58 protein-coding genes are annotated in these 46,920 nt (G+C 32.6%); 45 read left to right on the plus strand and 13 right to left on the minus strand.

Going from position 1 to position 46,920, the window contains the following annotated elements; translation table 11 throughout:
- On the minus strand, positions 1 to 250 hold a 250-nt coding region (locus IGK82_RS13835), incomplete at its 3' end, for a plasmid recombination protein (protein ID WP_430605222.1).
- Positions 251 to 1,159: 909 nt separating this feature from the next.
- Here IGK82_RS13835 and IGK82_RS13840 point away from each other — a divergent pair.
- The gene (locus IGK82_RS13840; RefSeq protein WP_172675444.1) at positions 1,160 to 1,327 is read left to right on the plus strand and encodes a hypothetical protein; all 168 of its coding nucleotides are present in this window, start codon (positions 1,160 to 1,162) and stop codon (positions 1,325 to 1,327) included.
- 125 nt (positions 1,328 to 1,452) lie between these two features.
- Here IGK82_RS13840 and IGK82_RS13845 read toward each other — a convergent pair whose 3' ends face one another.
- A complete protein-coding gene (locus IGK82_RS13845; protein WP_172675445.1) occupies positions 1,453 to 1,629 on the minus strand; it encodes a hypothetical protein in 177 nt (58 codons plus the stop codon).
- A gap of 87 nt (positions 1,630 to 1,716) precedes the next feature.
- On the opposite strand from IGK82_RS13845, the gene IGK82_RS13850 reads away from it, so the two are divergent.
- On the plus strand, positions 1,717 to 2,127 hold the full coding sequence (locus IGK82_RS13850; protein ID WP_232133164.1) for a hypothetical protein: 411 nt from the start codon (positions 1,717 to 1,719) through the stop codon (positions 2,125 to 2,127).
- 26 nt (positions 2,128 to 2,153) lie between these two features.
- Here IGK82_RS13850 and IGK82_RS13855 read toward each other — a convergent pair whose 3' ends face one another.
- Together IGK82_RS13855 and IGK82_RS13860 are read right to left on the minus strand one after the other, a co-directional pair.
- Positions 2,154 to 2,636, minus strand: coding sequence for a hypothetical protein (locus tag IGK82_RS13855; RefSeq protein WP_057086926.1), 483 nt, complete (start codon positions 2,634 to 2,636; stop codon positions 2,154 to 2,156).
- Positions 2,637 to 3,775: 1,139 nt separating this feature from the next.
- On the minus strand, positions 3,776 to 4,456 hold the full coding sequence (locus IGK82_RS13860; protein ID WP_001015293.1) for an IS6 family transposase: 681 nt from the start codon (positions 4,454 to 4,456) through the stop codon (positions 3,776 to 3,778).
- 124 nt (positions 4,457 to 4,580) lie between these two features.
- Between IGK82_RS13860 and IGK82_RS13865 the strand changes: the two genes are divergently transcribed.
- The 3 genes from IGK82_RS13865 (at position 4,581) to IGK82_RS13875 (ending at position 5,880) form a co-directional block, all read left to right on the plus strand.
- Positions 4,581 to 4,679, plus strand: a complete 99-nt coding sequence (locus tag IGK82_RS13865; protein WP_107196858.1) for a type I toxin-antitoxin system Fst family toxin — start codon at positions 4,581 to 4,583, stop codon at positions 4,677 to 4,679.
- 157 nt (positions 4,680 to 4,836) lie between these two features.
- Complete coding sequence (locus IGK82_RS13870; protein WP_010709149.1) at positions 4,837 to 5,172, plus strand: hypothetical protein; 336 nt, start codon at positions 4,837 to 4,839, stop codon at positions 5,170 to 5,172.
- Between the two features lie 486 nt (positions 5,173 to 5,658).
- Positions 5,659 to 5,880, plus strand: a complete 222-nt coding sequence (locus IGK82_RS13875) for a hypothetical protein (protein WP_010709151.1) — start codon at positions 5,659 to 5,661, stop codon at positions 5,878 to 5,880.
- Positions 5,881 to 6,027: 147 nt separating this feature from the next.
- On the opposite strand, the gene IGK82_RS13880 is transcribed toward IGK82_RS13875, so the two are convergent.
- The gene (locus IGK82_RS13880; protein ID WP_162499934.1) at positions 6,028 to 6,708 is read right to left on the minus strand and encodes an IS6-like element IS1216 family transposase; all 681 of its coding nucleotides are present in this window, start codon (positions 6,706 to 6,708) and stop codon (positions 6,028 to 6,030) included.
- A 412-nt stretch (positions 6,709 to 7,120) separates the two neighbouring features.
- Positions 7,121 to 7,801 carry a plasmid recombination protein gene (locus IGK82_RS13885; RefSeq protein WP_342082318.1) on the minus strand — a complete coding sequence of 227 codons (681 nt, stop codon included), beginning with the start codon at positions 7,799 to 7,801 and terminating at the stop codon, positions 7,121 to 7,123.
- 225 nt (positions 7,802 to 8,026) lie between these two features.
- Here IGK82_RS13885 and IGK82_RS13890 point away from each other — a divergent pair, with 225 nt between their 5' ends.
- The 5 genes from IGK82_RS13890 to IGK82_RS13910 all read left to right on the plus strand — a co-directional run bounded on the left by IGK82_RS13890 (position 8,027) and on the right by IGK82_RS13910 (position 15,420).
- Positions 8,027 to 8,632, plus strand: coding sequence for a hypothetical protein (locus IGK82_RS13890; RefSeq protein WP_010710029.1), 606 nt, complete (start codon positions 8,027 to 8,029; stop codon positions 8,630 to 8,632).
- A gap of 329 nt (positions 8,633 to 8,961) precedes the next feature.
- Positions 8,962 to 9,180: a helix-turn-helix domain-containing protein gene (locus IGK82_RS13895; RefSeq protein ID WP_010710028.1), complete on the plus strand. Its 219-nt coding sequence runs from the start codon at positions 8,962 to 8,964 to the stop codon at positions 9,178 to 9,180.
- The gene (gene hsdR / locus IGK82_RS13900) at positions 9,181 to 12,405 is read left to right on the plus strand and encodes a type I restriction-modification system endonuclease (RefSeq protein ID WP_010710027.1); all 3,225 of its coding nucleotides are present in this window, start codon (positions 9,181 to 9,183) and stop codon (positions 12,403 to 12,405) included. It abuts the gene before it with no gap.
- A gap of 49 nt (positions 12,406 to 12,454) precedes the next feature.
- A complete protein-coding gene (locus IGK82_RS13905) occupies positions 12,455 to 13,894 on the plus strand; it encodes an N-6 DNA methylase (RefSeq protein ID WP_010710026.1) in 1,440 nt (479 codons plus the stop codon).
- Positions 13,891 to 15,420, plus strand: a complete 1,530-nt coding sequence (locus IGK82_RS13910) for a restriction endonuclease subunit S (RefSeq protein WP_010710025.1) — start codon at positions 13,891 to 13,893, stop codon at positions 15,418 to 15,420. The genes IGK82_RS13905 and IGK82_RS13910 overlap by 4 nt, the downstream gene beginning before the upstream one ends.
- Here the strand turns inward: IGK82_RS13910 and IGK82_RS13915 are convergent.
- Positions 15,383 to 15,856 (minus strand): restriction endonuclease subunit S, encoded by a 474-nt coding sequence (locus IGK82_RS13915; RefSeq protein ID WP_050563418.1) that lies wholly within the window; start codon positions 15,854 to 15,856, stop codon positions 15,383 to 15,385. The two genes, IGK82_RS13910 and IGK82_RS13915, sit on opposite strands and share 38 nt — an antisense overlap.
- A 206-nt stretch (positions 15,857 to 16,062) precedes the next feature.
- Here IGK82_RS13915 and IGK82_RS13920 point away from each other — a divergent pair, with 206 nt between their 5' ends.
- From IGK82_RS13920 to IGK82_RS13930, 3 genes are all read left to right on the plus strand, one after another.
- On the plus strand, positions 16,063 to 16,860 hold the full coding sequence (locus IGK82_RS13920) for a tyrosine-type recombinase/integrase (RefSeq protein WP_025189463.1): 798 nt from the start codon (positions 16,063 to 16,065) through the stop codon (positions 16,858 to 16,860).
- An 88-nt stretch (positions 16,861 to 16,948) separates the two neighbouring features.
- Entirely contained in the window at positions 16,949 to 17,947 is a 999-nt protein-coding gene (locus IGK82_RS13925; RefSeq protein ID WP_010785321.1) for an Abi family protein, read from the plus strand.
- Between the two features lie 254 nt (positions 17,948 to 18,201).
- The gene (locus tag IGK82_RS13930) at positions 18,202 to 18,651 is read left to right on the plus strand and encodes a restriction endonuclease subunit S (protein WP_010785322.1); all 450 of its coding nucleotides are present in this window, start codon (positions 18,202 to 18,204) and stop codon (positions 18,649 to 18,651) included.
- Here IGK82_RS13930 and IGK82_RS13935 read toward each other — a convergent pair.
- A complete protein-coding gene (locus IGK82_RS13935; protein ID WP_430605224.1) occupies positions 18,557 to 19,834 on the minus strand; it encodes a restriction endonuclease subunit S in 1,278 nt (425 codons plus the stop codon). The two genes, IGK82_RS13930 and IGK82_RS13935, sit on opposite strands and share 95 nt — an antisense overlap.
- 184 nt (positions 19,835 to 20,018) lie before the next feature.
- On the opposite strand from IGK82_RS13935, the gene IGK82_RS13940 reads away from it, so the two are divergent.
- From IGK82_RS13940 to IGK82_RS14020, 17 genes are all read left to right on the plus strand, one after another.
- Entirely contained in the window at positions 20,019 to 21,755 is a 1,737-nt protein-coding gene (locus IGK82_RS13940; protein WP_430605225.1) for a helicase-related protein, read from the plus strand.
- 179 nt (positions 21,756 to 21,934) lie between these two features.
- A complete protein-coding gene (locus tag IGK82_RS13945; protein ID WP_104837054.1) occupies positions 21,935 to 22,198 on the plus strand; it encodes a hypothetical protein in 264 nt (87 codons plus the stop codon).
- Positions 22,199 to 22,295: 97 nt separating this feature from the next.
- Entirely contained in the window at positions 22,296 to 22,550 is a 255-nt protein-coding gene (locus IGK82_RS13950; RefSeq protein ID WP_430605227.1) for a hypothetical protein, read from the plus strand.
- A 373-nt stretch (positions 22,551 to 22,923) separates the two neighbouring features.
- Positions 22,924 to 23,028, plus strand: a complete 105-nt coding sequence (locus IGK82_RS13955; RefSeq protein ID WP_311921851.1) for a putative holin-like toxin — start codon at positions 22,924 to 22,926, stop codon at positions 23,026 to 23,028.
- A 333-nt stretch (positions 23,029 to 23,361) separates the two neighbouring features.
- Entirely contained in the window at positions 23,362 to 23,904 is a 543-nt protein-coding gene (locus IGK82_RS13960; protein WP_311921852.1) for a super-infection exclusion protein B, read from the plus strand.
- Positions 23,905 to 24,078: 174 nt separating this feature from the next.
- On the plus strand, positions 24,079 to 24,339 hold the full coding sequence (locus tag IGK82_RS13965) for a hypothetical protein (RefSeq protein ID WP_041161716.1): 261 nt from the start codon (positions 24,079 to 24,081) through the stop codon (positions 24,337 to 24,339).
- Positions 24,340 to 24,462: 123 nt separating this feature from the next.
- Positions 24,463 to 25,083: a recombinase family protein gene (locus IGK82_RS13970; protein WP_430605228.1), complete on the plus strand. Its 621-nt coding sequence runs from the start codon at positions 24,463 to 24,465 to the stop codon at positions 25,081 to 25,083.
- Positions 25,084 to 25,099: 16 nt separating this feature from the next.
- A complete protein-coding gene (locus IGK82_RS13975; protein WP_137274425.1) occupies positions 25,100 to 25,384 on the plus strand; it encodes a hypothetical protein in 285 nt (94 codons plus the stop codon).
- A 1-nt stretch (position 25,385) separates the two neighbouring features.
- Complete coding sequence (locus tag IGK82_RS13980; RefSeq protein ID WP_137274424.1) at positions 25,386 to 25,592, plus strand: hypothetical protein; 207 nt, start codon at positions 25,386 to 25,388, stop codon at positions 25,590 to 25,592.
- A 132-nt stretch (positions 25,593 to 25,724) separates the two neighbouring features.
- Positions 25,725 to 26,324: a tyrosine-type recombinase/integrase gene (locus IGK82_RS13985; protein WP_137274423.1), complete on the plus strand. Its 600-nt coding sequence runs from the start codon at positions 25,725 to 25,727 to the stop codon at positions 26,322 to 26,324.
- A gap of 1,177 nt (positions 26,325 to 27,501) precedes the next feature.
- Entirely contained in the window at positions 27,502 to 28,170 is a 669-nt protein-coding gene (locus IGK82_RS13990) for a hypothetical protein (protein ID WP_430605229.1), read from the plus strand.
- A 42-nt stretch (positions 28,171 to 28,212) separates the two neighbouring features.
- Positions 28,213 to 32,445 carry an InlB B-repeat-containing protein gene (locus IGK82_RS13995; RefSeq protein WP_430605231.1) on the plus strand — a complete coding sequence of 1,411 codons (4,233 nt, stop codon included), beginning with the start codon at positions 28,213 to 28,215 and terminating at the stop codon, positions 32,443 to 32,445.
- Positions 32,446 to 32,460: 15 nt separating this feature from the next.
- Positions 32,461 to 33,099, plus strand: a complete 639-nt coding sequence (locus IGK82_RS14000) for a SpaA isopeptide-forming pilin-related protein (protein ID WP_430605232.1) — start codon at positions 32,461 to 32,463, stop codon at positions 33,097 to 33,099.
- 71 nt (positions 33,100 to 33,170) lie between these two features.
- Positions 33,171 to 33,746 (plus strand): WxL domain-containing protein, encoded by a 576-nt coding sequence (locus IGK82_RS14005; protein WP_174114296.1) that lies wholly within the window; start codon positions 33,171 to 33,173, stop codon positions 33,744 to 33,746.
- A 94-nt stretch (positions 33,747 to 33,840) separates the two neighbouring features.
- Positions 33,841 to 34,167: a hypothetical protein gene (locus IGK82_RS14010; protein ID WP_289867717.1), complete on the plus strand. Its 327-nt coding sequence runs from the start codon at positions 33,841 to 33,843 to the stop codon at positions 34,165 to 34,167.
- 22 nt (positions 34,168 to 34,189) lie between these two features.
- Positions 34,190 to 34,396, plus strand: coding sequence for a hypothetical protein (locus IGK82_RS14015; RefSeq protein WP_010818061.1), 207 nt, complete (start codon positions 34,190 to 34,192; stop codon positions 34,394 to 34,396).
- Entirely contained in the window at positions 34,393 to 35,406 is a 1,014-nt protein-coding gene (locus tag IGK82_RS14020) for a DUF916 and DUF3324 domain-containing protein (RefSeq protein WP_430605233.1), read from the plus strand. The genes IGK82_RS14015 and IGK82_RS14020 overlap by 4 nt, the downstream gene beginning before the upstream one ends.
- A gap of 180 nt (positions 35,407 to 35,586) precedes the next feature.
- Here the strand turns inward: IGK82_RS14020 and IGK82_RS14025 are convergent, their stop codons facing one another.
- Together IGK82_RS14025 and IGK82_RS14030 are read right to left on the minus strand one after the other, a co-directional pair.
- Positions 35,587 to 36,258 carry a CPBP family intramembrane glutamic endopeptidase gene (locus IGK82_RS14025; RefSeq protein WP_430605234.1) on the minus strand — a complete coding sequence of 224 codons (672 nt, stop codon included), beginning with the start codon at positions 36,256 to 36,258 and terminating at the stop codon, positions 35,587 to 35,589.
- Between the two features lie 35 nt (positions 36,259 to 36,293).
- Positions 36,294 to 36,611: a heavy metal-binding domain-containing protein gene (locus IGK82_RS14030; RefSeq protein ID WP_430605235.1), complete on the minus strand. Its 318-nt coding sequence runs from the start codon at positions 36,609 to 36,611 to the stop codon at positions 36,294 to 36,296.
- A 614-nt stretch (positions 36,612 to 37,225) separates the two neighbouring features.
- Here IGK82_RS14030 and IGK82_RS14035 point away from each other — a divergent pair.
- Entirely contained in the window at positions 37,226 to 37,426 is a 201-nt protein-coding gene (locus IGK82_RS14035; RefSeq protein WP_229207339.1) for a hypothetical protein, read from the plus strand.
- 22 nt (positions 37,427 to 37,448) lie between these two features.
- Here IGK82_RS14035 and yajC read toward each other — a convergent pair whose 3' ends face one another.
- On the minus strand, positions 37,449 to 37,688 hold the full coding sequence (gene yajC, locus IGK82_RS14040; RefSeq protein WP_010709165.1) for a preprotein translocase subunit YajC: 240 nt from the start codon (positions 37,686 to 37,688) through the stop codon (positions 37,449 to 37,451).
- Between the two features lie 261 nt (positions 37,689 to 37,949).
- Here yajC and IGK82_RS14045 point away from each other — a divergent pair, with 261 nt between their 5' ends.
- The 12 genes from IGK82_RS14045 to IGK82_RS14100 all read left to right on the plus strand — a co-directional run bounded on the left by IGK82_RS14045 (position 37,950) and on the right by IGK82_RS14100 (position 44,587).
- A complete protein-coding gene (locus IGK82_RS14045) occupies positions 37,950 to 38,165 on the plus strand; it encodes a leucocin A/sakacin P family class II bacteriocin (protein WP_430605236.1) in 216 nt (71 codons plus the stop codon).
- Complete coding sequence (locus IGK82_RS14050; protein ID WP_010709167.1) at positions 38,166 to 38,507, plus strand: bacteriocin immunity protein; 342 nt, start codon at positions 38,166 to 38,168, stop codon at positions 38,505 to 38,507.
- A 108-nt stretch (positions 38,508 to 38,615) separates the two neighbouring features.
- Positions 38,616 to 39,419 carry a CPBP family intramembrane glutamic endopeptidase gene (locus tag IGK82_RS14055; protein WP_010709168.1) on the plus strand — a complete coding sequence of 268 codons (804 nt, stop codon included), beginning with the start codon at positions 38,616 to 38,618 and terminating at the stop codon, positions 39,417 to 39,419.
- A gap of 113 nt (positions 39,420 to 39,532) precedes the next feature.
- On the plus strand, positions 39,533 to 39,817 hold the full coding sequence (locus tag IGK82_RS14060) for a bacteriocin immunity protein (protein ID WP_010709169.1): 285 nt from the start codon (positions 39,533 to 39,535) through the stop codon (positions 39,815 to 39,817).
- 24 nt (positions 39,818 to 39,841) lie between these two features.
- Positions 39,842 to 40,033 carry a hypothetical protein gene (locus tag IGK82_RS14065; RefSeq protein ID WP_010709170.1) on the plus strand — a complete coding sequence of 64 codons (192 nt, stop codon included), beginning with the start codon at positions 39,842 to 39,844 and terminating at the stop codon, positions 40,031 to 40,033.
- Between the two features lie 541 nt (positions 40,034 to 40,574).
- Positions 40,575 to 41,093 (plus strand): hypothetical protein, encoded by a 519-nt coding sequence (locus tag IGK82_RS14070; protein WP_010785310.1) that lies wholly within the window; start codon positions 40,575 to 40,577, stop codon positions 41,091 to 41,093.
- Positions 41,041 to 41,250: a hypothetical protein gene (locus IGK82_RS14075; RefSeq protein WP_033623988.1), complete on the plus strand. Its 210-nt coding sequence runs from the start codon at positions 41,041 to 41,043 to the stop codon at positions 41,248 to 41,250. Before IGK82_RS14070 ends, IGK82_RS14075 begins: the two co-directional genes overlap by 53 nt.
- An 86-nt stretch (positions 41,251 to 41,336) precedes the next feature.
- Positions 41,337 to 41,423 carry a type I toxin-antitoxin system Fst family toxin gene (locus IGK82_RS14080; protein ID WP_107196942.1) on the plus strand — a complete coding sequence of 29 codons (87 nt, stop codon included), beginning with the start codon at positions 41,337 to 41,339 and terminating at the stop codon, positions 41,421 to 41,423.
- Positions 41,424 to 41,673: 250 nt separating this feature from the next.
- Positions 41,674 to 41,964 (plus strand): hypothetical protein, encoded by a 291-nt coding sequence (locus tag IGK82_RS14085; protein ID WP_010709172.1) that lies wholly within the window; start codon positions 41,674 to 41,676, stop codon positions 41,962 to 41,964.
- 224 nt (positions 41,965 to 42,188) lie between these two features.
- A complete protein-coding gene (locus IGK82_RS14090) occupies positions 42,189 to 42,971 on the plus strand; it encodes a ParA family protein (protein ID WP_010709173.1) in 783 nt (260 codons plus the stop codon).
- Entirely contained in the window at positions 42,964 to 43,320 is a 357-nt protein-coding gene (locus IGK82_RS14095; protein ID WP_010709174.1) for a hypothetical protein, read from the plus strand. Before IGK82_RS14090 ends, IGK82_RS14095 begins: the two co-directional genes overlap by 8 nt.
- Before the next feature lie 259 nt (positions 43,321 to 43,579).
- Positions 43,580 to 44,587 (plus strand): replication initiator protein A, encoded by a 1,008-nt coding sequence (locus tag IGK82_RS14100; protein WP_430605237.1) that lies wholly within the window; start codon positions 43,580 to 43,582, stop codon positions 44,585 to 44,587.
- A gap of 151 nt (positions 44,588 to 44,738) precedes the next feature.
- On the opposite strand, the gene IGK82_RS14105 is transcribed toward IGK82_RS14100, so the two are convergent.
- Together IGK82_RS14105 and IGK82_RS14110 are read right to left on the minus strand one after the other, a co-directional pair.
- Positions 44,739 to 45,419 carry an IS6-like element IS1216 family transposase gene (locus IGK82_RS14105; RefSeq protein ID WP_162499934.1) on the minus strand — a complete coding sequence of 227 codons (681 nt, stop codon included), beginning with the start codon at positions 45,417 to 45,419 and terminating at the stop codon, positions 44,739 to 44,741.
- A gap of 37 nt (positions 45,420 to 45,456) precedes the next feature.
- Positions 45,457 to 45,582: a cysteine peptidase family C39 domain-containing protein gene (locus IGK82_RS14110; protein WP_379898833.1), complete on the minus strand. Its 126-nt coding sequence runs from the start codon at positions 45,580 to 45,582 to the stop codon at positions 45,457 to 45,459.
- A 160-nt stretch (positions 45,583 to 45,742) separates the two neighbouring features.
- On the opposite strand from IGK82_RS14110, the gene IGK82_RS14115 reads away from it, so the two are divergent.
- Both IGK82_RS14115 and IGK82_RS14120 read left to right on the plus strand, forming a co-directional pair.
- On the plus strand, positions 45,743 to 45,943 hold the full coding sequence (locus tag IGK82_RS14115; protein WP_002402451.1) for an enterocin 1071A family bacteriocin: 201 nt from the start codon (positions 45,743 to 45,745) through the stop codon (positions 45,941 to 45,943).
- A gap of 21 nt (positions 45,944 to 45,964) precedes the next feature.
- The gene (locus IGK82_RS14120) at positions 45,965 to 46,288 is read left to right on the plus strand and encodes a hypothetical protein (protein ID WP_002402450.1); all 324 of its coding nucleotides are present in this window, start codon (positions 45,965 to 45,967) and stop codon (positions 46,286 to 46,288) included.
- The last annotated feature ends 632 nt before the right edge of the window (positions 46,289 to 46,920 follow it).

Raw genomic sequence — 46,920 nt, forward strand, 5'->3', positions numbered from 1 at the left:
TCAACCATTCCACTACAAGAATGGCGTCTTTTCTTAGCGCACGATCATTTGCTTTGTTTTGAGTGATATATCCGATAATTGCTTTTCTATAGCTGATACTTGAATCTAACACGAGGTCATAATTTAAGCAGGTAAGTGTGGTATCGATTTCTTTGGGCAGGGGAGATTTGAACTTTCTTTTGTTGTGATTTTCGATAATGGTTAACGTTCCTCGGTTAATTTTTTGCATACGCGCAATAAGCATAGACATGCGGACAACCTCCTTTGTTTTTTTGAGGGAAATTTTTTCACAAGTTTTTTGTAAGAGCATAAGGGGAACCTGATATCAAAATTGATATAAACCGCAGTGCGGTTTGGTTCTAGCATGATATCACTTTTTTTGTGAAAATCGGCTAAAAAGCGGTTTCTGCCGGCTGGCGAAAACCTTGATATTATGCGGTTTTTGAATTTTTAACGGTAAAAACCGTCTTTTTACCGACTGAAAAACTAATTTGTATAAAGTATAATTAGTAGACTTTATCTTGTAAACAAACCAATTGTTTTTTCGAGTAAAAACGGAAATTTTAGCCAATTTTCTAGGAAAATACCCATTAAATTTTTAAGAAATACCTCACTTAATTGTTGAGAAAACCGTTTTTTATAAAATAACAAAAACACCTAAATTTTTAGGTGCTATAAATGTGCTAGGTTCATACGACATACCTGCTATAAATGTATTATGACAATGTATAAAATCGCATTAAATCAAGCTTAAAACACATGTTAGAAACCTGCTATATACCTACTATGAATGTGCTATGAGTGGGCAAATTTGTACCCCACCAGAAAGCCTTGCACTGCAAGGCGGGACACCTTGTGTGCCCCCCATTTCCCCTTATGCTCTTCAGAACATTTATTAAACAAGTGAAAGAAATTTATAAAATAACAATTTGAATAATTTGTAATAGAAAGCTTTTAGACGAATTAAGTAAGTGAAAATATAAAGAATAAAGCAACCTTCAGAAACACGTATACCAATTATTATGAATTAATCTTTTGATGATATAAAAAAGGGTTCAATTAAATTATATTGCTCATTTTAGCAATACAACAACCTAAAACTATAGTTCTAATCAAAATTATGTTATAAAATAAAACTTTAAGTTAGGAGGAATATTCTATGAAATTAACCAAAATTGCTCTGGTTTTAGCTGTTATTGCAGGTATTATTTTGTATTTTGTGTTGCCTGCTAATCAATTCTTCCTTTACTTTGGAATACCTGCTATTTTAATAGTGAATGGAATAAGAATTTTTGAACAACGGAAAAAACCACATTCTACCTGTTAATGACTATGATTGTATGTTATAAAACAATTTAATTAACTAGAAAAAGTCACTGGATCAAGGGATACGGTGACTTTTTCTAGTTTTAGGAGTAGTTTGTACAGGTAGAATAAAAAAGCATTGAGTATTTACTCAATGCTTTTTTTATCTTCTACAAATAACGGTTCGTCTTTAGAATTATAATATTTAGGGTTTAATTTAACTTTAGAATCAACACCTAAAATAGTCAGCAAAGAAGGGAGAAAACCAATGATACCAAGAATGATAGAGCCAATTACCAATAAAAAGCTTTGATTTTTTTTCATATAAATCAGTCCTTTATTTTGTTTTCAAATATGTGTAACAGAAGGTATAATGTATTTAAAAAATAGGGAATGGAGAGGAAAGAGGCAATGAATAAAAAGAAAATAACGATGTTTTTAGTATTTCTTTTCTTAATAATTGGTGGTTCAATCTATTTGAAATCTAAAACGTATATTTTAGAAACGTCAGATATTACAAATTATAAATTTGTACCTAGTAAGCAATTGACTAGGAACAGTGAATTGATTCTTGAAGTTGAGAAAGCGTTTTATAAAAAGAATTCAACGCCAAGCAAAGTGATAAATAATAATAATTTGTATATCACTTTATATGCAGAAGGTGTTCCTTTTTCTTCAGAAAAAGAGTACACAGTAAAGTTTGATGATTTTTCTAATCAAGAATTAGCGAAAGTGAAAAATATTTATATTGTTAATGAGGAAGTTACAGAAATAAGTGACTTCCAAAATAGTTCTAAATTAAAAGTATTTCCACAAAAATAAGGCAGATTGGTCTGCCTTATTTTTTGTTACTTAGATCCAATATAGTGAATACCAATATTTCCTTCATAAATGGAATACCATTTATTACCTACCATTTGTGTTCGTTTTTTAGGAATGTTACCTCTGTAATGTGCCACTTTATAACCTCCTGAAATCCAAGCTTTAGATTTGGAACGTTCAACATAGATAGAACTTGGACCATTTCGTTTTGCTACAGAAGCAGTTGCATGAATTTTATCTGGAAAACCAAAAGCAGCTCTTGCTAAAATAGGCTCTGCTTCAACTGTGAGTTGAATATCTTCTTTTGAAATTTTTTCAGTAAAATCTTTTAAAACAATTATAGTATTATCAGGCATAAAAATTTGAGTATCGTTTTTAGTTTGAATAATATTTAGGATATCAGAATTGTCGTACTTTTCAATTTCACTTGCTTGACCATTTGTTGAAAAACAATTCATACTTAAAAAAACTAAAGCAACCGCAAAACATGAATAAACAATTTTTTTCATTATCTAATCCTCCTAAACCGAGATATAAGAAAGCGCTTTCTTTGTATATTTAGAATAATTAGATAATTTAAATTTGTCAATAAAATTATGATAAATAAAGCGAATTTATTGCATAAAAAAACGAAACAACAGAAAGCTCATAACATAACTTTATAAGCTTTCTGTTGTTTTATGGATAGGATATATTTATAAAATTATTTTTTAACTTTTAAGAACTCTAATTAAAAGTGATACTGTCGGAAAAATCATGATCAAAAGAATGAAATAAAATAAATTAACAATAACATTTTCTAGAGAAACAGGACCAAATACTCCAATAAGATAAATGCTCATAAGTACGAATGAATTGCATAAGATAGTATACATAAATTCTTTGAAATTAGAGCTATCTTTATAGTTAAAAGTATTTCTCCAATAATTGCTATATAGTTTTAACATAAAAACCCCTCCAATACTTTTTGTTAAAAAAGAAAATGCTTTCTTTGTACTTTTAGAATAATCAGAAAATTCTAATTTGTCAATAATTTTTTTGTTATTCAATCGTCTAGTTAACATAATGACCACTACACAAAGTAGCCTCTGTATCAACGATTACAGAGGCTACTTTGTGATTTTGGATTGGTCTACCTCAACAACGCCGTTTTTAAAACAGCGAAAACAAGCCGTTTCTTGTGAATCGATTTTGTGAAAACAAACCAACCAAAGGAAAGGTTCGTTGTTATTTTATCGTAAAAAACAAAAGACGAATTCGCTATCGGGGAAGCGAATTCGCTGTGAAAAGAATAACATTGTTAGGAAATTCTATGTTTACCAACCTAAATTGAGTATAAAAATTTTTTTAGGAAAAATCAACCGTTGGTTTCTAAAAAAAATAATTGAAAAAGCAAAAAAAGTTATGTTAAAATTTTGGTATAAACTCGTTCATTTTTAGCGGAAAGAACTAGGGAATTGCCATGCGCGAATCACGAATAGAATAAAACGAATGTTTTTAACTCCTTTAGACCTAGTTCTTTCTAACTAAAAAAATGAAACAACCACTCACAAACGACTAAATGTACTACACAAAAAACACCAGGTAATGGAATAGGTTCTGTTGCAAAGTTTAAAATAAAAATAATCTTTCCTAATAATTCTATAATTTATGCAGGAATTCCCAAAAGCACTTTAATTTCTATGCAGACTGAAAAGCCAAAAAGAGTTCCTTCTTTTCGGCTTTTCTTATATAAACCTCGAATCGCTTCCATGCCTTTAATCGTGGTTGAGGCAGTACGTAAGCTCTGATAAAATTTGTTGCGACGCTTTATTGGACGATGGTCTTGTTCAATCAGATTATTCAAGTATTTCACTGTTCGATGCTCTGTCTGCTGATAAAAGCCATGATTTTGTAGCTTTTTGAAAGCACATGCAATCGACGGTGCTTTATCTGTCACTAGAACCTTTGGTTCTCTAAACTGTTTGAACAATCTTTTTAGAAACGCATACGCTGCTTGTGCATTGCGCTTTTTCCGTAGCCAGATATCCAAAGTTAAGCCATCTGCATCGATTGCTCGATACAAATAATGCCACTTCCCTTTGATTTTAATGTAGGTTTCATCCATTTTCCACGAATAAAAGGACTGTCTATTTTTCTTTTTCCAAATCTGATAGAGGACTCTTCCATATTCTTGAACCCAACGATAAATGGTCGTATGGCAGACTTCAATCCCACGATCATACAAAATTTCTTGCACTTCTCGATAGCTGAGATTGTAACGAAGATAATAGCCAACGGCTACAATGATCACATCTTTTTGAAATTGTTTGCCTTTAAAATGGTTCATCCCTTCGTTCCTCCAAAGTCATTTTATTTAGATTTTACACTAAATTAACTTTATTGAAAAACTTTGCAACAGAACCAAATGAAGTACAATAATTAAGGCAACTGCCCCGAAAGGGGGTGTTGTAATGTTTAAAGAAATCATCACATTGGTTGTCGCCCCACTTTTTGTGGCGCTAGTAACCATTCTAGTCGAACATTGGTTAGATAATCGAGACGACAACTAAAAAAGCAGTTGCTGACTAATCCACGTGCTTGCAGTCGCAACAAGCAAAAAAACGCCCAACCTACTGGAATAGGTTGGGCGTTCGTGTTGTAATGCTGTTCGAAATCATCACATTTCGCACTTTTAGTATAGCATAAAAGTAAAAAAGGTCAATATTTTTGATTTTTATATTGGTGGATTTGCAACTGTTTGAAGAACAAGTAATAGAAAAAAATTTAATTGACAAATTATTGACATATAAAAATAGTTGGATTAAAATGAATAAAAAATTAAAAAAAGGTGAGGTAATAGTTATGAAAAAGTTATTAGTTCTAATTTTAGGAGTTTCTTTTATCTCAGTAGCTTTAAGTTCAACTACAGAAGCCAGTGCTAGAGAGTGGGATTCTATAGAGTGTCAACCAGGATTTTATTGGAAAAAAGGTGGGTGGACTGCAGGAGGCTATCATAAAGCTGGTGGATTTTGTATCCCAATGCATACAAGATGGACAAAGTAGTTGCTGAATTTGAGGTTATGCTATGAAAAAATATCTAATAAAAAATATATTTTATGTTACTATTCCTTTGGTTTTAAGCTATATAACTTCTTTTTTAGTTAATATTGATTTGCCCATATTGATAATTATTTTTTATGGAATTTTGTTATTTTTTTTAATTCCTTCAGAAGTATATTTGGGAAGTACAATGGATTACAACGCAAAAGTAGTAAATCCTACTTACAGACCAGAAAAGAAAAGTTTTGAAGATAGTTCAAAAAGGAAAATATTGTCTATCCTTATAGTATTATTGTGTTTAATAATAACTATTTTGATATGGTATTTGTCTAATTGATTTTTTGTTAGTAATAATTAATTCACCTTAATGATTCTAATTTGCAAAAACATGAATATGTTTATCAAATTATGGAGAAGTTGATAGTTTATTATATAAACCAGAATAGATTTATTGAGGCGAAAAATTTAATATCATTTTGTAGAATAAAAATGCCTAATAATGTTAATTTAATTGCATATGAATATTCTAATCAACTAAATAGAATAAATGCTTGTATTGAAGATATTTTTAGATCATTTATTTTTGATGTAAATGCGTTGGATGTTGATCAAGTGAAAGTTTCGTCACAAAAAGATGAACAAATTTTGGAAGCTTTGGGTGTTAAATATCTAGTAAAGTTAGGCAGATATAGTGAAGCAAAGAAGTATTAAAAAAAAAATAACAGATGATTTAGCTTTAGATTTGATTATAGATGAAATAAATTTATTAGATAATAAACTATAAGAAAGAATGTTGGTTGAAATGGTTCTGTTGCAAAGTTTTAAATAAAGAATAAAATCCCTTACGGTATCTATGATTTAAGCTGGGATTCCCAATAATACCTTGATTTCAGTACAGACCGAAAACCCGAAGAGAGTGCCTTCTTTTCGGGTTTTCTTATATAATCCTCGAATGGCTTCCATGCCTTTAATCGTGGTAGAGGCAGTGCGTAAACTTTGATAGAATTTATTGCGTCTCTTTACTGAACGATGGTCTTGTTCAATCAAATTATTCAGGTATTTAATGGTACGATGTTCTGTCCCTTGATAAAAGCCGTATTCTTTTAGTTTCTTAAAGGCACTTGTAATAGAGGGGGCTTTATCTGTGACTACAACCTTCGGTTCATCAAACTGCTTCACTAACCGCTTAAGAAAAGCATAGGCTGCTTGTGTGTCCCGTTTTTTACGTAACCAAATATCCAAGGTTAAACCATCTGCATCGATGGCTCGATACAAATAATGCCATTTTCCTTTAATTTTGATGTACGTTTCATCCATTTTCCATGAATAAAAGGATTTTTTATTTTTCTTTTTCCAAATTTGATAGAGTAGTTTGCCATATTCTTGCACCCAACGATAAATCGTCGTATGAGAAACGTTAATGCCACGATCATATAAGATTTCTTGAACTTCACGATAGCTAAGGTTATAACGAAGATAGTAGCCCACGGCTACAATAATCACATCCTGCTGAAATTGCTTTCCTTTAAAATGACTCATCGTCATTCCTCCTGCTATCTTTTTCTATTATTCTACCTTATCTGATAGTAGATTTAAAACTTTGCAACAGAACCGGCCTAGTCATTGAACTAGTTTCTCATTGGTTAGACGAGAAAGACGATAACTGAAACAAGTTGTCCCTAACCCACAACGCTAGACGTCGCAACTAGCGAAAAAAAAGCCAGTCCTATTCGCAGTAGGACTGGCTTTTGTGCTGTCTTGTAACAAATTTTTACGTTTCGCAAGTTCAATATAACAAATTAGACTAAAAAAAGCAAAACATACAATTTTCCTTAATTTTCACCAAACACCTTTATTTTTCGATTTAAGCGATTTTGTAATTAAATTGATTTTTATACCTAATTAAATTTAAAACCTCTTAGAATTGAAATTAGAGCCGTTTAAATTAATTTTAGTTATTTTCCGGCGAAGTTTTTTTAAATTTGGCAAGCCTCTCTCTTAATTGTTTATTTTCCGAGGCTACCCGTTTGGAAATATTGATTAATTCTTGATTTTTGTACTTTAAATTTTTGTTTTCTAGCAACAAGTCTTTATTAACTTCTTTTGTTATTTTTGAAATATTCATGGCTTTCTTTGCTTGTTCCAACAGGTCACATAGCTCTTGATAGTGTTCGTGAGATAACTTGGCTGTTTTAGAAAATCGGGGAAAGGTTACCCAGCTGTTTAGTTTTTCTTGAAACTGTTTTGTCTCAGAATCAATGGCTTGAAGATAGTCTTGAAACGTTTGTCGTTCTAACGCTAAAGCTTCTTTTTCTTGCGCAAGTTGTTCCCATTCTTCCTCCAGTTTGAGTGGGTTGCGCGCTTTTTTCTTTTGGCCACGTGAAATATCAAATCCAGCATGTGTTAAATAGTCGGGCAATTCGGCTTGAATGTTTCTCAATTCTTCTCGGGTAAAAACCGTTTTTGCTGTTAATCGTCCCTCACGCAATGGGACAACGCCTAAATGCATATGGGGGATAGGTTCGTCTAAATGGACTTGCGCATAAGCAACGTTGCTTATGCCGTATCGTTTTTGAAAAAATTCTAGCGCTGTTTGGAAAAATCGGTGAATTTCTTCTGGAGATAACGAGATAAAAAAAGCAGAATCACTACTAAATTAGCCACTCCACTACGAGAATGGCGTCTTTTCTTAGAGGCAGAGCAGCCAATAGATAACGAAGAAGAACAGATAACAGATCAACAAACAGAGGCAAAAAAAGAAGAAGCACCATTAACTCAAGCATTAGGCACGTTGAATCGTTTTTTTGAAAACCGTGAAGCTACAAGAGAAGAGCGAAATCAGAATATTATACTTCAAATGGAATTAGAAAAAGAAACCGCTATTAAAGAAAAGCGAGGGGTTTATTTCCATAAAGTAAATGATGAGGATTTGGCAGAACCCGTGAGTATATTTGAACATGGAAAATTAAAGAAAAAGATTATCTTACCTAGCAACAATCGTGCGGAATATGTGTCAATGCATGAAGGGCCTTCTAAGAAGATAAAAAGCAACTTAGAAAATTATTCAAGTACAAACCAACGGTCAATTTTAAACCAAAAACCAGAAGCAACGTATGTGTTAGGAGAAGAGCGTTGGCAACTGAAGAATCGTCGAATAAAAGAGTCAGAAAAAGACAAGCCCATTTTATTAATTGGCCTAAAAAAGGAAGGAGAAGAGAGTTTTTGTTTTGAAAAAAGAAGGTTTATGATTATTCTCAGACAGAAGAGATTCCTATTTGATACACGTTCTGACAACTACGAAAAAGAACGAGAAGAATTACGTTCTTTAGTAACTGAAAAGCAATATAAACAGATGCGAGAAAGTGTACTGACTGCTTACTATACAGACCCAATGATTATTAAAACAATGTATCAAAAGGTACAAGCATTTGGGTTCACAGGAGGAAAAATTTTAGATATTTGAACTACCAGATTGATACAATGAAATTATGGGTGTAAAGCCCGAAATAAAGGGAATTGTTGGACTAGCAATGGCTAGGCTTTTTTGTTTTTGGGAGGATTTTATTCGGAGTTTTGAGAAATTATATTTGAGAAATTCCCCCTGGGGGTAGAAAAATTTACCCCCTACTCTGAGATTTTACCCCCCTATGAAAAGCGGAAATTGTACTCTTTTTAGGACATTGCCGTTAACTTATACACTTGTGAGATTATCTTGGTAAAACGTGATATAATAAATACAACTGATTATCTTCCAGATAATACGAACTATCAGAAGTTACGAGAGGTGATTGGATGCCTATTACTTACAACAAATTATGGAAATTGCTCATTGATTTGAATATGACAAAAACAGAGTTAAAGGATGCTGCAAAGGTTAGTAGCAACGTCATAGCCAAGATGGGGAAGAATGAACCCATCTCAATTGATTCATTGGTTAAGATTTGTGTCACCTTAAACGTTGATATTGGTGATGTGATATCGATTGATTACGAGGGAAGGAGAGCAGGCTAAATGAGTAACTTTGACATGTTATCGGCACAATGGCCTTTGTTTTCAAAACTAGGGAAGCAAGCCGAACAGAACGTATACCGCGACCCAAATGTTTCACTTATTAAAATCCGCCTGTTAGCTGAACAAATGACTGAGGCGCTATTCTCCCTTGAAAGATTGACTCCATGGAATCTTGACAACCAATTTGATAAATTACGAGAACTTGAACGTAAAGGGGTTTTAGATACCGAGATTGCTAACGTCTTGCATACCATCAGAAAGATTGGTAACAAAGCAGCCCATGATAACTATGGGAATACCACTGAAGCGATGTCAATGCTTCGGTATGCCCATTACTTGTCAAATTGGTTTATGGAAGTGTATGGATCACTCGATTTTATCGCGACTACTTTTGAAGAACCTAAAGATGTTGATAAAGCCACTGCTGACGAATTAGCGAAATTAAGGGCTCAGATTGAGTTGGCTGAATCAGAGAAACAAGCTTTTCAAGAACAACTAGAAAAGATGGCGACTCAACCGTCCAAACAATCTGAACAAGAAATTAAGTCTGATAGACGGGCGAGGTCTAAGAAGTTCCTTCATAATGCCAAACTGGATGAAAAGCAAACGCGCATCATGTTTATTGATGAACAACTTAGAAACGCTGGCTGGGAAGCTGACACAGAAAATTTGGATTGGCGAAAAGGGGCACGTCCAGAAAAGAATAAGAATAAAGCCATAGCAGAATTTCCAACTTCCGAAGGCCGTGCGGATTACGCCATGTTCATTGGTTTGAAACTTATCGGCATCATTGAAGCTAAAAAGTATGGGAAAACAGCAGCAGGAGATTTAGCTCAAGCTAAAGAGTATTCTAAAGAGACGCCAGAATCACAAGAGTATATGTATGAGGAAACAGAGAACGGTTATAAAGCACCATTCCTATATTCTTCAAATGGAAGACCATATTTGAAACAATTGGCTGAACAATCAGGGATTTGGTTTTGGGATGCACGTACCCCTGAAAAGTCATCATACGCATTGGAGAGGTGGCATAGTCCTGAAGATCTGTTACAAAAGCTGGTTGTAAATGAGTCAAAAGCAGAGGAGGAACTAAAAGAAGAACCTTATCCTGAATTCGCAAACCGTTATTATCAAATTGAGGCTGTAAAAGCAGTTGAAAAAGGACTAGAAGAAAACAAGCGCCGTATGTTATTGGCGATGGCAACTGGTACGGGGAAGACTAGACTTGCTCTTTCTTTGATGTATCGACTAATTAAAACTAAGCGGGTTCGCCGGGTCTTATTCTTAGTTGACAGAAGAAGCTTGGGCATTCAAGCCTCAGATGCCTTAAAGGATACAAAAATTGACAATCTCTCATTCTCAGACATTTATGATGTCAAGGAAGTTGGAGACATCCTTCCCGAGCAGGATACTAAAATTCAGATTGCGACTGTACAAGGGATGGTAAGACGGCTATTCTTCAAAGATGATGTTGCTGAGAGTCCATCGGTTGGAACATATGACTTCATCATTGTTGATGAAGCACACCGGGGGTATACTGAAGACCGTGAAATGACTGATGATGAGCTGTTTTATCAAAATGAAAAAGATTATGTAAGTCAGTACCGTCGGGTAATTGATTATTTTGATGCGACAATAGTAGGACTGACTGCTACCCCAGCACTCCATACGACTGAAATTTTTGGAGCACCAATTTACACGTATTCATACACCGATGCCGTAGTGGATGGTTATCTTGTAGACCATGAACCACCAATTAAGTTTGAAACTCAGCTTTCAAAATATGGCATTAAATTTGAAGCCGATACAGACGTTTACGTCTGGAATGATGAGACTAAAACGATTGATAAAGCACACTTAGATGATGAATTGGACTTTGATGTTGAACAGTTCAATAAAAAAGTCATTACTGAGAATTTCAATAAAGCTATTCTTGAAGGATTAACTGGATACATCGATCCCAATGAACCCGGAAAGACTTTGATATTTGCTGCGAATGACCAACATGCCGATTTGATTGTGAGACTCCTGAAAGAGGCTTATTCCGAAGATGGCACTGTTGTTGACGATGATGCGATTGAAAAGATTACTGGTTATATCCGACATCCAGATAAAGAAATAAAACGATTCAAGAATGAAAAGTATCCGAATATTGTTGTGACTGTTGACTTGCTCACAACGGGTATTGATGTACCGGAAATAGAAAATCTTGTCTTCATGCGCCGTGTTCGCTCTCGGATTCTATACGACCAAATGTTAGGGCGTGCAACACGTCTATGTCCTGAAATCGGAAAAGAGGCGTTTAGAATTTTTGATGCCGTTCATCTGTATGATTATTTGCAAAACATCACGGATATGAAACCTGTTGTCTCGAATCCAAAACAATCTATTCAAGAAGTGTTAGAGAAAACGCTACAGGCGGAAGATGATGAGGAATTTGGTTTCTTCAAAGCGGAGTTGATTGCCAAGTTGCAACGTAAGAAACAAAGAATCAGTAAGAAAGATGAAGAAGAGATTGCTACATTGAATAGCACCGCAGATTTAGATTCTTGGATTCAGAGCATTAAGACCATGAGTCGAAGTGAGTTGGAGGCTCAAACTGAAAACATTCATCGTGTTGCTTCGTGGTATACTTTCAAGGATCCAACGGTGATTTCAGTTCACGAAGATACCTTGCTTGATACTTCAAGAGGATATGGTGAGGGAAATGTGAAGCCTGCGGATTATCTGAATGAGTTTAATCAATTCATTCGTGAAAACATGAATCTTATTCCAGCGCTTCAAGTCGTGGTTACACGTCCAAAAGATCTAACTTATCAAGACTTGCGGGAAGTACAATTACGACTTAAGGAAAAGAAATTTGATGAAACGTCACTTCGAGAAGCTTGGAGACACGAGAAGAAAGAATATATTGCAGCAGATATCATCAGTTTCATTCGGCAAGCTGCTCTTGGAACAACACTCGTAGACCATGAGACTCGTATCAAGCGGGCGATGCAAAAGGTGTATGGTATGGAATCATGGAACCCTAAGCAGTTGAAATGGCTCCAAAGAATTGAAAAACAATTATTTGAAACCCCCGTACTTGCGCCAACCGCTAAGCAATACTTTGATGAAACTGAGGTATGGAAACAACATGGTGGCTACAAGTTTGTTTTGAAGAAAATTGGTGCTAACGTAGATAATGTTGTCCAAGTATTGAATGAAGAGCTATACGTTGTATAAGAAAACGACTATCAGTTGATGTTAGTCAGAACAGAGGAGAATTTAGAACGTGACAAATAATGAAATTGTACAAAAATTATGGAAGATGGCTGATGTCCTTCGTGATGATGGGATTAGTTATCAAAACTATGTAACAGAATTGACCTACATCTTATTCTTAAAAATGATGAAAGAGCAAGGAACAGAGTCAACAATTCCAGATGGATATCGCTGGGATGATTTGGTTACAAAAGAAGGAATTGAACTTAAGACCTTCTATAAGAAGCTCTTGTTGGATTTAGGAAATCCTGAGATTGCTACGGATAAGCGATTGAATATGATTTATGCAGATGCTTCAACAAGTATTGACGAGCCCAAAAATCTTGAGAAAATCATCAAGGATATCGATGCATTGGATTGGTATTCTGCTAAGCATGAAGGACTCGGGGATTTGTATGAGGGCTTGCTTGAAAAGAATGCGAATGAGACAAAATCTGGGGCAGGGCAATATTTCACACCTCGTGTCTTAATTGACGTGATGGTTGAATTGATGTCCCCCGAAAAAGGGGAGCGTTTAAACGACCCTGCGGCAGGCACATTTGGGTTTATGATTGCTGCCGACCATTACCTAAAAGAAAAGTATGATGACTTCTTTGAATTATCACAAGAAGAAGTGAAGTTCCAAAAAGATGAAGCTTTAAGTGGTATGGAACTTGTTCCAAATACCCATAAGTTTGCCTTGATGAATGCCTTATTGCACGATATCAATCCAAGACTTGAACAGGGAGATTCACTTTCAGCGAATGGGAAATGGATGAAAGGTTTTGACCTTGTTCTGACAAATCCTCCATTTGGTACTAAGAAGGGTGGAGAACGAGCAACACGAGACGACCTGACTTATGAAACGAGCAATAAGCAATTGAACTTCCTTCAAACCATTTATAACTCTCTAAAGACGGACGGCCATGCCCGTGCCGCTGTAGTTGTTCCTGATAATGTCTTGTTTGATAGTGGTGTCGGGGAATCTATTCGCCGCGATTTGATGGATAAGACGAACCTTCATACCATTTTGAGACTCCCCACTGGTATTTTCTATGCTCAAGGTGTTCAGACGAATGTTTTATTCTTCACTCGAGGCACAACTGAAAAAGACAATACGAAGGACGTCTGGATTTATGATATGCGAAATAACATGCGTTCATTCGGTAAACGAAATCCATTAAACCACAAAGATTTTGAGGAATTTATCGAAGTATATAAACGTGACGACATTGGAAATCGTGAAGAAACTTGGAGCAATGAAAATCCAAACGGACGTTGGCGGAAATATTCAATTGACCAAATCAAATCTCGTGACAACTTGAGTTTGGATATTTCTTGGATGGAAGCTGAAAGTGATACGCCTGATTACACCATTGCGGAAATGCTAGATTTAATGCAAGAGAAGTCCGATAATATTGCAAACGCAGTGGCACGACTCCAAGAGCTACTAGGTGAGGTGGAAGAATGATTGATACCAAAGCCTTACGAGAAAAAATATTAGATCTGGCGATGCGTGGCAAGCTCGTCCCGCAAGATCCGAACGATGAGCCAGCAAGCGAACTGCTAAAACGCATCAAAGCTGAAAAAGAAGAACTCATCAAACAGAAGAAAATCAAGCGAGATAAGAATGAAACCGAGATTTTCCGAGGTGATGATGGTTTACATTATGAGAAGTTCGCTGATGGGACGGTAAATATGGTTGAAACTCCATATGACCTCCCTCAAGGGTGGGAGTGGGTCCGCTTAAGGACGTTAATTACTTATCAGAATGGAAAAGCCTTTAAAAGCTCATCATATGTAAAGCAACATGGTTTCCAAGTTATCCGATTGGGAAATGTCAAAAATAATAAAATGGTCTTGGGTGCAAGTCCAATTTTTATTAGTGAACAAGATGCAAAAGAATCACTAGATTACAAAATCTTTGAAGACGATATTCTAGTAACAATGACGGGAACAAAGGGTAAAACGGATTTTTTTTATACTACCAAAATTAACAGTTTTGATTTAGAAGATAACGAATTATTCTTGAATCAACGTGTTGGGATAATTCGTCCTATTTCAAGTGGAGTTTCACCTGATTTCCTTAATCACGCTTTGAAGGAAGGTGAGATAAAAAAATATGTATTCAATTCAGCAACCGGAACAGCGAATCAATCCAATATAAGCACCGTAACAATTAACAACATTTTAATTCCAGTACCACCAATAGAGGAACAGCTTAAAATCAATGACTTATTAAGTGATTCTAATCAAAAATTAGACTCTATTGACAAAGAACAGAGCGACATACAGTTTCTTGCCAATCAGCTCAAACAAAAAGTTCTTGATGTAGCTATGCAAGGGAAACTTGTCCCACAAGATCCAAATGATGAGCCAGCATCAGTTTTACTGGAAAAAATCAGAGCAGAGAAACAAAGATTATTCGAAGAAGGTAAGATTAAGAAGAAAGATTTAGTTGAAACCGAGATTGTAAAAGGTGATGATAACGCCTATTATGAGAAGTTGCCTGTTGGTTGGGTCAAGACATCTCTTGGCAATATTGTTTACTTGCTTTCTGGACGAGATTTGGCAACCGCTGATTATTCGGATTCTTTGACGACAGGAATCCCTTATATCACTGGTGCTAGTAACTTTAATAATGGAATTATTCAGACCTCAAGATTTACAGAAGTACCACAAGTTATATCTGAAAAAGATGATTTGCTAATAACTGTAAAAGGAACCGTAGGGGAACTTGCTTTCAATCCGTTTAATGAGGCTCATATTGCACGTCAAATTATGGCAGCGCGACCTTATCAGCTTGATAAAGAATTTTTGATGGTCTACCTAGAATCTAGGATTGATAATATGAAATCACAAGCTCAAAGCATGATACCCGGAATTTCACGAGATGTCTTGCTGAAAATGCCTGTTGATTTACCGCCTAAAAATGAACAGCACAGGATTACTTCCCAAATTAGGAAAACACTTCAAGAATTCGATACAATTTGTTGATAGTTTGACTGATTTCCCTTTGTTCTCGCACAGGTGGGAGGGGGATTGGTAAAGCATCGATTTTTTTCGAGTTCAAAGTTTTCCCCTTTATTGCAGACACTGTTTCACCAGAGTTGCTCACAACTGGCAAGATGCAAAATAAGTAATCTCTGAGCGAATAATCATCATTTAGATATGGAAAAATGGATATGATTGCCTCGTTATGCACAGAATCCTGATTCAGCAGACCAACCTTCCCTATACTCAGTTTAAAGCTCATTATTAACGTTCCTTTTGGAGAAACAATATGGTTAAAAACTTCACTCAGAGCTTTTTCCGTCACGGTTCTAGAGGTGCTCGTCACATACCTATTTTTACCCATATCAGCAATTGAAACCCAAGGAAATCCTGGTCCTATCCAGTATGCCTCATTTTTTGTATCTGGAGTTTTACCCATTCTGTAGTCAACAATGCTACTGAGTGTCACACAATTCCACGAATCTGGCAACTTCTCATAATAGGCGGTACATGAATATATTGACCATAGCAAAATCGAACTATGGTCTTGTTTTCGTACAACAGCCATAGTCGAAATCAAGTAAAATAAAGAATTGTGCGGTGGAATTTCGAATTCATTTTGAAGGAGAAAAACTCATGGAACAAATTGATGAATTTGAGTTGCACATGAAAAAACTTGGTTTATCTAAAAACACAATTCACTCTTACCTTTTTGCAGTTCGGTACTTTGATGAACATTACGACTTGAGTCTCGAATCGTTATTGGAATACAAAGGCTACCTAATGGAAAAGTTTAAACCCAAGACAGTGAATCTTCGCATTCAAGCCTTAAATAGTTACTTGAAATTTGTTGGAGAATCCGACCTCTGCTTGAAGGCACTAAAAATTCAGCAGAAGAATTTCTTGGAAGATGTTATCAGTTACGCTGATTATCTGTTTCTGAAGCGAAAACTAAAGCAGGACGGAAATCTAAAATGGCATTTCCTTGTTTGGTATCTCGGTGCAACAGGTGCACGTGTCAGTGAAATTATCAAAATCAAAGTTGAACACGTTCATTTAGGATATTTTGACATCTATTCAAAAGGTGGCAAAATTCGAAGGATATATATCCCGAAAAAGTTAAAGACTGAATCCCTCAAATGGCTGGAGGAAGAAAATAGAACTACAGGGTATCTGTTTCTAAATCGTTTTAATGAGCAGATTACAGCACGAGGCATTTCTCAGCAATTGAAATTTTATGCCGATAAGTACGGACTGGATAAATCAGTAGTATACCCTCATTCTTTTCGCCACATGTACGCGAAGCGTTTCTTGGAGAAATTCAATGATATTTCCTTACTTGCGGATCTGTTGGGTCATGAATCAATCGAAACGACAAGGATTTATTTGAGACGAACCTCAAGCGAGCAACAATCAATTGTTGATAAAATTGTCACTTGGTAAATTATGACTTCATGCGATTTACTATATTACAAGCAGCTATGAGTGTGTTAAAATAACGTTAATACTGAACTTGAACGGAGAATGATACTTGGAAAAAGGAAAATCGATTGATGCTCTGATGAGGCATATTCGAGATGACCACAATACTTCAATTAATGGAGGCGGGAACAAAAAATCGCTGATGAATATGGGTTACTACCATGGATACAAGCGATATCGTTTTGTAAAATCTACCTCTAATATCCAAAGTTTCGATGATTTTTCACAGATTAAAGCGATTCATGCATTTGATTTTGAACTTAAGCGTATTTTCTATCCAATGATTACGCTGGTTGAAACTGGGATGAAAAATAGAACCATTGATGCCGTGGTCACTCGTCAAAATCCAGATATAGAGTCCATCTATAAGACAAAACTAACTGATTATCTGGATTATAATAGGAATAGCTCTGATAAGAAGGAACTTAAGAAATTTAAAGATGGTCTCAAGGGGCGATTAGATTTCAGATCTGTAATGGACCAAACTATTGGGTATAATTACGGTAAAAATGATGCACTAAGCCACTTTGTACACAACAGTAAACCGATACCTTTATGGGTTTTCTTTGAAATAATTACCTTTGGCCAGTTTGGTCACTTTGTAAGCCGGCTAAGCAAAGATTGGCGACTAAAAGTGTCAAAAGCGAATGGGCTACAAAGTGCTTCATTTAATCAGAATGGACGCATGTTGCAGAATATCATTTTCACATTGACGGATTTGAGAAATGCAACAATGCACAATTCTGCCGTTTTTGATGCCAACTTTAACCATGATGGCATTGCGAAAGGGCTGAAGAATTTCTTGATCACGGAGACAGGGATTGAAGATATAACTTTTGATAAGATTATCGACTATTTGATTTTATTGGTATTCATCTTGAAAAAGCATGGATACTCTAAAACTGAAATCAAATCCTATGTTCGGCAATTTGAAATTGCAAAGGAAAAACTGTTTGAGAGTGTTCCTCGCTCAACTTATGGCTTGCTGCTTGGAATGGATTCTAACAAAAAGGTTAACGGCATCTATTCTTTCATAGCGGAGTCTTGAAGTCTTTGAGTAAAAGTGTTAAGATAATAATACCTAATTGGGGTGTATTACTTCGGTATGCACCTAAGGGAATCGGATGTTTCTGATTCCCTTTTTTCGTGCAAACTTGAATAATCCGCAACCTCTGCTGGTATGCGGATTATTCAAGTTTCGCCTATTATAAGAAGTTACCGAAAGGATGGTCGATAACAAACCTTCAGCGACTCACTACTCCGATAACACTTAATGACGGAGATTGGATTGTATCAAAAGATATGACTGTAGCTCCAGAAATCAAATTAATCCAGCTAGGTAGTATAGGTTTCGGGAAATATATTGATAAGGGATTTAAGTACATTACAGAAGAAACCTTCAATCAGCTAAACTGTACTGAAATCCATTCAGGATACTTGATGGTAAATCGATTAATCGCTGAACAAATGTACGTAACCACGCTTCCTCGCATTGAAGGTAAGAAGATAACCACTGTTGATGTTTGTTGGATTGCACCAACAAAATACTTCAGCCTCCGCTTCATGATGTTTCAAATGATGGGACAACGTTTTCAAAAACAGGCTATTCAATTAGGGACTGGCTCAACACGTTTGCGCATCAGTAAAGGTAACTTAATCAAAATTCCGATTGTTTTGCCCCCAATTGAGGAACAGGAACGAATCGTCCCCCAGATTGAAAAATATCTTCAATTGATTGATAAATCCTTTTAAGCTCGCTAACTATTCTACGTTGTTCTTCCACTGGTGGAACTATAATCGGTATTGATTGTAGGGAGGTTTGTGTTAGCTTAAGTCGCGTCGTTCCGTTCACGTAACCTGTGTAATCAAAATAATTCAGATAGTTCAATAAAAAGTCTTCTTCGATCAAAGCTCTGAGTATGTGGGCATGGTTATTGACCCAATATTTTCCAGATACCTTATATGCTTTTATGGCATATTTATCTAAGAATGGAGCACCATCTTCCCCCACAAGAATGGTCGTTTCGTCTAATAGATAATCATCTATTTTTCCTGTCTCACCGGTTGCTCCGTAATACGGATAAAGGTGTGAATTTGATGCTTTTTCAATTCTCCGTGCTCTTTCAGTAGAATTAATTGCTTTCCTCTTGGAGTCTAGATTCAATGTGACCTGAGAAAGTGATTGGAAAATCCATGAATCAGGAAACTTCTCATAATAGGCGTTATCATCACCTTTTACAATCTCAGTTTCAACTAAATCCTTCTTCTTGAGTTTACCTTCCTCAAATAATTTTAGCTTTTCCGCTCTAATTTTCTCTAATAAAACTGATGCGGGTTCGTCATTCGGATCTTGTGGCACAAGTTTTCCTTGCATTGCAACATCAAGAACCTTTTGTTTGAGTTGAACCGTTATATTATTAAGTTCCAACTGATTGTTATCAATTTCATCAATAAGTTTAAGATATGACTTAATCGACTGAACGATTTTGAGTTGCTCATGATAAGGTGGCAGAGCGATTAAAAATGGTTTTAATCCAGGAACTGTTAGTTGAGGGATACTCGTCCCCTCACCAGTAGGGATTAGATGGCTCAACATGTACTTCAAAAAGCTTACATCGACCGTTTTTTCTAAAGGTGTAACTGAAATCAAACGTACGATTGGGACAAATGGGTGATTCCGAATTGCAGTGAACCCGATAGTACCTCGAGCAGATACAGTAACACTTGGCTCAAATACTTTCGCTTCTTTTGCCCATCCATATAGACCATTATCCTTAATACCATTGGAATAAATTGGAATTTGAAAATCGTTCGTTTTTTCAGATGAAACCTCTTTAGGTTTATCGCCACCAGCAGTAATATTTTTTGTTGCTGATGCAATTCTCGCCCATTCCCAACCAACTGGCAGTTCGTAAGGAATTTCAATCTCTTTCACAGTCCCATCCGTGAACTTCTCATAATGTAAATTATCAAATGTTGCAGGTGTGAATTCTTCAAACAGTTTAAGAGCTAGCGATCAAGAAATGAAATGCCGCTATTTGCTAGAAAAACATAATAACAGAGGGGTAGTATTTGCAACAGGAACTCCTGTATCAAATTCGATGTCGGAGTTGTATACGATGCAAAAATATTTACAACCAGATGTGTTAAAACAATATGGGGTGTATCATTTCGATGCGTGGGCGTCTACATTTGGTGAGATTATTTCTTCTTTGGAAATTACTCCTGAAGGCACAGGTTATCAGATAAAAAATCGATTTGCGAAGTTTCATAATTTACCAGAACTTATGCAAATGTATAATTTGATTGCTGATATTCAAACTAAAGATATGCTAAATTTACCTGTACCAAAAATGAAAACAGGAAAGGCACAAGTAATTGTGACAGAGCTGACAACATATCAAAAAGAAAAAGTCGCTCAATTAGCGGAACGTGCAGAACGTATTCGTGCAAAAGAAGTAACGTCCGACGTTGATAACATGTTAAAAATTACGAATGAAGGAAAGCTTATGGCGCTTGATCCACGCTTAATGGACGATTATGATTCTAAATGTTATCCAGTTGAAGAATTGAAAGAAATCAAAGTTGCTGCATGTGCTAATAAGGTATTTGAAATCTGGGAAAATTCTAAAGAAAGAAAATCTACTCAAATGATTTTTTCAGATTCAGGAACACCTAATCCGCAACGGTTTAATATCTACGATGAATTAAAATTACAACTGATTGAAAAAGGGATTCCAGCAGAAGAAATTGCCTTTATTCATGATGCTAAAAACGAAAAACAACGGGAAGAAATATTTGATGCTATGCGTGAAGGTGAAATTCGTGTCTTATTAGGAAGTACTAGTAAACTTGGTACAGGAACAAACGTGCAGAGAAAATTAATAGCCTGTCACCATGTCGACTGTCCATGGCGTCCTTCTGATATCGAACAACGTGATGGTCGAATTATCCGTCAAGGTAACGAAAATGAAGAGGTTGAGATTTATCGGTACGTCACAAAAGGCTCTCTGGATAGTTTCTTATGGCAAATTCAGGAGCAGAAATTAACGTTTATCAACCAAGTTATGACAGGAAAAGCCGTAACACGTAGCTGTGATGAATTGTCAGATACTGTTTTGGAAGCGGGAGATATGAAGGCCATTGCTTCAGGAAATCCAAAGATTGCTGAAAAAATGAAATTAGATAATGAAATCGCTCGTTTGAAAATGATGCAACGAACATTCATTAATGAAAAAGAAGGCTTAAAATGGCAAGTTAAACATGAATTACCTGCGAGAGTCAATTCTTTAAAAGAGACGGTAGCTAAACTAGAAGAGGACAAACAGTTAGTAGAATTACCTGCAAACCAAGAATTTTCAATAACCATCGATAATCAAACGTTTACTGAACGTGCAAAAGCAGCAGAAAAATTGGATGAACTTTGTACTTTGTATAAAAACACGGAGAACTTTACTGAGATTGGTGAGTATCATGGGTTTACAGTAGAAGTAAGAAAAAATTTCCACGAATATGGAAATGTAGATATCCGTATGGTTGGACAATCCAATTATATTGTGAGTAATGCTCTTGGAAATGGATTAGGTGGTATCAGAAAAATGGAAAATGAGTTACAAAGAATACCAAGCTACTATGCAGACACCGTGAATAAACTAGAAATCGTAGAAGATCAATTTTCTAAAGCGAAAGAGCGACAACAAGGAGGATTTCCTCAAGAAAAAGAACTGGAGGAAAAACTAGCGTTGCAAGCTCAATTAAATCAAGAAATTCAAACGACTTTAGAAAGTGAAAAAGCAACTACAGCATGTAATGATTTTATGTGGTATGTTAATGCAATTTTTACCGTTGTTGATTAAATTAGTTATTTTCTTTTTGTTATTTATCTATTTGTTTACTACTTGGGATGAGTATAAATATCAATGTTCAGTAAGAAGGACTGTAAGAGAAAATAGGTTACAAAATGTTCAAAAATAATTAATGATTCGAGCAGATTATCAAATAATGAAGGCGTTTGGAACAAGAGGAAGGGAAAAGAATGGAAAAACAAAAACTAATCAAAGAAAAACAAAAAATGGCTGAAGCGTTTATAAAAATTGTGCCATCATTTTTATATGCAGTTTTTGGTTTAATCATTTCATTGACATTGCAGTTACTTTATCATTGGAAGTTTCTTTGGCTAGTAATCATTGTATGTGGGTTCTATGTATTATTTGTTACTTTTCTATTTGTAGTAGCTGTAGTAGTTGTTAAAAGAAAAGAACGGAAACTTGAGATAAAAGAAGATGAATTGTATTTTTGAAATAATTAATTAAAAGTATTTCAGGAGATTGTGCAAAAAAGGGAAACAAATTAGTCAAAGAGAAAAAAGATTAGTATAAGGAAAGAGTGAGAGTAACATGTTTATTTACGGCCGTGAGTGTGGCAATACGTTTGGTTGTACGTATTTTTTGCAAATTCGGAACGTAGAATTAACAGTAACGTTGATATGGAAGGGGGATTTTTTTGAATACAATGAAAAAGAAGTGAAAGAAATAATTGATCATATACCAGGACTAACAGATACATTGAAGGTAGCAATCTATCAATATATTGAAAAAACAAATCAATTATTTTTTCTTTCCTACAAAGAAAAAGTAATTATGAGAGATTGAATTTTGGAAAAACATAGTATAAAATAATAAGAGATTTTCATTAAGAAGGTCATTATATTTCTCAATTTTGACGATGCTCTCTATTTGATAGAGAGCTTTTTTATTGTGAGGCATTCTCTAGTTAGAGATAGTCGGAGCACAACACCGACTTTAAAAAGAAATGCTTTTTTTATGAAGGACATACCAAGTTATATAACTGAAAAATGGTTCAATAAAGAAGAATAAGAATATTCTTGAAAGCTTATCTTAGCTAGGTTTTCTATGCTTATTATGCTATAATGAAAAAGTAGAAAAGTTATGACGGTGGCTATCTTTGAGAGGTGGTGGTGCTTATGAATGTAAGTGCTAAAATCTTTAGAAAGGAAATGCCTTTTTGTCTGCATATGAAACAATCCAGACAATTTTTGCTTTTGGTACTTTTACCATTGCATTGATTGGATTGGTTGTAGCAGTGCTAAAAAACGACAAAAAAAAATAACCGTCAACTTTGGCGAGTTCGGTTATTTTTTATAATTAACTAAACAAAGTCACCGTCTTAAACGGTTCTACAATCAGAGAGTTGTGTTAACGCACGACTCTCTTTTCATGTATATTATAGCATATCTTATAAAAAAATACTATAATAAAGAATTGTTTGAAGGATTGGATTATTTAATTTTGGTAGGAACAGTGTATTTTTTAAGCAGTTAAAATAATGAAAAATTATGTTTTTTTTATTTATTTTTAGCGATTATTGTTTCTTCTTTTATGCTATTATTCTAGTGTAAAGACATATATGTAATTAAAATCCAGAATAATAAGTAAAGAAGAGGTGCTAAATTTGAAAGTTATTGATAAGATAATTGATTTTTTGAATAATCCCTTAAATAAGGGAATATTTTGGTGTTTAGGAATTGTTTCTTTTATTGTTTTAGGATTGAATGTTGTTTTACCAAAGGAGCAATTACAATTGCTCTATATTGATAGTTTTTTGAATAAATATGGTTGGACTCTTCCAATTATTTTCTTAGTCTCTGTGGTATTTCTAATTGTAGGTTTTTTTAGTAAGAAAGTGCAAGAAAATCAAGAAAAAATTTTTCAAGCAGCTTTAAGAAAAGAACAAAATAAGCTGCTTGAAGATGAACTGGCATTAGTTTATCTAGCAAAGCTCTATCAATCACATCCTAATCCAGTCCAATTGCCTATAACTAATCAAAAGGTAAAACTACTGGAACAGTATCACCTGATTGTTAGAGTTATGGATCAGATGCCTATATATGGTTTTGAGGAGCTATCTAATCCTCAGTTTCCGTATGTATTACAGCCGTATGCAGAAGAAAAACTGAAAGAAAAATACAACTATTATGATAATTAAGTAACTTGATAATAGTTAACATGGTTAGAATTGAATTATTAATTCAAAAAAATATAATGCTTTCTCAGAAATAAGTAACAGGAAGTTAAAAAAGAGACAACAAGGTATACCCTGTTGTTTCTAAATATTCAATATACAACAACTTAGGGTGAAAAAAAGTAGGAGGGTTAATGATTGGAGTTTAAAGAAGAGATAAATCTAATTTTTGGTTGGAAACTTAAAGCTGTTAATGATTCTAATATCATTGTATCTTCAAATGAATCAGGTTATGTTGCATTAACTTATGGTAGTCATCAATTTGGTGATATTCAAACTCTGTTAATTAAGCTTGATAATGATTCTGTTAAATTGAAAAGTTTTCCTCCGGTATTTAATTCTTTTGATGTTGATATAGTTAATAAGTTAATATCTGTGGAAGTTTTCTTCAATAGTTAGATTCAGATTAAGTTAATAAATTTTTAGATATAGTTATCTCAATTGAAGAGGTCAAAAACTTAAAAGTTTTTGACCTCTTTGGTTTTTCGTGCTATACTTGGAATCGTCAGGTGTCAAAAACTTATGTTCAGAAAAGGTGAAGAAATTTTGTCTATTTATGGTTATTCAAGAGTTAGTACTAGTAATCAAGATTACAAAACCCAGATTCAAAAACTAGAAAAAGCTGGAGCAGAAAAAATCTTCAGTGAAAAATATACTGGAACAAAAAAAGAAGGAAGGAAAGAATTAGAAGAACTACTTTCTATTGTAAAAACTGGCGATAAAGTTTTAGTGACGAAAATTGATCGGTTGGCTAGAAGTATTGTTGATTTAAATTCGATTATCTCTTCTTTAAACAATTCAGGAGTGACTATCACCTTCTTAGATAATTCCCTAACCTTTGAGCCAAATAAAAGTGATTCTATGCAAACGTTAATGATGAACATGTTGGGGAGCTTTGCGCAATTTGAAAGAGATTTAATCGTGACGCGAACTCAAGAGGGAAAACAGTGGCACAGAGCAAATAATAAAAACTATCGAGAAGGACGTCCGAAAAGAGTTCTGAATGATAAATATAAACATGCACTAGAGTTAATGGAAACAAACAGCATGCGAGAAGTGGAAAGGAAAACAGGCATTTCTTTGTCTACTCTTAAACGAATTAAAAAACAAGCTAAAGAAGAACAATTACTTAGTGAAAAATAGATAAGGAGAAGTTATTATGGAAAATAGAGAGAAAATTATTCAGTTGTTGGAAAATCCTTTGGTTTCAGGGTATGGAATAGAAAAAATGTCAAATGGTCGACTCTATTCAGCAAATTTTCAAAGATATAAAAAGCGTGTAGCAAAAGAAAAAAAGCCAATGGTTATTTTTGATACAATGTCAGTAAAAGTGGAAAAACTATTATTAGAGTTGGCCGAAGAAGTATTGCGAGTTCAGCCTAAAACAAAACAAGAATATAGAGAAATGGTTGCAAGATATAGTTTTAGAAACGGAGAGAATTAAGATGGTTGTTCGAAAAAAATATGATCATTGGGGAATAGAAATTACTACGTGGAATAAGACAAATGTAGTTGCTTATGTTGATTGTGATTGTGGCCAATTGGCTAGAAGAGAGCTGGGAAAATATAATCATTTTAAGTGTAGTAGCTGTAAAAAAGAATATAAATTAAGCAATGGTTCTTATATAGAAATAGGTGCAGGAAAAAATTAAAAACACTTTTAAAAACCATCATGAATTAGATTAAAGTAGATAATTCATGATGGTTTTTATTGGAAATAAAAAGAAGAGGTACATTTGAATTCTTTTTATGATAAATATAAAAACATGAAAGAAGTGTGAACAGTGAATACAGTAGTTCCTCTAAAAGATAAACGGTCAATAAATAAAATGAAAAAAAGTTTGTGTAAAGGGAGATATGGTGAGCGAAATGTGCTTATATTTTCTATGGGAATTAATACAGCCTATCGTATTTCGGATTTGAGAAATCTAAAATTATCAGATGTAGCAATGATAGAAGAAAATAAAATAGTGATTAAGAATAGATTGTCTTTAAAAGAACAAAAAACAGGGAAGTACAATTCTGTTATATTATCAGACCAATTACGAGAAGAACTTGAGATTTATATCAATAAAAATTTTACAGGATATGTAAATAATGATGAGTTAGAGCACTATCTTTTTCCTAGTGGAAAAGGGAAAGATAGACCAATGAATCGTCAAACATTATGGGCCATTTTAAACCGTGCAGCAAGTGAAAATGGAATCTCAAATATAGGTAGTCACTCTATGAGAAAGACATTTGGTTATTTTTTATATAAAAACAAAGTACCTATAGAAATTATTCAGGATTTATTAAACCATTCTTCCCAAAGAGATACATTAAGGTATATAGGGATTACACAAGAAGATAAAGATATAGCTGTTATGAGTTTAAACTTATAAAAGTACAAAACAGAAGAATAAAAATCATATTTACAATTTTTATTCTTCTGCTTTGTGGTTCTATGAATGTATATCACATTTTTTTGTTTTTTATGAATAATAGAGTCTTAAAAAAATAGTAACAGTTTACAGGACTTTGAACTAAACAAATGAAATGTTATGAATAAAAATAAAAATAAAACATATTTTTTACTTCATGTTTGAAAAAAAACCAGTGAAAAAAGGGAGCCAAATTGAGAAAACCAGTATAATAATGCTTACTTTTTGAAGCGTTGTTAATTTTTTTCGCTCGTTTTTAAAACTAAAGAGTAATAAGATGCTACTGAAAAAGCTTATAAAACTTGAAAAAATGTATATGAAATCGGACATTTATTACCTTCAAAATAGTGTTAAATTTTATTTTGAATGAAAAAAACAAAAGAGTGAATTAGTTCTCGAATGACTAATTCACTATGAAAGAAATGATTACAGCCAAAATGACCAATGTGTTCAACCTAAAAAAAATTATAAAAGGGTTTTCAACAAAAATCAATAGTTTTTTGTTGAAGAGAATGGATCTTATTTTTGAAAAAATAAAGTATAACATGTTTAAAGCTTTTTATTCAGTCAAACAGAAAAAGAAACGTAAAATTTTATTTTCACTTTTCATAGTTAAATGTTGTGATATTTTTAATAAAGTATACTATATCACTGAGTATACTTGAAAAGGATAATAGAAAATATGGTTGTTTGTCACTATATGGAGGTTGTTTATAACAACAGATGTAAAATTTAAATCAAAGTCAATAGAATAAATGTGTATTTATTTTTTTAGTGATTGCAAATAAGTCAAAGGACTATAAATTGATATTGTTGTATAAGCTATTTATTAGGTAAAAAACAATGAAAGAGACACAAGAATTTTTTGTCTCTTTTTTTTATTGTTCATAGTTTTCAATTAGAAGCGAAACTTCTCTCTTTTGTAAGGTATATTTCTCTCTATATATATAATTACTAAAAAATAATATTTTTTTCAATAGAATTAAATAAAAAACTGAAAAAAATCTCTTTTTATAAATCAAACTCTTACATATCAAGTGAAAATAACAATAAAATAACAACTTTTTTAGTTCATAAAAAAGACAAAAAATTCTTGTGTCTTTTTTTATAGGAAAACTTTAATCAGGAGGAGATATGTTTGAAGAAATTTTATCAGTTAGCAGTAGGAATTAGTTTGCTAAGCGTGCTAGTAGGGTGCGGAACCAAAGAAATAAAACAAGCACAATCAACGCAAGAAACTATCAAAACAAGTTCAACTAAAATTAGTGAAAGTTTAAGTACGAATAAAACGTCTACATCTATTGAAGAAAAACAAAGTAATGGTGCAATTTCTAAAGATTTATCTAAAAATTGGTATGATAATCAAATACAAATAGATAACCAAGTATTGACTATGCCTATAGAATTAAAAGATTTGAATAAGTTAGGTTTTGAATTGAAATATTCAGATCCTTACGTATTAAACCCAAAAGATTCAGTTGCAGGAACACATTTAACAAATAAAAAAGGTAATACTATTTCTGGGACGTATTCAAATTTAACTGATAAAACAATTGATATTAAAGAGTCAAGTATGACATCTATTAATATAACGGATACTACAAATAAAGATTTAACAGTTTTCTTTCCGGGTGGTTTAACATGGGGGACTACTATCGAGAAGGTAAAGGAGATGTATGGAGAGCCCAAAGATGAATACACTGGAGATAGTGGTTTTGCAATTTTAACGTACCAAGAGGATACAGATCATTATGCAAAATTAACATTCTCAAATGGAAAACTAAAAGGGTATGAATTATATATCTAATCTTCAGATAGAGAATTGATTTATAAAGAAGGGGATGATTTTATGAAAAAAAGTATTGTTTTAAGTACAATAGTATTATTTTCTAGCCAGATACTTTTGCCAACTGTAGCTATAGCAGAAACTAATCAGCAAAATACGACTGATAGTAATAATCAAAATCAAGTAATGATACCTACCGATTCTTCTCAAGTAGAAGATGAAAATACTGTTTCAAGTGAAAAAGATAATAATATTTCAGAGGAAAGTTCTAAACATAATTCAGTAGTAACTCCTAGTGAAAATAATAAAACAGATCATTCTATATCTCTTGAAGAAAATACAAGTATTTCTAATGATACAACAGATAAAATTGTGAAAAATGAAGATGAAGACAGTAAAGTCGACAATTCTTTTAGTAATAATGAAGAGTTAAAATCTACTCAGGGAATTTCTCTGGGGAAAATACAAGTAGTAGATCAATATCAGACATATATTGATCCAATAACTGGTGTTAAACCAGGAGAGTTAACAGTTTCTGTACCTGTAACTGTAAGTGAAGAAGGTATATCTGATGCTTATATAGTCATTCCTTATGGTGGTTGTATTCCATCAATAGATAATCCTGTTTTTTCGAATTTTTCTATGAATAGTTCTATTTTTGAATACGTACAGAATACTGATATACCTTCTAATTCTATAGTATCTTCATATGAAAATGATGTTGTTAACAAAAGAATTATTGTAAGGCTTAAAGAAACTGTGACTTCTGTTGAAACAATTAATCTGAAATTTAAATTTAATGATGAATACATGGGGAAAATTCCTGTTAATCAAATAATCTGGAGTAATTTGTATGCTGAAATATATATACTAAATAACAAAATAGATCAAACAGATTCAGTCAATATTACATCATCAACAAGAGATGGTATGGGGCTAGCTTATAATTATATGAATCCTTCTGATCAGTATTATTCTGATGGAAGGATTTCAACTAGATTAAAATATGTTAATGATTTTAATCAATATTCAAAACTGGATGTATCTAAAGATAATCAAATGTATATAGAATTACCTACTGGATCAATAATAAATAATCAAGCTACGAAAAATTATTTTGATTTTAGTTCAGGACAAACTAATATTGAAGATAATAGTATTCCTGTGGGGTATACGAGGTATTATAGAAAATTAACAGACGATTCTAGTAGTTTTACTAACTGGCATTCTGGTGGAAATCCAAATAAAAATTCTATACTGTATGATTTTCAGTTTACTCCACCATCAACTATTAAAACAGGAGAGTATTTTTATGTAAATTTTGGTATGAAATATTTTAAATATAATTCTGAAAAAAAGGTGATTAGTAGTCAAGTTAAATATCAAAAAATTGATACTCCTGAATGGCAAATTAGTGGAACGGGAGGAGATCATAGTACAGGAACTTCTACAAATGCTACTGTTGTAATTAATGAACCAAATAGTGTTAGTAATGAAAATATTGCATTTGGGTGGAAAACATACGAACATGTGTGGACTACAAAAAATACAGGCAAGAAGCCTATTAAAGGAATGAAATTTGAAATTTTACAACAAAGTGATAGTTCAGCATTAGCCAATTTTAATTCTATAACCATTTATGGAACCAAAGCGAATAAAGATGTTGCTGATACTTACTATAAAACAGTTTTTGAAATTAAAAATACAGAAGGTAATACTAGGGAAGTTACTTCAAATCTATATAAAGGGACACATAATGTACCTATCCCTGATTTAATTTCTGGTGAATATATTAATAAAATTACTGTAATTCCAATGGGAGAAACAGGTACTTCTGAAGGTGTTTTTCTTCCATCTAATGGTTTTGCAATAGGATATACATGTAAAAATTGGACAAGTGGTAAATGGCCAAATGGAAGTACAATTGAACGAGAGAAAGTTTATGAAATAGATTTTGCTGCTAAAATGTATTATGAGGACGAAAGTAATCCACAGAATGTAATAGCAATTGAGAAAGATCAACCTATGGGAAAAGTATTTTATACTGCAGCGGCAACGCAAGCAAAAGCCCAGATTGTTAGTAGTAATTCTTTTGGAAAATCCCCAGGAGATACGGTTAACTATACTATTCAGGGATATAATGGTAGTTCAGCAACAGGTGTATTGAAAAATCCTAAAATAGCAATAGCGATTCCTAAAGTTTTAGAATTGAAAAATCCTAATGAATTAAAAACTTTTGAAGATAAAGTCAATAATAAAATATATAAAGAAAATGTAGTTGTAAAATTAATAAACACAGATGATGAATATAATTATTACAGTATAGAAAGCTCCGTGACAGTAGATAAGAATGGAGAAAAAGTTGCCTTCGAAATTCCGTTGGAATTTACTGTGAAAAATGGAGCTATGGAAGGTAATTATAAGATACCAGCAGTTGCTATTACTGGAAAAGATTTTTTACAGATAGATTCATATACTAATAATCTTTCATCAGAATTAGCAGAACTTTTAGGTTTGTCGAATGATGTTCCACACTCATATACAGCAACAGTTGAAAAAAACACGTCACTAACTATTGTTAGAAGTTCTAGATTATTTGGCAGAACGTTTGTACGGGAAAATAATTCAGCAAATTGGAGCAATACTTCGATTTTAAGTGTAAATCAAGAAGAAAAACCACAAATGAAAGTAGCTGTTTCCAATGAAGGAAATACAACTTTTAATAAAGCTAAAATATACAATGTACTGCCTTATGATGGAGATAAAAGAGGGTCTACAGGAAATATAGAATTTAAAGAAATATTACAGTCGAATACTAGTGCTAAAGTATACTATACAAATAAACCAGTTGATGAGTTGCCCGAATACGGAACAGATATTAATGCTTGGACAAGCGAAAAACTTGAAAGTTTAGGTTTTACTCTTGAAAAACCAAAAAATTTAAGTACTGTAACAGCAATATTTATAGATTTTGAAGAATCTCAAATATTGCCAAATTCTATATTTGAATCAATTTTAGAATTTTTTGTTCCAAAAGCAGAAAATCAGAAAGCTGTAAATCAATTTCAATACTCTGCACAAGAAGTAGGAACAGGTACTTTATTAAATGGTGTAAGTGAAAAAGTCGTATTCTCTACAGAAATAGCTAGTGTTTATTATGATAGTAATTTACCAAGTGTGTTAGTTCCAGGTATCTCGGATGCTACAAATATACCAGAAACTCAAAATATATTATTAAAACCGGATGGCTCTGGTGAAATTACTATACCTTCTATAATTCCAATATTACCAGGATATAATTTCGTTTCTTGGGAAGATGAAGAAGGAAATAGGTATAGTCCTAATGATAAGATACAATTCACTAAAAATAGTTCTAAAAAGAAAATTAACTTAAAAGCAATTTGGCAAGCTAAAAAAGTTAATGTGATATATAACGATAATTTTGGGGATACCCCAAGAGAAGTAACAAAAGAGTATAGGTTTGGAGATACAGTTCAATTATCTGATGTGACTATACCAATAAGAGAAGGATATACTTTTAAAGGTTGGAGTGAATCTAAAGTAGCTACTGTACCAGATTTCCTTGAAAATAGTAAAATTGATTTTGTGGATACAAAAGTAGTTTATGCTGTATGGGAAGCTAATGATTATACGATTAAGTTTGATGCAAATGGTGGAAAGGGAACAATGCCAGACCAAGTTATGAAATATGATCAAGCAGAAAATCTTACACAAAATGCATATATAAAAGAAGGATATATATTTAAAGGTTGGTCCACAGAGCCAAATGGTAATGTTAAGTATAAAGATAAAGAAGTGGTAAAAAATTTAGTTAGTAATGCAAATGGAGAAATCAGATTGTATGCAGTATGGCTTGAAGGCTTACAATTATCAGTTCCAGATTCGATAGGATTTGGCTCAAAAAAACTATCTAAAGAAGATAAGATTTATGGTGTGGAAGAAGTTTTAGGTAAAGAATTAACGGTTACTGATAATAGAGGTTCGAATAATACTTGGAAACTAGGAGTAAAATTATTACAACCTTTAACGAATGTTGATAACGGAAAACAATTACTTAACTCTTTGGTATACAAAAATAAGACTGGTGAACAACTATTAACTGATTCAGATACTCAAATAGTAGAAACTGAAAATACAACTGAAGATAATTTCACATGGAATATTTCTAAAACTTGGACAGAAAATTCAGGGTTGTTATTAAAAGTAGACTCTGGTAAAGCAAGTTTAGGTGAATATACAACAACGATTGAATGGACATTAAATGACACACCATAGAAAGGAATAGAAGCGATGAAAAAAATCTATCAATGGTTGTTAATGGGTGGCTTAATGGTTTTGACTTTTTGTTTAGGCATTACTACTTATGCAGAGTCTAAAACGAGTCATGCTGGAATTACCTTTACTGGTGATGGTTCGATTGAAGTCTCTGTAACTTTGCAAAAAAAGGATAAAGAAACAAAAGAAGTATTATCAGATGCGACGTTTGAACTACGAGATGAAAAAGGAACAGTAGTAGAAGTAGCTCAATCGATGACGACAGATGGAAAAGGAGAAATACACCTTACCCGATTGTTTCCAGGAAAATATATGTTTGTGGAAACAAAAAGTCCAAAGGGGTATCAACTAGATCAAACCCCAATCTCATTTGAAGTGGGATTTGATCAAACTTCTGTAAAGGTTACAGCTTATAATGAAAAAAGTAAAAAAACAGGTGGCACAACGCAATCAACAACACCTGTAGAGAGTACGAACAAAAATCAAAGTACAAGCAGTAAAAAGCCTGTAGCTCAAAAACAAGAAGTCGCTAAGAAAGCAAAAGGAAACCTACCAAAAACAGGTGTCAAAATGTCATCCGTTTGGATGATTCTAGGTATCCTTATTTTGGCAAGTACTATTTATGGGATGTATCGGAAATATATAACAAAGTAGCTAAACAAGTGGAATGAACAAATCTTAGATTTTGTTTATATAAATATTTTTTAGAAAGAAGGAGAAAATTTATGAAATCAATGAAATTGACTAGTGCATTAACAGTGGCTATGATTGCAGGAGGGATTGGATTCTCTTCAATTTCTGCAGATGCAGCACCACAAAACCAAAATTCTACAGGGAAAGTAACTTTTACTGCAGGAGACTTAACTTTGGATCAAGTGCCTGATTTTAATTTTGGGGCACAAGAAATAAAAGCTACAACGGAAACTTATGGTGCGCAAGACGAAAGTAAAGTACAAGTAACTGATTTACGAGGTTCTTCAGCTGGATGGAATTTAACAGTAACAGCAGGGAAATTAAAAACAGCTAGTATGAAAGAATTAGTAGGTGCACAAGTAACATTACATTCAGGGCAAGCTAATAATGATAACGGTGAGACAGTGACTGTAACAGATGGTATTTTAACACCAGATTCGGCAGTTAAAGTATTAGATGCAGCCAATGGTCAAGGAAACGGTGTATCAACTGGAACATGGGCAGCAAACACAGGAGTAACGTTAGAAGTTCCTGGGACATCTGCAAAATCAGCAGAACAATATACTGCCGATTTAACTTGGACATTAACGGATGCGCCAGCACCATAAATAATAAAAAAAAGTGGGAAGCGATTTGCTTCCCTTTTTTCAAAGGAAAATGGGTGTATTTAGCAGAGAAAAGCAAGTAAACGGAGTAAAGAATATGTATGAAACACGAAACATAGGTGATGAAAAAGTTCTTCAGGATAAGAACAAAATTAAAGCGACACGAATAGAATTATTACGTTTGATGGCATTAGATGATGAATGGCATAGAGATGAAACCAGTGAATTATATAAGAAAATTATGGCGTGTAGTGAAGAATTACGACGATTAACTTCTGATAAGCGAAAAATTCGTAGAATGAGCCAAGAAGAATATATGCGTTTACGAGCATTGGAGTATACACTCCATGAGATTGCGGATTATTATGGTGTCTCTGTATCTTATTTAAATAAATGGCGTCAAAACAAAGGGATAATCGTATAACTAATGAAAGAAGGGATGAACTGTGAAAAAAAGATGGCAACAAGTACAATCAATTATTCTTTCCTATCTTGCAACAATTATAGGATTACCTGTAATCTATTCTTTGGACCAACAACTGCCTATATTTAGTGGTTTTACAGATACTTGGTGGCAAACAATTGTTTATACATTACCCATGATTTTAGTAGTTGGACTAATTAAAATGATTAGAAAGGATGAAAGAGTATGAAACAAATAGCAGTATACATAGGAGTAGGAATCATTTCGCTACTCAGTTTAATAGGTTTTTCCCTTACGGGAGTAGCGACAGAAAATCAAGCAGATTTTTCAGTGAATGCAGAACAATCTGCGTATCAAGTGGATAAAAGCAAAACATATTTTGATTTGTCGTTACCTGTGAATGAATCTGTCCCTTTGGTTATACATGTAACAAACAATTCGGAGGAAGCAATTGAAGTGGCAGGGGAATTGAGTCCAGCAACCACCAATATTAATGGTGTAGTGGAATATGGCAAGACTCAAAATCAACTTACTTCGAGTGTCCCTTTTGATATTACGAAAGTTGCTTCTTTTGAAAAAGAAAAGCAGACAATTGCCCCTAAACAGACGGTAGATTTTGTAGTAAATGTTTCTGTTCCGACTAAAGATTATGCAGGCATTGTGGCGGGAGGAATTACTCTTCGGGATGTTACAGAAGAAAAGACTTCAGATGAAACAAAAGGGATGTTTAAAAATAAATTTGCCTATGCTATTGCGTTACTTGTCCATGGAGATAAAACACCTGTAGAAAATGCCGTTACGTTAAAAGAAGTAACCCCTACACAGGTAAATAGTCGGAATGTAGTTAGTGCAGCAATTGAAAATAAAACTGCAAACTATATTAATAAAGTATCGATTGAAGCAAGTGTAACAGATGCCAGTGAAAAAGAAGTGTTAAGTGAAAAGAAAGAAGACATGCAAATAGCGCCTAGTAGTCTGTTTCAGTTTCCCATTTATTATGAAAAACAAGCAATGAAGGCAGGAAAGTATACGTTAAAAATGACCGTAAGGTCAGAAAAGCAAGAATGGCAATTAAAAGAATCATTTACAATTACAGAAGAAAAAGCTACTGCATTGAATAAAACAGATGTTTCAGAGAAAGAGGAAAGCAGAAACGTTCAGTGGTTAGTACTTGGTTTAGTAGGAATTATTTTCTTACTGTTGATTATTCTTATAGTTGTATCGAAAAAGAAGCGATAAGTAATTTTTAATGATTCGTTGGAGAATTCAGTGTATATTCTAAAGTTTCGTAAATATATTATTAAATGTTTAGCTAAATAGGCCACCATTCCTATTTATACAAGAATGGTGGCCTATTTTATTATAGCTATTTATTAGTAAGTATTACATATTTTCAAAACTTGTTAATCTTCTGTTATCTTATTTTATAAGACCATAAGCTATAGCAAGTGCAGGGAATAAGTTGTTTAAAAAGTGTATGGATATGCTTACTCTTAATTCTTTTGTTTTGTAGTAAGAAACTGAGAGGATAATCCCCATGAAGAAATACATTCCAAAGCTGATAAAATTTGTAGGGCCATGAATAATCCCAAATAAAAAAGAACTGATTAATATTGCTAATAGGGCATTATTTTCTACAAGATACCCTATGATACCTCCTCTAAATACAATTTCTTCCATAATTGGTGCAGCAATTCCTAACAATAAAACCACTAAAACAGGAGATACTCCACTAAATAATTTAATAAGAGTCGAATCATTTGCTGTAGTTGTGTGTCCTTGCATATTTAATAACAATGTTCCACCAATAGCTATGCCTCGATCTATTAATGTTGCTACTAAAATAATCAAAATATTTTTTTTAGTAAGAAATGGATGATTTGTTTTTATAATGTTCATTCTTTTAGCTAAGTAGATTAAAAAAAGAATATTAATAACAACAAGTATGACTGTAACAAGTGTCGAGGAAATATTTAAGTTTTTTTCTCCTGCATCTAAAGATGATTGTTTTATTACTCCAAAAGCAGTGATTCCAATTTGACTAATTATAAATAATATGAAAATTGAAAATATTCTTTTTGCATAGTTCATATAATCACTCCTATTAAAACCAATGTTCGTTTTTTCTATTGATTCTTAAATTTAACAGCTGTACCATATGCTACAACTGACTGCATGTCATTACTAATAGATCCAGAGTCGAAACGCATAGCAATAATAGCGTCGGCCCCAATATTTTTTTCTTCTTCTTTTAAACGGTCCATTGCTATTTTTCGTGCTTCTTGTTGCATTTCTGTATACGCTTTGATTTCTCCGCCCACTAAATTTTTTAATCCTGCGCCAATATTTTTTACAATATTTTTAGAATGTGTTGTTACACCAAATACTACATCAAGTGTTTCGTATTCTACACCATATAATTTTTCTGAAGTTGTTATGAGCATATTAAAAAACCTCTTTCAAAATTTTATATTATAAATATAGCATATGAAAGAGAGGAAAAAAACTTACAATATTGTTATTTTATAACTTAAAGTAACTGACTAAAATTGATTAGATATAATAAATATTGATCTTATCAATAAATATAACTGTTGTTTTTTTATAGAAGAGAATTAATATAGGCATTCTAAGGATATGAAAAGTATTTAAATTTATTGAATTTCTGATAAAATAAATTTTGGTAATAACCACTTTGCCAATAGTAGTAGTGTCATGAATTTAACCCTCGATTTTAAGTGGTTATTGCCTTTATTCTTATAGAGTGAAATTTTTTATAACTTCTTTATTTTTTTAGCCATTGATAAATTCCTACCAAGATAGAGGCTACATAAAAAAGGCAAATACTTAAAAAGAGTATATTCATGATTTCCTCTTAGTTAAATAAAAGTCATGAATGAGTGTACCAAGATTTTTTAGAGAAGTTAAGATTGAAATGGGAAAGTAAATACGATAAAATTTTTATAGACTGTTACGTTGAAATTGTTCTTCAGAAACTATTTCTTCCATACCACCTACTAGCTAGGTGGTTTTAATCATTATTTTCGGAGGTTATGTTTTGGCCAAAAAAAGTAAAGATTTAATAGATATCGGATCCTTTGTGCATTGTCAATCTGTCATGGGACAAACGCTCAAAGGAAAAATTGAAGTGATAAATCAATATACAGTGATTGTTTTTGATGGAGAATTTCGTCATGTGGTCACGAAAAAACAGTTGAAAGAATTAGGCTATTCTTTGCCAAATAAAAGAAAAAAATAAGCAGAGAGGGATTCCTTTCTGCTTATTTTTTCGCTCGTATAGATTGTTGATCAAAGTCGAAAAACGCTCCTTCACAGTCGAGAGTTACCTTCTTTTTATCTGAAGATATTTCAGAAATTACTCCATGTAACCCTCCAATAGTCACAACAGCGTCTCCTGGTTGTAAATTGTTTAAAAAATCTTGTCGTTCTTTTTGTTGCTTTTTTTGTGTACGAAACAGATAAAAATACATAGCAACAATAACTAGCAGCATGATAAGCATCGGTTTCATTTCTCCTTGTTAATTTGAAAAATTTATATATAGACATCAAGGTTATTTTATAAAAAGAAAGTATTGATGGCAATATTTGTTTCGAATGAAATGGTACAATAATCAGGTAAAAACAATTGAAATTGATGGATACCAACTTGCAAAAATGTTAGGGAAATTCCTTTGTTTTAACATTTACAAAACTATACCAATAGTTCTATAATTTCTATATAGAAGACGTTTTCTAATTTTTATTTTTCGAGGTGAACATTCATGAAAAAGAAATTAGTTAAAGGCTTAGTTATTTGTGGGATGATTGGGATTGGTTTTACAGAATCAGGAACAAATGTAGAAGCTGCTACGTATTACGGAAATGGTGTGTATTGTAATAAGCAAAAATGTTGGGTAAATTGGGGACAAGCTTGGTCAGAAGGAGTTAAACGTTGGGGAGATAATTTGTTTGGTAGTTTTAGTGGAGGAAGGATTTAAATGATTGATATTGAGGAAACAAAAAAAATAATTCATGAACTATATAATAGTTTAATGAAGCGTGATAAGACCAAAGCTATATTAGATATTACAGATGTTTTACTGCAAGTCTATAAAAAAATAGATAGTGAAAAATATCCAGAAATATTAATAAATAAAATGGTGAATTATATCTATATTGTTGGATTTGACAATAAAATTCATTTTTTAGGAAATGATGAAAAGTTATTAATTGAATTGGGAGATATATCTAAAAAGGCTGGAATTAATAGTAAATATAAAGCTAATTTCACAGACAAGTCTCAATTCTATAGTTATTCTGAAAAAGTACCTATTAGGTAGTAATGGTTCTGCGTTCAACCAAATAATTACAAAATCTTGTTGTCCTAGACAACTTTGTAGTTATTTACTCTGATATTGGAATTTAGTTGTGGATGAAAATTTATAGGTATGCAAATTTTTTTACAAAGGTATGATAATAAAGAGATGAAGAAATCGATATTTTTTAAAATTATTATGGTAGTAGTTATATATGTAGTTTTTTTAATTAGTAATATAGGTATAGAATATATACCTATAGAAGATCCGTCTATTTTAAAATCCGTTTTACAATTTGGTTTTAACTGTATTTTAGCGTGGATTTCATATTTATTAGTAAGAACGTTTAAGTTAACTAATGATAGATTGTTAACTAGTAAAATTACAAATATCTGGCTAGCGATATTAGGAATAATTCTAGTGCTGTTTTTATTGATAGTAATAAATATTCCAAAAAATACTGAAGATATCTTCAGTGGAGGACTAAATTTATTAGTAAATTCTTTTTTTGTAGCTATTGCAGCAGCTGTATTTGAAGAATTTTTAGTTAGATTATTAGCATTTTCATCATTTTTAGAAATATTTAAAAAAAATAAGTATTCTTTAGTTTTTGCTTCAATAGCGTCTTCCTTTTTATTTGGAGTATTGCACATTTCTAATTTAACAACGCAATCTTTTGAAGCAACCATGCAGCAAATTTTTTATGCAACAGTTTTAGGCTTATGCTTCTCTGTAATCCGAATTCGATTTAATGGATTAAAATATGTTATTTTCTTGCATTTTTTAATCGATTTTCAGCCAACAATAATTGACAAAGGAACTGCGGCATCGTCTTGGGAACAAATATTTTTAGTATTTATACCAATTGCGATTGTGTCTATTATTTGCTTAATTCAATTAAATAAAGATAATAAGAATTTGAATTATTTGTTTTAAAAAGGACAAAGTTGTATAAAAGATAGGAAAAGCTGAAAGCTTCAAGGGAAATTGAAAAAATGGTTGGGTGTAGCATGAGCCCTAGGCTCCTAGATAGGAAGGATTAGTTTAAAATGGATAAACAACAAGAATTACTAGATTTACTTAGTAAAGCGTATAATGATCCTAAAATAAATGAATATGAGGGGTTAAAAGATAAGTTATTTGAATGTGCCAAAAGATTGACAACTAATGAAACAAATATCGGTGAAGTCTGTTATAAATTAAGTACAATTAATAGTGAGTATTTAGCAAGATATCATTATGAAATGCCTAAATCAATTATTGAATTGCAAAAATTTGTGACTAAAGAGGGCCAAAAATATAGAGGCTGGGCGTCTATCGGTATTTGGAGTTAAACAATCGTTTTTTTAGGAGAGTTTATGGACATCAAGAAAAAAGAAGCGTTGGAAAAGATTATTCAATTAACAAATAATGCATTAGCGAATCCACAGATTTATTCAGATAAAAACTTAAATAATCTTTTATTAAGAATAAGAAAAGAAGCTCTATCAGGAGAAGTATTCTATGATTTAAAAAAGAATTACAACCAACAATTAGTGGATTTACGTTAAGAAATAATTTCCAAACGCCTAGTGAACTGTTAGAATTATTAACTTTGATACAAACACCTAAAGGATGGTCAGGATTTTAATTAATTATAAGCTAGCATGTATTACACAAAAACTCACTGTTGATTAGAGCAGTGAGTTTTTTAGTTGTTTTTTGACTAGAATCTTAAAATATAGGTTGAATTTAACTATACGGTTAATTTGAGAGAGCAATTCTAAGCCATTTTCACAAATATTGATTGGTAGTTATGCAATGAAGATGTTTTAACGTTCGCTTTTACATGATTAAATGGTGATCTACAGGTGGAAATAATAAAAAAATTTCTATTTAAATACGAATGATTTTTTATACCAGGAACATGGCCAAATCAGAAAAAGCGAATAATTAGTTTCAATTTGCTCAACTGGCCTTCGACGTTTTAGTTTGGTACCCCTCTCTTCGTTCAGTCCAACCAAACTAAAAGTTTTCAGGTATACAATAAATCTAGCACTTGATTATAAGAACGTTTGTTCGTATAATGTTCAAGTAAGGAGAGTGTTCAAAATGGTAAGAATAACGAAAAAAGAATTCAAACCATACAATGATTACGTCGATAGACCCTTTGAATTGAAGTGGCCAACAGCCTTTCCTTTAGGGGAATTACAAGCAGCAATCAAAGAGACGAATGATTATCATTCAAGAGAAATTGAACGTTTACCCCAGCAGTCACAGGGTCAAATAGAACACTTGCTAAGTCGTTCAATCAAACAGAATAAGGTTCTAGAAATTCAGCTTAATTCCTTAGATGAATATGAGCGTGTAAAACCTTCTATACGTGGTGTATTTCGTGGCATGGCTGAATTCGATGTCGTTCTCATTGGAGATCAGCAAATCGATTTTTACGACATTAGGCATATACAAATACATGATTTTTATAAATGGTCGGAAAACGAACCCGAAAAACCGATAGACAATCCTTTTTCAGAAGTAGAGTTTACTGGATTAACAGAAGAAGAAAACAGCGCCATCGATGCTTTTATTGATGAATACTACAGTGACGGAGATTTTTATGAAGACGTATGATTATCAAGGATCAGTGATCAAAGAAGATAACAAAATAGCTAGTATTGCTTATGTCCAATGTGTGTGTGGCTGTTTGGCAAGCAGAGTGTCGAGTAATTCTGATAAGTATAAATGTTCCTGGTGTAAGCGGACGTACACTCTTAGGTCAGTTAAATAAATTACTGAAGATTTAACTACTGTGCAGGTGGAGTTAAAAGTTATGCTATACTTATTGAGGCAACTGCCCCGTGAGGGGGTGTTTTCATGTTCGAGAAATTAATTTCGCTGGTTATCGCCCCACTTTTAGTGGGTCTTGTACTCTTACTTGTTGATCGATGGTTAGACGATTAGTAGATAACCAAAGCAGTTGCTTCTAATCCCAACGCTGAGTCGCAACAGCGCAAAAAAATCCCTCCTATTGCACTAGGAGGGATTTTTGGTGTTTCATGTTCGATTAATTTCGCTTCGCACCTATAGTATAACATATTATTTAAGGAGGTCAAACCAAAAAGAAGCTGGAATGTCCTTACCTTATTGCTTAGAGTTTGATAAAATATTACTGCAAACGCATTAATAAAATGAGAAAGGAAAATTACCCACCATGCCTAGAAAAACCTTTGTGTATCCACACCCTATCAACACATACATTATCAAGCAACTAGGGATTACTGTTGAAGAATTTTGTGAATTACACGCTTTCTCTCAAGGAACTGTTTCTTCTTGGATTACTCGCAACAAAAAAATTGAAACTCTTCCTATCTCATTTATTTATTCTCTTTCTTTATCAGCCAGCAAGACTATGGATCAGGTCTATTCAGACCTTCTAAAACTGCAAGACGATTATTTGCTACACTTAGAACGTCACAGACGTACTAAAAAAATTATTGAATAACACTCCTTTACAATAAATTATTTTTTACTATTTTAGGGGTCACTGGAACATCCGTACATTAAAATAATATTGTGTCATTACAATATAACGATACTACAATATTGTAAAATCATGAATACACGCCCACACAATATTGTAATATTAAAAATTTATGCTATTATAATATTGAAATATCACAATATCGTGATATAATAATAGCATAACATTACAAGGAGGACATTATTATGGCACGAATAATTTCAGTCGCAAACCAAAAAGGCGGTGTTTCAAAGACAACGACTAGCATTAACCTTGGAGCGGCATTACATTTTACTTTTAACAAAAGAGTTCTTGTAATTGACATGGACCCACAAGGAAATGCTACTGATAATTTTGGATTTGATATTGATGGTACGAATATTCCAACAATTTATGAAGTATTAAAAGATGAAGCTTCGATTACTGAATCTATTTTAAATTACAAAGGAATCGAGGTAATACCTGCTGATATTGCTCTTTCTTCAGCAGAGCGTGAATTTACTCAAGTTGGTAGTGAACATAGACTTAAAAGAGTTCTTCAACCAATTGAAGAAAACTATGATTATATTATTATTGATTGCCCTCCTAGCTTGGGTATATTAACAGTAAATGCGTTTACTGTCTCTGATGAAATTATTATTCCTGTAGAAGCGGCATATTTTTCACTAAAAGGATTAGTTAAATTGAATGAAACAATCGAGACTGTTAAAGAATACACCAATGAGAACTTAATCATACGAGGAGTTCTTTTCACAAAATATAATGAAAGATTTAATATTTCAAAAGAAATGAATAAAACAGCAAATCAAATTTCCGACGCGCTTCACGTAAACATTTTTGATACTTACATTAGACGTACTATCACTGTTGATGAAGCTCAAGCAGCAGGTTCTGACTTAATCAGCTTTAATAAGACTTCAACTGCTGAAGACGATTATATCCAGTTTACAAAAGAATTTTTAGAGAAAGTTGGAGATTTAAATGAGTAATAATAGAGGGAAATCAGCTGCTGAACGTCTTCTTGGTGCAGGAAAAGAAGATTCAAATTTATCTACCTCAACTACTTCTAATAATAAAGAACTAAAAACTACACAAGAAAACATTGTCCTAAATAAAAAAAATATTGAAAAATTAATTAAACAACAAGGTAACAGTAAAAGAAGTGCTGATAGTATTCGAATTAATCCAATACTTGCAAATGCATTAAAATACTGGACTTCAATTGCTGAACCAGAAAAAAGTAAACCTGACGTTATTGAAGAAACACTTTTGAAAGCTATTCCTGAAGAATATCTAATACAAGGATATACAATGGCAAAAAAACAAAATAAAATTTGATAATATTGTGATTCTACGATATTACAGTATTAAACATCAACAATATTATAATATTGTTGATGTTTTTTGTTTACAAACGTTGTTATATCAACAATCAATATAGTAAGATTGCAATATTAATATATCGTAATATCACAATCTTACTATATTGTGATATTACGATATATTAGATGTGTTGTAAAATACTGATATATCAGCATTTGCAAGGGAAATAAAAGTAGGTTAAACTATAAATTAATAAAAACAAAGAGGTAAAGTTATGAACGATTTTCAATTTTATAAATCTAAAGAAATTTATAGAGAAAAATACTATCAGATGCCAAAAGTCTTTTTCACAAATGAACTCTATAAATCTTTATCCAATGATGCAAAAATTGCATACATGCTTTTAAAAGATCGGTTTGATAGTTCCGTTAAAAACAATTGGGTAGATAATGAAGACAATATTTATTTTATCTATACAGTTGCCGAATTAATGACACTGCTAAATTGCAGAGAAGGAAAAGTTTCAAAAATAAAAAAAGAACTGGAAGCAGTTAATCTTCTTAAACAAAAAAAAGGGAGAGTAAAGAAAATTAATGGAAAAATAGAAACTACACCTAACCTTCTATATCTAGGAAAACCTATCGTTACTTCCGAAGATGTTTTCAAAATTAATGAAGAACAAAACAATGTTAATCCTGTAATTGCGAAAATCGCAAATACAGAAAAAGTCAATGATATCAACGAAAATCCTGTAATTGCGAAAATCGCAAATACAGAAAAAGTCAATAATATCAAGGATAATTCTGTAATTGCGAAAATCGCAGACAATCTATTCTATACTTCTTATTTAGATACATTAGATACATTAGATACTAAAAAAGAAGAACTGCAACAACAATTATTGCTCGATCAGTTTCCAGAAGTTCAAGAGAACACCTTTCTTAACAAAGATAGCTTAAAAATTATTGCTGCGTTCTCTAATACTATTCAAGAAGCTCATGAAAAAGTTGGCACAATTATTCGAGCTAAAACTAAAGCTGAAAAAGACTATAACGTTGTTTTGATTGGAGAAGATTATCAAGAAGAAATTGACAAATGTTTACGAAGAGTGATGCATAAAATTAAAACCGATTCTACTGTTACAAGTCCTAAAGGGCTATTTTATAAGTCTTTTTACAATTTATTCGTTGAATGTACAATTGAGAAAAAGAACCTGTTAAATCAAAATAAAATTGAAAATAGACCACAAATAGCTACACACAATTGGGTTGAAAAACAATAAAAAACTCAGCAAATTCCCTAACGTGTGCAGCTATCAGAGATAATTTTACTGAGTTTTTTTATTAATCTAATGTTTTCATTGCAAACTTAGGATAATCGGTTCTGTTGCAAAGTTTTAAATAAAGAATAAAATCCCTTACGGTATCTATGATTTAAGCTGGGATTCCCAATAATACCTTGATTTCAGTACAGACCGAAAACCCGAAGAGAGTGCCTTCTTTTCGGGTTTTCTTATATAATCCTCGAATGGCTTCCATGCCTTTAATCGTGGTAGAGGCAGTGCGTAAACTTTGATAGAATTTATTGCGTCTCTTTACTGAACGATGGTCTTGTTCAATCAAATTATTCAGGTATTTAATGGTACGATGTTCTGTCCCTTGATAAAAGCCGTATTCTTTTAGTTTCTTAAAGGCACTTGTAATAGAGGGGGCTTTATCTGTGACTACAACCTTCGGTTCATCAAACTGCTTCACTAACCGCTTAAGAAAAGCATAGGCTGCTTGTGTGTCCCGTTTTTTACGTAACCAAATATCCAAGGTTAAACCATCTGCATCGATGGCTCGATACAAATAATGCCATTTTCCTTTAATTTTGATGTACGTTTCATCCATTTTCCATGAATAAAAGGATTTTTTATTTTTCTTTTTCCAAATTTGATAGAGTAGTTTGCCATATTCTTGCACCCAACGATAAATCGTCGTATGAGAAACGTTAATGCCACGATCATATAAGATTTCTTGAACTTCACGATAGCTAAGGTTATAACGAAGATAGTAGCCCACGGCTACAATAATCACATCCTGCTGAAATTGCTTTCCTTTAAAATGACTCATCGTCATTCCTCCTGCTATCTTTTTCTATTATTCTACCTTATCTGATAGTAGATTTAAAACTTTGCAACAGAACCGGAATTTCAGTTTTGTAGTGTTTTAGAATCATAGCAACACAAGCAACACCACAATCTTTTTCGTCTTGTTGGTAGATAATTTTTTTCATATTTTCCTCTCATTTATTTTACTTATTATTTTACTATATTGAGATAATTTTGATAACTTTTTTCATAAAAAAATATTGACAGAATATTTAGACTTTGGTTTAATAAAAGCGGAAAGAAAACGTTTTCTTAAAAAGTTTGAATAGCTAGGAGGGACTTTTTATGAAAAAATATAAAGTGTTAACTGAAAAAGAAATGAAACAAACTGTTGGTGGGGGTTGGGCTGATTTTTTAGGAGGTCTTTTAGGCGGATTAGCTCCAACACGTACTGCTGAGCAATTGAATGGTTCAGATTATGCAAGATTTAAAGCTCGTAACTGTGGACCTTATGGTCAAGGCGGGACCCCTAATTCATGTAATTGATAGAAAGTAGATGGTTATTGTATGAAAACTTTATATAAGAAAAAAATAGCTGAAGTTTGGGAAATTAGTAAGACGAACAAACAGCCAGAATGGGTTAAACAAGCTTTTGCTAAAAATTATTTAAGATGGTCTTCTGATAACAAATTAATCATTTTAATGAGTGCGTTAGAGCCTTCGGTAACCACTAATATAAAGTTTGGAATGGTTGGTTCCGTTGGTGGAGGGTTTGCTGGATATGCAATGTATTCTGTAGGTGATATAGGTGATTATTTAGACGTTACTAATCACAAATTAGTTTCTAAAAAAAGTTTTAACAAACATTATTTAATACAAAATCAAGACTAGTCTTATTATATAAGGTTTCATCAATGAATAAAAGTGTATTACCGCAATACACTTTTATTATTTTAAGGAGATAAGCTATGAATATGTTGATGAACATGCTAATTTTTTTTAATTTTGTAACTTTTTTGTATATTTTAATAGGAGTAGATATTAATTATAAACATGCTAAAAATGTGTATATTTTCTTTTTTAGTGTATTTATTCTGATGATTTGTACAATAATAGTGCCGATGAATTTAACATGGTTAACTAATTTATTGGGCTTATTAAGTATAATTGCTATTATTTGTTTATATGTAATTTTAAAAAAGAAATCCGATTTCACAAAAACAAACCAAGGAATGTTTTTATTATTTTTTGTTACACAAAGTTTGTATATCTTATTGGATTTATTTAGTTAGTAAAAAATGGAACATGAAAGTATTTGTTATGATTATTGAAAAGTTGTAAAATAATTTTTTGGAGAAATTATTATGAAGAAGAAAAGTAAATTTCGTTTTTTGATTAGTTGTGTTTTAGGCATACTTTTATTGCTTCTAGGTGGAACGATCAATCAAAAGTCTATTGATGAAAAATACAAATTGTGAGTGATAACTTCTGTTTTTATGTTATTTAACCGTCTAGTTAACATA

This window comes from Enterococcus sp. AZ197 (assembly GCF_050556405.1).
Lineage (GTDB): Bacteria > Bacillota > Bacilli > Lactobacillales > Enterococcaceae > Enterococcus > Enterococcus faecalis.

What these genes read in the sequence shown, in the direction of transcription:
- IGK82_RS13840 (WP_172675444.1), top strand. Translation starts at nt 1,160, where the DNA reads ATGAAATTAACCAAAATTGCTCTGGTTTTAGCTGTTATTGCAGGTATT.
- IGK82_RS13845 (WP_172675445.1), bottom strand. Translation starts at nt 1,629, where the DNA reads ATGAAAAAAAATCAAAGCTTTTTATTGGTAATTGGCTCTATCATTCTT.
- IGK82_RS13850 (WP_232133164.1), top strand. Translation starts at nt 1,717, where the DNA reads ATGAATAAAAAGAAAATAACGATGTTTTTAGTATTTCTTTTCTTAATA.
- IGK82_RS13855 (WP_057086926.1), bottom strand. Translation starts at nt 2,636, where the DNA reads ATGAAAAAAATTGTTTATTCATGTTTTGCGGTTGCTTTAGTTTTTTTA.
- IGK82_RS13860 (WP_001015293.1), bottom strand. Translation starts at nt 4,456, where the DNA reads ATGAACCATTTTAAAGGCAAACAATTTCAAAAAGATGTGATCATTGTA.
- IGK82_RS13865 (WP_107196858.1), top strand. Translation starts at nt 4,581, where the DNA reads ATGTTTAAAGAAATCATCACATTGGTTGTCGCCCCACTTTTTGTGGCG.
- IGK82_RS13875 (WP_010709151.1), top strand. Translation starts at nt 5,659, where the DNA reads ATGCCTAATAATGTTAATTTAATTGCATATGAATATTCTAATCAACTA.
- IGK82_RS13880 (WP_162499934.1), bottom strand. Translation starts at nt 6,708, where the DNA reads ATGAGTCATTTTAAAGGAAAGCAATTTCAGCAGGATGTGATTATTGTA.
- IGK82_RS13890 (WP_010710029.1), top strand. Translation starts at nt 8,027, where the DNA reads ATGGAATTAGAAAAAGAAACCGCTATTAAAGAAAAGCGAGGGGTTTAT.
- IGK82_RS13895 (WP_010710028.1), top strand. Translation starts at nt 8,962, where the DNA reads ATGCCTATTACTTACAACAAATTATGGAAATTGCTCATTGATTTGAAT.
- hsdR (WP_010710027.1), top strand. Translation starts at nt 9,181, where the DNA reads ATGAGTAACTTTGACATGTTATCGGCACAATGGCCTTTGTTTTCAAAA.
- IGK82_RS13910 (WP_010710025.1), top strand. Translation starts at nt 13,891, where the DNA reads ATGATTGATACCAAAGCCTTACGAGAAAAAATATTAGATCTGGCGATG.
- IGK82_RS13915 (WP_050563418.1), bottom strand. Translation starts at nt 15,856, where the DNA reads ATGGGTAAAACTCCAGATACAAAAAATGAGGCATACTGGATAGGACCA.
- IGK82_RS13930 (WP_010785322.1), top strand. Translation starts at nt 18,202, where the DNA reads ATGACTGTAGCTCCAGAAATCAAATTAATCCAGCTAGGTAGTATAGGT.
- IGK82_RS13940 (WP_430605225.1), top strand. Translation starts at nt 20,019, where the DNA reads ATGCAAAAATATTTACAACCAGATGTGTTAAAACAATATGGGGTGTAT.
- IGK82_RS13945 (WP_104837054.1), top strand. Translation starts at nt 21,935, where the DNA reads ATGGAAAAACAAAAACTAATCAAAGAAAAACAAAAAATGGCTGAAGCG.
- IGK82_RS13950 (WP_430605227.1), top strand. Translation starts at nt 22,296, where the DNA reads ATGTTTATTTACGGCCGTGAGTGTGGCAATACGTTTGGTTGTACGTAT.
- IGK82_RS13970 (WP_430605228.1), top strand. Translation starts at nt 24,463, where the DNA reads ATGTTCAGAAAAGGTGAAGAAATTTTGTCTATTTATGGTTATTCAAGA.
- IGK82_RS13975 (WP_137274425.1), top strand. Translation starts at nt 25,100, where the DNA reads ATGGAAAATAGAGAGAAAATTATTCAGTTGTTGGAAAATCCTTTGGTT.
- IGK82_RS13980 (WP_137274424.1), top strand. Translation starts at nt 25,386, where the DNA reads ATGGTTGTTCGAAAAAAATATGATCATTGGGGAATAGAAATTACTACG.
- IGK82_RS13995 (WP_430605231.1), top strand. Translation starts at nt 28,213, where the DNA reads ATGAAAAAAAGTATTGTTTTAAGTACAATAGTATTATTTTCTAGCCAG.
- IGK82_RS14000 (WP_430605232.1), top strand. Translation starts at nt 32,461, where the DNA reads ATGAAAAAAATCTATCAATGGTTGTTAATGGGTGGCTTAATGGTTTTG.
- IGK82_RS14005 (WP_174114296.1), top strand. Translation starts at nt 33,171, where the DNA reads ATGAAATCAATGAAATTGACTAGTGCATTAACAGTGGCTATGATTGCA.
- IGK82_RS14010 (WP_289867717.1), top strand. Translation starts at nt 33,841, where the DNA reads ATGTATGAAACACGAAACATAGGTGATGAAAAAGTTCTTCAGGATAAG.
- IGK82_RS14020 (WP_430605233.1), top strand. Translation starts at nt 34,393, where the DNA reads ATGAAACAAATAGCAGTATACATAGGAGTAGGAATCATTTCGCTACTC.
- IGK82_RS14025 (WP_430605234.1), bottom strand. Translation starts at nt 36,258, where the DNA reads ATGAACTATGCAAAAAGAATATTTTCAATTTTCATATTATTTATAATT.
- IGK82_RS14030 (WP_430605235.1), bottom strand. Translation starts at nt 36,611, where the DNA reads ATGCTCATAACAACTTCAGAAAAATTATATGGTGTAGAATACGAAACA.
- yajC (WP_010709165.1), bottom strand. Translation starts at nt 37,688, where the DNA reads ATGCTTATCATGCTGCTAGTTATTGTTGCTATGTATTTTTATCTGTTT.
- IGK82_RS14045 (WP_430605236.1), top strand. Translation starts at nt 37,950, where the DNA reads ATGAAAAAGAAATTAGTTAAAGGCTTAGTTATTTGTGGGATGATTGGG.
- IGK82_RS14050 (WP_010709167.1), top strand. Translation starts at nt 38,166, where the DNA reads ATGATTGATATTGAGGAAACAAAAAAAATAATTCATGAACTATATAAT.
- IGK82_RS14055 (WP_010709168.1), top strand. Translation starts at nt 38,616, where the DNA reads ATGCAAATTTTTTTACAAAGGTATGATAATAAAGAGATGAAGAAATCG.
- IGK82_RS14060 (WP_010709169.1), top strand. Translation starts at nt 39,533, where the DNA reads ATGGATAAACAACAAGAATTACTAGATTTACTTAGTAAAGCGTATAAT.
- IGK82_RS14065 (WP_010709170.1), top strand. Translation starts at nt 39,842, where the DNA reads ATGGACATCAAGAAAAAAGAAGCGTTGGAAAAGATTATTCAATTAACA.
- IGK82_RS14070 (WP_010785310.1), top strand. Translation starts at nt 40,575, where the DNA reads ATGGTAAGAATAACGAAAAAAGAATTCAAACCATACAATGATTACGTC.
- IGK82_RS14075 (WP_033623988.1), top strand. Translation starts at nt 41,041, where the DNA reads ATGCTTTTATTGATGAATACTACAGTGACGGAGATTTTTATGAAGACG.
- IGK82_RS14080 (WP_107196942.1), top strand. Translation starts at nt 41,337, where the DNA reads ATGTTCGAGAAATTAATTTCGCTGGTTATCGCCCCACTTTTAGTGGGT.
- IGK82_RS14085 (WP_010709172.1), top strand. Translation starts at nt 41,674, where the DNA reads ATGCCTAGAAAAACCTTTGTGTATCCACACCCTATCAACACATACATT.
- IGK82_RS14090 (WP_010709173.1), top strand. Translation starts at nt 42,189, where the DNA reads ATGGCACGAATAATTTCAGTCGCAAACCAAAAAGGCGGTGTTTCAAAG.
- IGK82_RS14095 (WP_010709174.1), top strand. Translation starts at nt 42,964, where the DNA reads ATGAGTAATAATAGAGGGAAATCAGCTGCTGAACGTCTTCTTGGTGCA.
- IGK82_RS14100 (WP_430605237.1), top strand. Translation starts at nt 43,580, where the DNA reads ATGAACGATTTTCAATTTTATAAATCTAAAGAAATTTATAGAGAAAAA.
- IGK82_RS14105 (WP_162499934.1), bottom strand. Translation starts at nt 45,419, where the DNA reads ATGAGTCATTTTAAAGGAAAGCAATTTCAGCAGGATGTGATTATTGTA.
- IGK82_RS14110 (WP_379898833.1), bottom strand. Translation starts at nt 45,582, where the DNA reads ATGAAAAAAATTATCTACCAACAAGACGAAAAAGATTGTGGTGTTGCT.
- IGK82_RS14115 (WP_002402451.1), top strand. Translation starts at nt 45,743, where the DNA reads ATGAAAAAATATAAAGTGTTAACTGAAAAAGAAATGAAACAAACTGTT.
- IGK82_RS14120 (WP_002402450.1), top strand. Translation starts at nt 45,965, where the DNA reads ATGAAAACTTTATATAAGAAAAAAATAGCTGAAGTTTGGGAAATTAGT.